45 protein-coding genes and 1 pseudogene (1 of these 46 only partly in view) are annotated in these 55,907 nt (G+C 60.4%); 21 read left to right on the top strand and 25 right to left on the bottom strand.

The window, feature by feature from the left end:
* Positions 1 to 105: 105 nt before the first annotated feature.
* From DFR34_RS17370 to DFR34_RS09395, 6 genes and pseudogenes are all read right to left on the bottom strand, one after another.
* A pseudogene (locus DFR34_RS17370) lies at positions 106 to 666 on the bottom strand (ORC-CDC6 family AAA ATPase); the annotation flags it as partial.
* A gap of 1 nt (position 667) precedes the next feature.
* Entirely contained in the window at positions 668 to 1,327 is a 660-nt protein-coding gene (locus DFR34_RS09420) for a hypothetical protein (protein WP_110390897.1), read from the bottom strand.
* 365 nt (positions 1,328 to 1,692) lie between these two features.
* Positions 1,693 to 2,100 carry a type II toxin-antitoxin system MqsA family antitoxin gene (locus DFR34_RS09415; protein ID WP_110390896.1) on the bottom strand — a complete coding sequence of 136 codons (408 nt, stop codon included), beginning with the start codon at positions 2,098 to 2,100 and terminating at the stop codon, positions 1,693 to 1,695.
* Between the two features lie 2 nt (positions 2,101 to 2,102).
* Entirely contained in the window at positions 2,103 to 2,399 is a 297-nt protein-coding gene (locus DFR34_RS09410) for a type II toxin-antitoxin system MqsR family toxin (RefSeq protein WP_110390895.1), read from the bottom strand.
* 341 nt (positions 2,400 to 2,740) lie between these two features.
* Complete coding sequence (gene argS, locus DFR34_RS09400; protein WP_110390894.1) at positions 2,741 to 4,459, bottom strand: arginine--tRNA ligase; 1,719 nt, start codon at positions 4,457 to 4,459, stop codon at positions 2,741 to 2,743.
* A gap of 339 nt (positions 4,460 to 4,798) precedes the next feature.
* Positions 4,799 to 5,761, bottom strand: a complete 963-nt coding sequence (locus tag DFR34_RS09395; protein ID WP_158281788.1) for an Rpn family recombination-promoting nuclease/putative transposase — start codon at positions 5,759 to 5,761, stop codon at positions 4,799 to 4,801.
* 307 nt (positions 5,762 to 6,068) lie between these two features.
* Between DFR34_RS09395 and DFR34_RS09390 the strand changes: the two genes are divergently transcribed.
* The 8 genes from DFR34_RS09390 (at position 6,069) to clsB (ending at position 14,423) form a co-directional block, all read left to right on the top strand.
* Complete coding sequence (locus DFR34_RS09390) at positions 6,069 to 7,805, top strand: cation:proton antiporter domain-containing protein (protein ID WP_110390892.1); 1,737 nt, start codon at positions 6,069 to 6,071, stop codon at positions 7,803 to 7,805.
* A gap of 355 nt (positions 7,806 to 8,160) precedes the next feature.
* On the top strand, positions 8,161 to 9,405 hold the full coding sequence (locus tag DFR34_RS09385; RefSeq protein WP_110390891.1) for a lipoprotein-releasing ABC transporter permease subunit: 1,245 nt from the start codon (positions 8,161 to 8,163) through the stop codon (positions 9,403 to 9,405).
* Positions 9,398 to 10,099 carry a lipoprotein-releasing ABC transporter ATP-binding protein LolD gene (gene lolD / locus DFR34_RS09380; RefSeq protein ID WP_110390890.1) on the top strand — a complete coding sequence of 234 codons (702 nt, stop codon included), beginning with the start codon at positions 9,398 to 9,400 and terminating at the stop codon, positions 10,097 to 10,099. The genes DFR34_RS09385 and lolD overlap by 8 nt, the downstream gene beginning before the upstream one ends.
* Positions 10,096 to 11,397 carry a mechanosensitive ion channel family protein gene (locus tag DFR34_RS09375; protein WP_110390889.1) on the top strand — a complete coding sequence of 434 codons (1,302 nt, stop codon included), beginning with the start codon at positions 10,096 to 10,098 and terminating at the stop codon, positions 11,395 to 11,397. The genes lolD and DFR34_RS09375 overlap by 4 nt, the downstream gene beginning before the upstream one ends.
* Entirely contained in the window at positions 11,394 to 12,008 is a 615-nt protein-coding gene (locus DFR34_RS09370; RefSeq protein WP_110390888.1) for a response regulator transcription factor, read from the top strand. Before DFR34_RS09375 ends, DFR34_RS09370 begins: the two co-directional genes overlap by 4 nt.
* A gap of 3 nt (positions 12,009 to 12,011) precedes the next feature.
* Positions 12,012 to 12,470, top strand: a complete 459-nt coding sequence (gene nudB, locus DFR34_RS09365) for a dihydroneopterin triphosphate diphosphatase (protein ID WP_110390887.1) — start codon at positions 12,012 to 12,014, stop codon at positions 12,468 to 12,470.
* Entirely contained in the window at positions 12,470 to 13,225 is a 756-nt protein-coding gene (locus DFR34_RS09360) for an endonuclease/exonuclease/phosphatase family protein (RefSeq protein ID WP_110390886.1), read from the top strand. The genes nudB and DFR34_RS09360 overlap by 1 nt, the downstream gene beginning before the upstream one ends.
* Before the next feature lie 4 nt (positions 13,226 to 13,229).
* Positions 13,230 to 14,423, top strand: coding sequence for a cardiolipin synthase ClsB (gene clsB, locus DFR34_RS09355; protein ID WP_110390885.1), 1,194 nt, complete (start codon positions 13,230 to 13,232; stop codon positions 14,421 to 14,423).
* Positions 14,424 to 14,736: 313 nt separating this feature from the next.
* Here the strand turns inward: clsB and acs are convergent, their stop codons facing one another.
* The 3 genes from acs to DFR34_RS09340 all read right to left on the bottom strand — a co-directional run bounded on the left by acs (position 14,737) and on the right by DFR34_RS09340 (position 18,757).
* Positions 14,737 to 16,701, bottom strand: a complete 1,965-nt coding sequence (gene acs / locus DFR34_RS09350; RefSeq protein ID WP_110390884.1) for an acetate--CoA ligase — start codon at positions 16,699 to 16,701, stop codon at positions 14,737 to 14,739.
* A 76-nt stretch (positions 16,702 to 16,777) separates the two neighbouring features.
* A complete protein-coding gene (locus DFR34_RS09345; protein WP_110390883.1) occupies positions 16,778 to 18,451 on the bottom strand; it encodes a cation acetate symporter in 1,674 nt (557 codons plus the stop codon).
* Positions 18,452 to 18,757: a DUF485 domain-containing protein gene (locus DFR34_RS09340; protein WP_110390882.1), complete on the bottom strand. Its 306-nt coding sequence runs from the start codon at positions 18,755 to 18,757 to the stop codon at positions 18,452 to 18,454.
* A 379-nt stretch (positions 18,758 to 19,136) separates the two neighbouring features.
* On the opposite strand from DFR34_RS09340, the gene DFR34_RS09335 reads away from it, so the two are divergent.
* Positions 19,137 to 20,015, top strand: a complete 879-nt coding sequence (locus tag DFR34_RS09335; RefSeq protein WP_110390881.1) for a LysR family transcriptional regulator — start codon at positions 19,137 to 19,139, stop codon at positions 20,013 to 20,015.
* A 381-nt stretch (positions 20,016 to 20,396) separates the two neighbouring features.
* The gene (locus tag DFR34_RS09330; protein WP_158281787.1) at positions 20,397 to 21,512 is read left to right on the top strand and encodes a glycosyltransferase family 4 protein; all 1,116 of its coding nucleotides are present in this window, start codon (positions 20,397 to 20,399) and stop codon (positions 21,510 to 21,512) included.
* A 234-nt stretch (positions 21,513 to 21,746) separates the two neighbouring features.
* On the opposite strand, the gene DFR34_RS09325 is transcribed toward DFR34_RS09330, so the two are convergent.
* Entirely contained in the window at positions 21,747 to 23,771 is a 2,025-nt protein-coding gene (locus tag DFR34_RS09325) for a methyl-accepting chemotaxis protein (protein ID WP_110390879.1), read from the bottom strand.
* Positions 23,772 to 24,259: 488 nt separating this feature from the next.
* On the opposite strand from DFR34_RS09325, the gene argA reads away from it, so the two are divergent.
* Both argA and DFR34_RS09315 read left to right on the top strand, forming a co-directional pair.
* Positions 24,260 to 25,570: an amino-acid N-acetyltransferase gene (gene argA, locus DFR34_RS09320; RefSeq protein WP_110390878.1), complete on the top strand. Its 1,311-nt coding sequence runs from the start codon at positions 24,260 to 24,262 to the stop codon at positions 25,568 to 25,570.
* 217 nt (positions 25,571 to 25,787) lie between these two features.
* Positions 25,788 to 27,938, top strand: coding sequence for a diguanylate cyclase domain-containing protein (locus DFR34_RS09315; RefSeq protein ID WP_146215111.1), 2,151 nt, complete (start codon positions 25,788 to 25,790; stop codon positions 27,936 to 27,938).
* A 198-nt stretch (positions 27,939 to 28,136) separates the two neighbouring features.
* Here DFR34_RS09315 and DFR34_RS09310 read toward each other — a convergent pair whose 3' ends face one another.
* Positions 28,137 to 28,415 carry a barstar family protein gene (locus DFR34_RS09310; protein ID WP_110390876.1) on the bottom strand — a complete coding sequence of 93 codons (279 nt, stop codon included), beginning with the start codon at positions 28,413 to 28,415 and terminating at the stop codon, positions 28,137 to 28,139.
* The gene (locus DFR34_RS09305; protein WP_110390875.1) at positions 28,406 to 28,849 is read right to left on the bottom strand and encodes a ribonuclease domain-containing protein; all 444 of its coding nucleotides are present in this window, start codon (positions 28,847 to 28,849) and stop codon (positions 28,406 to 28,408) included. Before DFR34_RS09305 ends, DFR34_RS09310 begins: the two co-directional genes overlap by 10 nt.
* Positions 28,850 to 29,196: 347 nt before the next feature.
* Between DFR34_RS09305 and DFR34_RS09300 the strand changes: the two genes are divergently transcribed.
* Positions 29,197 to 30,069, top strand: coding sequence for an HDOD domain-containing protein (locus DFR34_RS09300; protein ID WP_110390874.1), 873 nt, complete (start codon positions 29,197 to 29,199; stop codon positions 30,067 to 30,069).
* 87 nt (positions 30,070 to 30,156) lie between these two features.
* Here DFR34_RS09300 and apbC read toward each other — a convergent pair whose 3' ends face one another.
* Positions 30,157 to 31,284 (bottom strand): iron-sulfur cluster carrier protein ApbC, encoded by a 1,128-nt coding sequence (apbC, locus tag DFR34_RS09295; RefSeq protein WP_110390901.1) that lies wholly within the window; start codon positions 31,282 to 31,284, stop codon positions 30,157 to 30,159.
* 78 nt (positions 31,285 to 31,362) lie between these two features.
* On the opposite strand from apbC, the gene metG reads away from it, so the two are divergent.
* The 8 genes from metG to DFR34_RS09255 all read left to right on the top strand — a co-directional run bounded on the left by metG (position 31,363) and on the right by DFR34_RS09255 (position 42,073).
* Positions 31,363 to 33,474 (top strand): methionine--tRNA ligase, encoded by a 2,112-nt coding sequence (gene metG / locus DFR34_RS09290; RefSeq protein ID WP_245906852.1) that lies wholly within the window; start codon positions 31,363 to 31,365, stop codon positions 33,472 to 33,474.
* Between the two features lie 433 nt (positions 33,475 to 33,907).
* A complete protein-coding gene (locus DFR34_RS09285; RefSeq protein ID WP_110390872.1) occupies positions 33,908 to 34,717 on the top strand; it encodes a class I SAM-dependent methyltransferase in 810 nt (269 codons plus the stop codon).
* Positions 34,718 to 34,995: 278 nt separating this feature from the next.
* Complete coding sequence (locus DFR34_RS09280) at positions 34,996 to 36,003, top strand: TRAP transporter substrate-binding protein (protein ID WP_110390871.1); 1,008 nt, start codon at positions 34,996 to 34,998, stop codon at positions 36,001 to 36,003.
* 113 nt (positions 36,004 to 36,116) lie between these two features.
* Positions 36,117 to 36,734 carry a TRAP transporter small permease gene (locus tag DFR34_RS09275; protein WP_110390870.1) on the top strand — a complete coding sequence of 206 codons (618 nt, stop codon included), beginning with the start codon at positions 36,117 to 36,119 and terminating at the stop codon, positions 36,732 to 36,734.
* Complete coding sequence (locus DFR34_RS09270; RefSeq protein ID WP_110390869.1) at positions 36,734 to 38,017, top strand: TRAP transporter large permease; 1,284 nt, start codon at positions 36,734 to 36,736, stop codon at positions 38,015 to 38,017. The genes DFR34_RS09275 and DFR34_RS09270 overlap by 1 nt, the downstream gene beginning before the upstream one ends.
* A 403-nt stretch (positions 38,018 to 38,420) precedes the next feature.
* Positions 38,421 to 40,715, top strand: coding sequence for an NADP-dependent malic enzyme (locus tag DFR34_RS09265; RefSeq protein WP_110390868.1), 2,295 nt, complete (start codon positions 38,421 to 38,423; stop codon positions 40,713 to 40,715).
* A 139-nt stretch (positions 40,716 to 40,854) separates the two neighbouring features.
* Positions 40,855 to 41,097 (top strand): PhaM family polyhydroxyalkanoate granule multifunctional regulatory protein, encoded by a 243-nt coding sequence (locus DFR34_RS09260; RefSeq protein WP_110390867.1) that lies wholly within the window; start codon positions 40,855 to 40,857, stop codon positions 41,095 to 41,097.
* Positions 41,098 to 41,197: 100 nt separating this feature from the next.
* Positions 41,198 to 42,073 (top strand): Rossmann-like and DUF2520 domain-containing protein, encoded by an 876-nt coding sequence (locus DFR34_RS09255; RefSeq protein WP_110390866.1) that lies wholly within the window; start codon positions 41,198 to 41,200, stop codon positions 42,071 to 42,073.
* A gap of 59 nt (positions 42,074 to 42,132) precedes the next feature.
* On the opposite strand, the gene flgL is transcribed toward DFR34_RS09255, so the two are convergent.
* The 12 genes from flgL to DFR34_RS09195 form a co-directional block, all read right to left on the bottom strand.
* On the bottom strand, positions 42,133 to 43,593 hold the full coding sequence (gene flgL, locus DFR34_RS09250) for a flagellar hook-associated protein FlgL (RefSeq protein WP_110390865.1): 1,461 nt from the start codon (positions 43,591 to 43,593) through the stop codon (positions 42,133 to 42,135).
* Positions 43,594 to 43,614: 21 nt separating this feature from the next.
* Positions 43,615 to 45,945 carry a flagellar hook-associated protein FlgK gene (gene flgK, locus DFR34_RS09245; RefSeq protein ID WP_110390864.1) on the bottom strand — a complete coding sequence of 777 codons (2,331 nt, stop codon included), beginning with the start codon at positions 45,943 to 45,945 and terminating at the stop codon, positions 43,615 to 43,617.
* A 66-nt stretch (positions 45,946 to 46,011) separates the two neighbouring features.
* Positions 46,012 to 47,007, bottom strand: a complete 996-nt coding sequence (flgJ, locus tag DFR34_RS09240) for a flagellar assembly peptidoglycan hydrolase FlgJ (protein WP_110390863.1) — start codon at positions 47,005 to 47,007, stop codon at positions 46,012 to 46,014.
* A gap of 74 nt (positions 47,008 to 47,081) precedes the next feature.
* On the bottom strand, positions 47,082 to 48,179 hold the full coding sequence (locus tag DFR34_RS09235; RefSeq protein ID WP_110390862.1) for a flagellar basal body P-ring protein FlgI: 1,098 nt from the start codon (positions 48,177 to 48,179) through the stop codon (positions 47,082 to 47,084).
* Between the two features lie 16 nt (positions 48,180 to 48,195).
* Positions 48,196 to 48,879: a flagellar basal body L-ring protein FlgH gene (locus tag DFR34_RS09230; RefSeq protein ID WP_110390861.1), complete on the bottom strand. Its 684-nt coding sequence runs from the start codon at positions 48,877 to 48,879 to the stop codon at positions 48,196 to 48,198.
* Positions 48,880 to 49,037: 158 nt separating this feature from the next.
* Positions 49,038 to 49,820, bottom strand: a complete 783-nt coding sequence (gene flgG / locus DFR34_RS09225) for a flagellar basal-body rod protein FlgG (protein WP_110390860.1) — start codon at positions 49,818 to 49,820, stop codon at positions 49,038 to 49,040.
* 54 nt (positions 49,821 to 49,874) lie between these two features.
* Positions 49,875 to 50,627 (bottom strand): flagellar basal-body rod protein FlgF, encoded by a 753-nt coding sequence (gene flgF / locus DFR34_RS09220; RefSeq protein ID WP_110390859.1) that lies wholly within the window; start codon positions 50,625 to 50,627, stop codon positions 49,875 to 49,877.
* A gap of 108 nt (positions 50,628 to 50,735) precedes the next feature.
* On the bottom strand, positions 50,736 to 52,028 hold the full coding sequence (gene flgE / locus DFR34_RS09215; protein WP_110390858.1) for a flagellar hook protein FlgE: 1,293 nt from the start codon (positions 52,026 to 52,028) through the stop codon (positions 50,736 to 50,738).
* Between the two features lie 81 nt (positions 52,029 to 52,109).
* A complete protein-coding gene (locus DFR34_RS09210; protein WP_110390857.1) occupies positions 52,110 to 52,790 on the bottom strand; it encodes a flagellar hook assembly protein FlgD in 681 nt (226 codons plus the stop codon).
* 24 nt (positions 52,791 to 52,814) lie between these two features.
* Positions 52,815 to 53,228 carry a flagellar basal body rod protein FlgC gene (flgC, locus tag DFR34_RS09205; protein ID WP_110390856.1) on the bottom strand — a complete coding sequence of 138 codons (414 nt, stop codon included), beginning with the start codon at positions 53,226 to 53,228 and terminating at the stop codon, positions 52,815 to 52,817.
* A 7-nt stretch (positions 53,229 to 53,235) separates the two neighbouring features.
* Positions 53,236 to 53,640, bottom strand: a complete 405-nt coding sequence (gene flgB, locus DFR34_RS09200) for a flagellar basal body rod protein FlgB (protein ID WP_110390855.1) — start codon at positions 53,638 to 53,640, stop codon at positions 53,236 to 53,238.
* A gap of 222 nt (positions 53,641 to 53,862) precedes the next feature.
* Positions 53,863 to 55,907, bottom strand: the 3' portion of a protein-coding gene (locus DFR34_RS09195) for a tetratricopeptide repeat protein (protein WP_110390854.1). It continues 217 nt past the right edge of the window; 2,045 of the gene's 2,262 nt are visible here — the last part of the coding sequence; its start codon lies off the right edge, out of view; its stop codon occupies positions 53,863 to 53,865.

The raw sequence follows: 55,907 nt of genomic DNA, 5'->3' as shown, positions 1-55,907 counted from the left end.
CGCTTCCGGCGTTTGGCCAGAGCTTACGAGAAGCTGCCGCAGACGCTGGCTGGATTACATTACGTGGCGTTTGCCATGTTGATGCTGCCGCACCTTCCTGATGTTGTTGGGATGGTTCAGAACATGCTCTAGCTCTTCGCAGAGATCCTGGATGGCATCCTTGAATGATTCGACATCAGGCACGACATAGTCATCCAATATCTGCCCAGGATTTTTGAATGAGTCCTCGAAACGTTGTGCCACCTTCTCGAGTTCTGTCATCTCGCCCGCGAGCCCGATTGGCCCCCCAGCCAAAACTGAGGCGGACTGCGTCGGTTTTGCCAGCAAACCAATTTGATAAAGTGTTCGCAGAACACGTGATGCTAGGCGCGCCAACATCCAGTGCTGGAACTGCTGCTCGTTCTTGGTGTTTAACAACGAACTCTTTATGAACGAGACGTACACGGGGACCACGAGAGTGCCGCTGAACTCGGCGAATTGCTGCTGCTCGCAGACACGCAGCAAGAACGACTTTCCGGTACCTCTGCTGCCTTCGAGGATGACTGGGCTCGCTGACTTCAGCGCTGAGATCAACTGCAGGTCCCGCTCTGTCGGCACAAACAGGTCAAGGATCTCTTCTGGTCGAATGTCCTCGGTTCGAATGACAAAGCTTTTAAAATCGTTCATGTTAAGCACCTTGTTCGAATGCTGATCGGATTGCCGCTATATGCCCCAACTGATCGGTCACGGCAGCTTCTAGAGGCCCCCGCTTAGCAACAGACAGATCGTTCAAGTATCTCAGCGTAAACGCAAAGTGCGCGACAAGTCGAACAGATTTAGCCTTTGAAAGCCATAAATCAAACGTATTTTGAGAGAATGTGAGGCTGGTGGGAAGTGGAATGTGATTTGGTACATTGCCGTGAATGCACTCGGAAAGCTCACGATAGAGCGTTTGTGCCAACTGCCTAAAGTGTGGAACGTGTTCCGAGAGCTCAGGGAAGAATCCGCGGCAAGATCGAACACTCAGAGGACCGTTCTCTGGATCGACGAGAGTGGCCCAAATCGTGTCCTTCTCCCCTTTAAACCACTCAGCACGTAGAACAAGGTCTGCCGAAAGGTGAGTGCTCTGCAGGCAAAGCTCAAGGACCAGTCGCAGACCTTTGAATCCATTTCGATATTGCCCCTGGCAAATGTTTAGGGCAGCCAAGACGTATTCGCTGGAGGCAGTCTCGATAAGTCTGGCTTCCATCTGCCTGTCGAGAACCGCTCGCCAAGTATCCAAGTCCCCAGCGAAGAGGTAAGCATCGCCAAGGTGCGCGTGGTTGTCACCCCGCAGCGACATCTCCATGGTCTGTGTGCACTGATCATGGAGTTGCCGAAAAATGGCACTGCTCCCAGTCGTCGGCTGTTGTGCCCCAGTTTCCTGGGGGCTATTTTTGTCTTGCACCTTGGCACCTCCGTCAAGCAATCATAGTGGCCATTATTGACCGACCCCATCTTTTCGATTCACACGTAGCACGCAGCCGTCCGGAAACACAGCAACGCAAAAGGGGCAGAGGTCAGCTTAGTGCCATCAACAGGCAAGGGTCACGACCGTCCGTTCATGGCCAAGAGCGGGCCATAGAATCTGGCCAGGCGAACTACAGCAACCGCTGCAAAGCAATTCTTCACCCACGCAATCCATCTCCCTCACGCTGGCGCCTACGCCGGGCGTTATTCCCCCGAGGTCCGGATCTCACCCAGCAACTCAGGATGGCGGTCCAGCACCTGGAGCAGCTTGACGAGCGCCAGCGGCGGCTTGGTCTTGCCGTTCTCGTAGCGCGAGAACGCATTGACGCCTCCTCCAAAAATCTCGGCGGCCTCCCGTTGGTCCAACGCCAGCTTCTTGCGCACACCCGCAATGAAGCCCGGATCGACGATGCTGGCGTTCACCTGCCGGTTGAAGGCCAGCATGGCCGCGCTCACGCGCGCCGACTCGGCGCCATCCAGCACGCTTTCGCCGCAGGCTGGGCAGAAGTCTCCCGCCACGGCTGCAATGGCTGTGGTCTCGCCCTTGTAGGTGTAGGGCAGGTCGCGGGTGTCATGCACCAGCTCGGCCGCTGCGCAGATGGGGCATCGCATGTTCACAACTCCTTGAAGGACACGATGAGCACGTCGTCGATCACCGTGAGTTTCAAATAGACCTCGCCCGCCGCAGTACGGGAGCGGTACACGTCTTGCCAGATGCGGTGGTCGGCGTGTGTGGTCATGCTCTTGTAGAAGTCCCGAGGTTCCAGTGCCATAACCACGCCAAGCATTCCGCCGAAATCCAGGCCCAATGCAGCGCCGCCAGTCAATGCCGAGAAGGTTGCCCTAACCTGTCCCGCCTCGATCAGCGCCTTCACCATCTGCAACTTGCAGTGAGGGGTTCCTTTTTCCATAAGCTAACCTACTAGGTTAAATTTGGCAACTTGGTTAATTATCATGCGGCATCGTTGTCGGGTGCGATGCGATGGGCAGCCTTCGCGCTGGGGCGCCGTCGAGAGCAAGCAGTCGGCGTTCTCGCTCAGGAGCTTGGGCATGCCGTCGGTCTTGCTGTCGGGCCAGACCGCGCGCCGGCTCTCGAAATCCACCCAGTCTTATTGCAACGAGACGATCTCGGAGAGACGCGCGGCGAACTCGAATTGCAGCCGGATGCCGGATCGCCAGAGGGATGACGCAGTTCTCGCGCCCCTCGGCGCGGTGTGGCAAAGAGATTTACACGCTTGCCACCCGCCCCCGCTCACATCGCCTCCAACACCTCAATCCCCAGCAAATCCAGCCCGGTCTTCAGCGTCGCCGCGGTCAGGCGGGCCAGTTGCAGGCGGGAGGCGCGTACGGCGCCTTCGCTTTTCAGCACCGGGCAGGCTTCGTAAAAGCGCATGAACAGGGTGGATACCTGATACAGGTATTGGCAGAGAAAGTGCGGGTAGCCTTCGTCGGCGACGTGGTAGAGCACGTCGTTAAACTGCGCCAGGGCGACGGCCAGGGCTTTTTCTTCGGCGGCGTCGATCTGCACCGGGGCGTTGGCGTCGTGTTCGCCGGCTTTGCGGAACAGGCTGGCCACGCGGGTGTAGGCATATTGCAGATAGGGCGCGGTGTTGCCTTCAAAGGCCAGCATCTGGTCCCAGTTGAAGATGTAATCGCTGTTGCGGTTTTTCGACAGGTCGGCGTATTTCACCGCGCCGATGCCCACGGCCAGCGCCACGCGGCGGCGGGCGTCGTCGTCCAGGTCGGGGTTTTTCTCGCTGACCAGCTGGAAGGCGCGTTCTTCGGCTTCGTCCAGCAGTTCGATCAGTTTGACGGTGCCGCCGCTGCGGGTTTTAAACGGTTTGCCGTCTTCGCCCATCATGGTGCCAAAGCCGATGTGTTGCAGCTGGACGTTTTCCGGGGCAAAGCCGGCCTTGCGGCACAGGGTGAACACTTGCTGAAAATGCTGGCTCTGGCGGGCATCCACCACATACAGCACGCGGTCTACGCCCAGTTCGCGGCAGCGGTAGCGCACCGCGCCCAGGTCGGTGGTGGTGTAGAGGTAGCCGCCGTCTTTTTTCTGGATGATGACGCCCATCGGGTCGCCGTCCTGGTTGCGGAATTCTTCCAGAAACACCACTTGTGCGCCGTCGTCTTCGGCCAGCAGGCCTTTTTCGCGCAGTTCGCGCACGATCACCGGCAGATCGGCGTTGTAGGCGGATTCGCCGCGCGCGTCGGCGCGGGTGAGGCTGACGCCCAGTTTGCGGTACACCGCTTCGCAGTGGGTGAGCGAGACATCGACAAATTGCTTCCACAGCGCCAGCACTTCGGCGTCGCCGGATTGCAGGCGCACCACATAGTCGCGGGCGCGGTCGGCAAAGGCGGCGTCTTCGTCAAAGCGGATTTTGGCCTTGCGGTAAAAGTCTTCAAGGTCGTTCAGCGCCAGGCCGGCGTCCTGGTTTTCGCTTTCCACCAGGTAGGCGGTGAGCATGCCAAACTGGGTGCCCCAGTCGCCCACGTGGTTGCAGCGAATGGTGTCGTGGCCGATGGCGGCCAGCACGCGCACCAGCGCGTCGCCGATGATGCTGGAGCGCAGGTGGCCGACGTGCATTTCTTTGGCCAGATTGGGCGAGGAGTAATCGACAATCACCTTCTGGCGCGGGCTTTGCGGCTCGATGCCCAGGCTGGGGCTGGCCAGCGCGGCGCTGACCTTGCCGGCCAGAAACGCCGGGTCGAGGTGGATATTGATAAAGCCGGGGCCGGCGATTTCGATTTTGCTGGCGATGCCGGCCAGGTCCAGCTGGGCAATCACTTGCTCGGCCAGCGCGCGCGGGTTGGTTTTTTTGGCTTTGGCGGCGGCCATGATGCCGTTGGCCTGATAGTCGCCAAACTCGGCGCGCGAGGCGGTTTGCAGAATGGGCGAGGCGTCCGGGCAGCCAGCGGCGGCCAGCGCGGCGGACAGGCGTTGATTGAGCAGTTGCGAAAGGGTCATGGCGTCTCTTGCGGGAAGCGCGCCGCCGCCAGGGCGTCACGCAGGGATAGGATGAGGCGATGCTGACAAAATCCGGCGCAGTGGCCCGGCCCAGGCGCGCCGCCGCAGGCAGCACAACAAGACGGGGTCACAACGCCAGGGCATTTGGTCAGCAACGTTAAGCAATGCGTTATTTTACAGGCTGGGGCGGGTGGCTGCAAAAGGCCTCAGGGGCATTGCCTGAACACGGGTCGTCCAGGCGGCTTACTGCTGCTTTGGTGCCGCTTGTCACGGGCGGCGAGGAGAAGGAGGTCGCGGAGGGCGGCGGCTTGGCATGGCCGCCATCCGGGCAAGGCAGAATCAGTGCCGGGTGTCGCCAAACACCTCGTCCAGCGAGCGCGCATCCAGCACCCGGTCGCCCCAGGTTTCCAGTTGGGCGGGCGTGGCGGCGGCAAGTTTGGCCTGCTGGGCGGCGGACAGTTCGCCAAAACGCCGGGTGAGCTGGCGTTGCAACAAGAAGGCTTCACCTCGCTGCATACCCTGCTGCACTCCCTTGGCAATCGCCTGAGCTTCCCAGCGGTCGATATTGGTTTCCAGCATCTTGATTCCTCTCGTCAGCTCGTCTGCGTCAGGGGTGTTCAATCCCGGCATTCTGCTTTTCAGCCGGTATTTTATCCAGCGCGCCAACACCCGGTCGAGGCGCTGCTTGAACGGGGATTTCGCAATGGCGTCCGCCAGACTGCGAATCGCACGTTTGGCCGCAGCGGTGTCGGGGGTGTGTTCAAAACAAAAAATCGCCGCCATCACCCGCTGCATGTCTTCCAGCTCGGCGGCGGCGAAGGCGCCTTCGTCCAGCAGCCAGAATTTCAGCTGCGGCTGAAACGGTTTGAGCACGGGCGGGTGCGGGCGGATCAGCGCATACAGCTCGCTGCTTTGCCGCCAGCGGGCGTCACCGTTGTACAGCACGATGGGCAGCACTGGCGGCAGGCCGTCAGCGATGTCTACCGCCTTGCTGCGCAATAAATGGTCGTACAGTGCGGCGACATATTGCAGCATACGTGCCGGCATGGTGTCGTCTGGCGTGGATTGAAACTCCAACAGCAGATAGAGATAAATCCGCCGCCCCTGCAACTCAACCGACCAGACAAGATCATCCGCCCGTGGCTTCATCGCCGGGGTGACGTAGTTGCCGCTTTCCAGCCGCAGCGTGGTGTAATCAAGCAGCTCGGACACGCCCGGCGGGGCGAAGGTTTCCAGCAACTCTTGTACCAGTTCGGCGTGAGAAAACAGGTATTTATAACCGCTGTCGTGGAGATGTGCCATGCTGGGCAGTGTAGCTTGATGGGTGGGTGGGCTCAAGGCCAGACAAGGGTGAACGGATAGCTGCCCAAGCTCACCGCGTCGTGGCGGCAACGCTGATGACATGAACGCATCAAGCCCGCGCCCACTCCGCCCGCCGCTCAGGCAAAAATCGCGCCTGATGATGGATTTGGGGTGAACCATTGCGCCGGGGCGGTGGTCTGGTCATATAAAAGCCGTGAACCAAGCCGCTGCCCCACGCAGTGGCCAGGCGCAAATAACAATATGTCGGCGATGCCGGCCTTTCCCCGCCTTGAGAACAGGAGATTCCATGCCGCATGACGTGCCATTGATCACCACCCTTGCCGCCGGCTTTGGCCTGGCCTTGATTCTGGGCTTTGCCGCCGCCCGCCTGCGCCTGCCGCCCTTGCTGGGTTATTTGCTGGCCGGGGTGATTATCGGGCCGGGCACGCCGGGTTTTGTTGCCGATGTGGCGCTGGCGGGCCAGTTGGCGGAAATTGGCGTGATGCTGCTGATGTTTGGCGTCGGGCTGCATTTTTCTTTGGCGGATTTGCTGGCGGTGCGCAAGGTGGCGGTGCCGGGCGCAGTGGTGCAGATTGGCGTGGCCACCTTGATGGGCATGGGCGTGGCCTGGTGCTGGGGCTGGCCTATTGGCGCCGGCTTGGTGCTGGGGCTGGCTTTGTCGGTGGCCAGCACGGTGGTGCTGTTGCGCGCGCTGGAAAGCCGGGGCGAGCTGGATTCCAGCAATGGCCGGCTGGCGGTGGGCTGGCTGGTGGTGGAAGACCTGGTGATGGTGCTGGTGCTGGTGTTGCTGCCGCCCTTGGCCGGCGTGCTGGGCGGCAGTAGTTCGGCGGGCGGCGGCGCGGTGGAAGGTTCGCTGTGGACGGCGCTGGGCATCACCCTGGCCAAGGTGGCGGCGTTTATTGCGCTGATGCTGGTAGTGGGCCGGCGGGTGTTGCCCAAGGTGCTGTGGTGGGTGGCCGGGGCGGGCTCGCGCGAGCTGTTCACCCTGTGTGTGATTGCCGCTGCGCTGGGCGTGGCGTATGGCTCGGCCAAGCTGTTTGATGTGTCGTTTGCGCTGGGGGCGTTTTTCTCGGGGATGATGCTGCGCGAGTCGGAATACAGCCACCGTGCGGCGGATGAATCGCTGCCGTTGCGCGATGCGTTTTCGGTGCTGTTTTTTGTGTCGGTGGGGATGTTGTTCGATCCGGCGGTGCTGCTGACCGATCCGGTCAAGGTGCTGGCGGTCACGCTGGTGATCATGGTCGGCAAAACCCTGGCGGCGATTGCCCTGGTGTTGCTGATGCGCCTGCCGCTGAACACCGCGCTGACCGTCGGCGTGAGCCTGGCGCAGATTGGCGAGTTTTCGTTTATTTTGGCCGGGCTGGGCGTCGGGCTGAACCTGCTGCCGCGCGAGGGGCAAAACCTGATTCTGGCCGGTGCCATGTTGTCGATTGCCTGCAACAGCCTGTTGTTTGCCGCCATCACCCCGCTGGAGCAGCGCTTGCGCGCGCGCTACCGCTGGGCGCGCGAGCTGGCCTTGCGGCCTGATCCCCTGTCCGAGCTGCCCGGCACGGTGCATAGCGAGTCGCTGAGCGGCCAGGTGGTGTTGGTGGGCCATGGCCGGGTGGGTTCGCGCGTTGCCGATGCGCTGCTGGCGCGGCAGGTGCCGGTGGTGGTGGTCGAGCGCCGGCGCGAGGCGGTGGAAGCGCTGCGCGCCCAGCATCGCCCGGCGGTGGTGGGCGACGGCGCCGAGCCCTCGGTGCTGATTCAGGCGCATATCGCCCGCGCCAGCCTGTTGGTGGTGGCCACCCCGGATTTGTTTGACGCGCGCAAAATGGTGGACATCGCCCGTGCGCTCAACCCTGGCATTGCCGTGCTGGCGCGCGGCGACGACAGCGCCGAGGCCGAGCTGTGGCGGCAGGAGCAGCTGGGCGCGGTGGTGGCCAGCGATGCGGCGATGGCGCGCGAGCTGGTGGAGCAGATTGTCGCCTTGCGTGGCGAATCCGCCGTGCATGGTGGTCATGGCGCGGCGAGCCAGACTTGAGACACGTAGCCGCTCGTCTGTCGCAGGGCTGCCGTTTTTTGGCGCAGCTCACAAAACCCGACGTGGCGGTCTGGGTCAGGCGTGTTAAGCGTTGTGTGGGCGTGTCGGGATGGTCGCTTGGGTGCACACCACACCCCTGCTGCCCAGCCGTTCCAGAGTAAGCCCGCCCGATTGTGCCGGTGTGCTCAGTACGCCGGGGAGGGAACCCCAGCCGCGCGGTGGCGGTCTGCTACAGGGACGCCGCCAGGGTATTACACTCGCCGACCCTCATCGACATGGGCATAATACGCCGTGTGGTGTTCGGCCCTGGCCGCGCGCATTCCCCGCAACTTCCCGCCCGCGTGGCGATGGTGTCATGACTTCATTCGAAACCCTGATCGGGCTGCGTTATCTGCGCGCCAAGCGGCGCAATAGCTTTATTTCTTTTATTTCCCTGATTTCCATTGTCGGCATCGCCCTGGGTGTGGCGGCGCTGATTATTGTGCTGTCGGTGATGAACGGTTTTCAGAAAGAAATCCGTGGCCGCATTCTGGGCGTGGCCTCGCATCTGGAAATCACCGGCATGAACAACCGGCTGGACAACTGGCGCGGCGCCATGGCGGTGGCGCGTCAGGATGCGCGGGTGACGGCCAGCGCGCCGTTTGTGTCGGCGCAGGGCCTGCTGTCGGTGGGGCCGAATGTGCGTGGGGCGATGGTGCGCGGCGTGCTGCCCGAGGCAGAAAACACCGTGGTGGACGTCGGCCACAAGATGCTGGTGGGCCAGCTCAGCGATTTGCAGCCAGGCGGCTTTGGCATTGTGCTGGGCGTCGAGCTGGCGCGGCAGCTGGGGGTGGGCCGTGGCGACAAGGTGACGCTGATCACCCCGCAAGGGCAGATCACCCCGGCCGGGATGATGCCCCGGCTCAAGCAGTTCACCGTGGTGGGGGTGTTCAAGGTGGATATGTTTGAATACGACGCCTCGCTGGCGATGATCCAGCTGAAAGACGCGCAGACGTTATTCCGCCTGGACGACGCCGTGTCCGGGGTGCGGCTCAAGCTGAATGATTTGATGCTGGCGCCGGCGGTCAAGCATGCCTTGGCGCCCAAGCTCACTTACGATATGTATCTGACCGACTGGACCGACCAGCACGCCAGTTATTTTCGGGCGGTGCAGATCGAAAAACGCATGATGTTCATCATTCTGACGCTGATTGTCGCCGTGGCGGCGTTTAATCTGGTGTCCACGCTGATCATGACCGTGACCGACAAACAGGCCGACATCGCCATCTTGCGCACGCTGGGCGCGGCGCCAGGCTCGATCATGCGCATTTTTGTCATTCAGGGCGCGTTGTCCGGCCTGATTGGCACGCTGTGCGGCGTGGGCGGCGGCGTGCTGGTGGCGCTGAATCTGGATGTGCTGGTGCCGGCCATCGAACGGCTGCTGGGCAGCAAGATTTTTTCTTCCGAGGTGTACTTGATCGACAAACTGCCGTCTGACGTGTTGCCGGGCGATGTGCTGACCATCACGGTGATTTCCCTGCTGTTGGCCTTGCTGGCCACGCTTTACCCCAGCTGGCGCGCCTCGCGCACGCAACCGGCGGAGGCGCTGCGCTATGAGTGATCAGGTTCCTGTGCTGGTGGCCAGCCATGTCAGCCGCATTTATCAGGAAGGCCCGCTGAAGGTCAGCGTGTTGGCCGATGTCAATTTGCAGGTGGCGGCCGGCGAGCGCATCGCCATTGTCGGCGCCTCTGGCTCGGGCAAGAGCACGCTCTTGCACCTGTTGGGCGGGCTGGATGCGCCCAGCAGCGGCGAAATCCGCGTGCAGGGCCAGTTGCTGTCCAATCTGGGCGAGGCGGCGCGCGGCGCGCTGCGCAACCGCGCGCTGGGCTTTGTCTATCAGTTTCACCATCTATTGCCAGAATTCACCGCGCTGGAAAACGTGATGATGCCGCTGCTGATTCGCCGCCTGCCCGGCAAAGAGGCCAGCGCGCGCGCGGCGGCCATGCTGGACAAAGTGGGCCTGGCAGCGCGCTTGCAGCATAAGCCGGGCGAATTGTCCGGCGGCGAGCGTCAGCGGGCGGCGCTGGCGCGCGCCTTGGTCACCGAGCCGGCCTGCGTGCTGGCCGACGAGCCCACCGGCAATCTGGACCACGCCACCGCCCGGCGGGTGTTCGAATTGATGCTGGAGCTGAACGCCAGCCTGAACACCAGCCTGGTGATTGTCACCCACGACCGCGAGATGGCGCGCCAGACCGGCCGGGTGCTGACCCTGGAAGACGGCCGGCTGGTGGACGCCAAGGAGATGGCGCAATGAGCGCGTTGAATCCACGCAACCAATCTTTTGAAGCCCTGCTGGCTACCTTGGCCGAACCGCAGGCGCAACTGGATCTGGCGCTAGGCTTGGCCTGGGCCCTGCTGGCCTGGTGGCTGGCGCGACGGTTTACCCGCTGGATGGCAGCCGACGATGTGCACGCCGAGCGCTTTTTGCCTTATGTGCTGCAGCGAGTAAGTTTCCCGCTGCTGGCCGCCGCTGGCCTGGGGCTGGCGCATGTGCTGCACCGGCAGTGGGGTGAGCCCAGCGGCTGGATGCTGATCCAGACCGCGGTGATGGGCTGGATGGCCATCACCCGTGTGCTGGCTGCCTGCATCAAGCGCGTGCTGCCAGCCGGCAAGCTGGAGCGCAGCGCCGAGCAATTGGTGGCCTGGACCTTATGGATCAGCTACATCAGCTGGGGCGTGGGGCTGGATGATTTTCTGGTGGATTGGCTGGATTCGATCGCTTTTCATGTCGGTAAGACCAAGCTGTCCGCCTGGATGCTGCTGAACGGGGTGTTCTGGCTGATCGCCATTATCCTGGCATCGATGTGGGTGTCGCGCATCATCGAAAAGCGCGTGCTGGGCTTTAATCACCTGGATATGAATCTGCGCATTGTGCTGGTCAATCTGTCGCGCACCCTGCTGGTGGTGCTGGGCGTGCTGATTGCCTTGCCGGTGGTGGGCATTGATCTCACCGTGTTGTCGGTCTTCGGCGGCGCGCTGGGCGTGGGCCTGGGCTTTGGCCTGCAAAAAATCGCCAGCAATTATGTGTCCGGTTTTATCATCCTGCTGGAGCGCTCGATCCGCATTGGCGACCGCGTCAGCATCGACAACCGGGTGGGTTATATCAGCCAGATCACCGCCCGCTACACCGTGCTCAAAGGGGCCGACGGCTCGGAGGCGCTGGTGCCGAACGACACGCTGATTGCCAATACCGTGGTGAATCAATCGTATTCGGACAAGGCCATCTGGCTGTCGATTCCGGTGCAGGTGGCCTACGGCACGGATCTGGACCTGGCCTTGCGCGTGCTGCGCGAAGCAGCCGATGCGGTGTCGCGCGTGCAAAAAGACCCGGCGCCGGCGGCATTTGTGGCGGCGTTTGCCGAGAATGGCATCAATCTGGAGCTGGGCGTGTGGTGCGGCGACCCGGAAAACGGCCTGCTGGGCCTGCGCTCGGCGGTGAACCTGGAAATCTGGCGCCGCTTTGCCCAGGCCGGCATCGGCATGCCGTTTCCGCAGCGGGAAGTGCGCATCCTCAACCCATCCCAACCAACTCAGGGGGGCGAGCCCACATGAATCCACGCAGTGTGGCGATTGTCGATGACGACGAAGCTGTGCGCGATGCGCTGTCCTGGTTGTTCAGCTCCAAAGGCCTGCCCACGCTGAGCTTTGCCTCGGGCGAGGCGCTGCTGGCGGCGTTTGACGTCGAGCGCATCGGCTGCCTGGTGCTGGACGTGCGCATGGCGCCGATCAACGGCCTGGCCTTGTTTGAAAAACTCTTGGCCAGCCAGCCCTATTGCCCACCAGCGATTTTTTTGACCGGCCACGCCGATGTGCCGCTGGCGGTGTCGGCGCTGAAAATGGGCGCGGTGGATTTTTTGGAAAAACCCTTCGACGACGTCGTGTTGATCGAGCGGGTGGAAGCCGCGCTGGAGCGCGATGTCAGCGCCCGCGCCGCCCTGGCCAGCCGCCACCAGCTGGAAGCTCAGCTGCGCCAGCTGACCGAGCGCGAGCGCGAGGTGATGGCGCTGATTCTGGACGGCAAGCTGAACAAGCAAATCGCCGAGGCGCTGGACATCAGCATCAAGACCGTCGAAGTCCACCGCGCGCGCGTGCTGGAAAAAATGGCGGTCAAATCTGCCGTCGAGCTGGCCGGCCGGCTGTCCAGCCTGCGTCAGGAGCCGTGATCCATGGGCAATAAGCAACCGATTTCCGTGCTGGTGGTGGTGCACACCGCCGATTTGCAGGTGCTGCTGCTGGAGCGGGCCGATTACCCCGGCTCCTGGCAATCGGTGACCGGCAGCCGCGAGGGCGAAGAAACCCCGCTGCAAACCGCCCGGCGTGAGCTGCACGAAGAAACCGGCCTGGACGCCAACCACTATGTGCTGAGCGACTGGGGCGTGCAAAACCGCTATGAAATCTACCCCAAATGGCGCCACCGCTACCCGGACGGCGTCACCCACAACACCGAACACGTCCTGGGCCTGATGCTGCCGGCGCCGCTGGCGGTGACGCTGGCGCCGCGCGAGCATCTGGCCTGGCGCTGGCTGCCCTGGCAAGCCGCCGCCGAGCAGGTGTTTTCTCCGTCCAACGCCGACGCCATCCGCCTGCTGCCCGCGCGGCTGGCCCGCGCCGCCCAGCCCGCCTGATGACCGCCCACGCCCTGCACATCGCCACCTACAATATGCACAAGGGCTTAAGCCCGCTGAACACCCGGCTGCGCCTGCCCGACATCGCCCGCAGCCTGAAAACCCTGGCCGCCGACGTGGTGTTTTTGCAAGAGGTGCAAGGCCGGCACAGCGCGCGCGCCCAACGCTTTGCCGACTGGCCGGCCGAGGCGCAGCACCAATACCTGGCCCGCCAGCTGCACGCCCGCGCCACCTATGGGCTGAACTGCGCGCACGAACACGGCCACCACGGCAACGCCATTTTGTCGCGGCTGCCGGTTGAGCACTGGTGCAACCGGGATATTTCGGTCAACCGCTTTGAATCGCGCGGCGTGCTGCATTGCGATTTTCGCCCGCCCGGCTGGCACAGCGGGCTGACCGCGCTGTGCGTGCACCTTAACCTGCTGGCGCGCGACCGCAAAAAACAGTTTGCCGCGCTGCGCGACTACATCGCCCACGCCGTGCCGGCCGAGCATGCGCTGATCATCGCCGGTGATTTCAACGACTGGCGCGCCCAGGCCAATGATCTGCTGGCCGGCGAGCTGGGCCTGAGCGAGGTGTTTCACACCCTGCACGGCGCGCATGCGCGCAGCTACCCGGCGCGGCTGCCCATGCTGACGCTGGACCGCATTTACACCCGTGGCCTGCGTGTCACCCAGGCGCAGGTGCATCACGGCGCGCCGTGGGCGCAGCTGTCTGATCACCTGCCGCTGTCGGCCACCTTGTTGCCGGAGTAAGCGCATGGGCCGGCTGTGGCGCCACAATGCGGTGACTTTGCTGTGCGACGGCGCCGAGTTTTTTCCGGCGCTGCTGGCCAGCCTGAACGCCGCCCGGCGGCAAATCCAGCTGGAGACCTATATCTTTCGCATCGACGCCACCGGCGAGCGCATTGCCCGCGCGCTGATGGCCGCCGCCCGTCGCGGGGTGGAAGTCAATGTGCTGCTGGATGGCTTTGGCTGTGCGGATTTTCCTGATCACTGGCTGGACGCCCTGCGCGCGGCCGGGGTGAATGTGCGGTTTTTTCGCCCCGAGGTGCTGCGCTGGTGGCCGCGCCGCAGCCGCCTGCGCCGCCTGCACCGTAAACTGGCGCTGATCGACGCCCACACCGCGTTTGTCGGCGGCATCAATCTGCACGACGACCGCGACAACGCCGGCCCGGAAGACGCGCCGCGCTACGACTACGCCGTGCGCGTATGCGGCCCGGTGGTGGCCGATATTCAGCACACCATGCGCCAGCTGTGGCTGAGCGTGGCCTTTGGCCCACTGGTGGCGCGCGGCCCGCAGGCGCTTACCCGCTTATTGAGCAAGAGCCAGGAGCTGCACGCCGACACCCGGCCGGCCGGCGTGCAATCCGCCCGGCTGTTGGTGCGCGACAACGGCCGCCACCGGCTGTCCATCGAGCAAAGCTATCTGCGGCAAATCCGCCGCGCCCAGCACGAAATCCTGATCGCCAATGCCTACTTTTTGCCCGGCCTGCGCCTGCGCCACGCGCTATGCGACGCCGCCCGGCGCGGGGTAAAGGTCAAGCTGCTGCTGCAAGGCCGGGTGGACCACGCCATCCTGCACTACGCCACCCGCATGCTGTACCGGGATTTTCTCAATAGCGGGATTGAAATCCACGAATACCAGGCGGGGTATATGCACGCCAAAGTGGCGGTGATCGACCGGCGCTGGACCATGGTCGGCTCGTCCAATATCGACCCGTTCAGCCTGCTGCTGGCGCGCGAGGCCAATCTGCAAATCCAGCACGCCGACTTTGCCCAAGGCCTGCGCCGGCACATGCTGCACAAAATCCAGCGCCACGCCCGCCAAGTGGCCCCGCAGGAGCTGACACAAGCCTCCCTGCCCAAACGCGCGCTGGTGTGGCTGTGCTACGGCCTGGTGCGCGCCGGGATTCAGGTGTCGGGGTATGGTGGGGGGTATTATCAGGAGTGAGAAGCAGGCTTGCGTGGTGAAACCCGGTCAAATGGCCAACAGACCATGACGTCAGACTTCAGGAATGCTGTCATCGTTTTTTAAAAGCGATTCACAAAACTCAGCCCAGTGCACGCGGTTTCGGGCAGTATAAAGTGGCAAAGTGGTGCAACAACGCCAAGAGGGGGTTGTTCGCCACGCTGACTATGCAGATCAGCCACACAAACAAAAAAAACCGCACCTGTCCGGAAAACCCGGACAAGGCGCGGCAATCGCAGGGAAACGGACTTCCAGCTCGCCGGGCAGGCGCGAGCCGGAAGGTAAAACACATCAATTACACAGCGTCTTTCAGCTGGCCCAGGATGTGCGGGTTTTCCAGGGTGGACACGTCCTGGGTGATCTCTTCGCCCTTGGCGATGGAGCGCAGCAGGCGGCGCATGATCTTGCCGGAACGGGTCTTGGGCAGGTTTTCGCCAAAGCGGATGTCGTCCGGCTGGGCGATCTTGCCGATTTCGTGGGCCACCCAGGCTTTCAGTTCAGCGGCAATCTTCTTGGCTTCTTCGCCTTCCGGACGAGCGCCCTTGAGCACCACGAAGGCCACCACGGCTTCGCCCTTCACATCGTGCGGCTTGCCCACCACGGCGGCTTCGGCCACCAGCGGGTTGGCCACCAGGGCGGATTCGATTTCCATGGTGCCCAGACGGTGGCCGGACACGTTCAGCACGTCGTCGATGCGGCCCATGATCCAGAAGTAGCCGTTTTCGTCGCGGTTGGCCGAGTCGCCAGCCAGGTAGTATTGGCCGTTGAACTCTTCCGGGAAGTAGGTTTTCTTGAAGCGGTCCGGGTCACCCCAGATGGTGCGCACCAGCGACGGGAACGGCTTCTTGATCACCAGGAAACCGCCACGGCCCGGCTCAACCTGGGCGCCGGATTCGTCAACGATGTCAGCGATGATGCCCGGCAGCGGCAGGGTGCAAGAACCCGGCTTGGTCGGCACAGCGCCCGGCAGCGGGGCGATCATCGCCGAGCCGGTCTCGGTTTGCCACCAGGTGTCCACGATCGGGCAACGGCTGCCGCCCACCACTTCGTAGTACCACATCCAGGCTTCCGGATTGATCGGCTCACCCACGGTGCCCAGCAGGCGCAGGCTGGACAGGTCGAACTGGTTCGGCAGGTCGGAACCCAGCTTGATCAGCGAGCGGATGGCGGTCGGGGCGGTGTAGAAGATCGAGACCTTGTGGTCTTGAATCATGCGCCAGAAGCGCGAGGCGTTCGGGTAGGTCGGCACGCCTTCAAACACCACCTGGGTGGCGCCATTGGCCAGCGGGCCGTAGCAGATGTAGGAGTGGCCGGTGATCCAACCCACATCGGCCGTGCACCAGTAAACGTCGTCTTGCTTGAAGTCGAACACGGTGCGGAAGGAGTTCATCGCGCCCAGCAGGTAGCCGGCGGTGCTGTGCTGAATGCCCTTGGGCTTGCCGGTGGAGCCGGAGGTGTACAGGATGAACAGCGGATCTTCGGCGTTCATCCATTCCGGTTCGCAGCTCACCGGCTGGTCTTTGGTCAGCTCGGTCCAGCACACGTCGCGGCCTTCGGTCCAGGCGACCTGGGTCGGGGTGCGTTGGTACACCACCACTTTTTGCACCGAAGCCGTGCCGTCCATGGCCAGCGCTTCGTCCACGGTGGCCTTCAGCGGCACGGTCTTGCCGCCGCGCAGGCCTTCGTTGGCGGTGATCACCAGCTTGGCGCCGGCGTCTTCGATGCGGTCTTTCACGGCGCCGGCGGAGAAGCCGCCGAACACCACGGAATGGATGGCGCCGATGCGGGCGCAAGCCTGCATGGCGACAATGGCTTCGGCCACCATCGGCATGTAGATGACCACACGGTCACCCTTGACCACGCCCAGGCTCTTCAGGCCGTTGGCGAACTGACACACGCGGCGGTGCAGTTCGGCGTAAGTAATATTTTCGACTTCGCCACCGTCGGCTTCAAAAATCAGCGCGACTTTGTCGGCGCTTTGCGCCAGATGACGGTCGATGCAGTTGTAGGAGACGTTGAGCTCACCATCGGCAAACCATTTGAAGAACGGCGCATTGCTGTCGTCGAACACCTGGGTGAACGGCTTGTGCCAGGTCAGCAGATCGCGCGCCAGGCCGCCCCAGTAGCCGGCGTAATCCTGATTGGCCTGCTCGCACAGGGCGTTGTAGGCTTCCATGCCGGAGATGGTGGCCTTTTGGCGGAAGGCATCGCTCGGCGCAAAGCTGCGAGTTTCTTTCAGGACGGATTCGATGGTGGACATTCAGTAGCTCCTTTGTAGTGCAGGGGGGAGGCCGACCGCGCCCGAAAGCGCGGCGGCTTGTTTCTTGAGTTTCTGATTAGTGCTTGGAGGCGCCAGCTGCACCGATGCCGGTCATGGCGCGGACGAACTGGGCGTCAAACAGCTTGCGTTCTTCTTGAGCCTGCTTGGAGTTGTCCATCACGGACACCAGCCAGGTGGTCACAAAGGCCAGGGTCATGGAGAACAGCGCCGGGTTCTTGTAAGCGAACGGAGCCGAGCCCTTGGCGTTGCCCATCACGTCAACCCACACTGCCGGGCCGAGGACGATCAGCAGCACGGCGGAGAACAGGCCGACAAAGCCGCCCACCACAGCGCCACGGGTGGTCAGACCCTTCCAGAACATGGACAGGAACAGCACCGGGAAGTTAGCCGAAGCGGCGATGGAGAAGGCCAGGCCCACCATGAAGGCGATGTTCTGCTTTTCGAAGATGATGCCCAGGACGATGGCGATCACGCCCAGCACCAGAGTGGTGATCTTGGACACGCGCATTTCAGCAGCTTCGTCAGCCTTGCCCTTCTTGATCACCGAGGCGTACAGGTCATGCGACACGGCAGAGGCGCCAGACAGAGCCAGACCTGCCACCACGGCCAGGATGGTGGCGAAAGCCACAGCCGAGATGAAGCCCAGGAACAGGTTGCCGCCCACGGCCTTGGCCAGGTGCACAGCAGCCATGTTGTTGCCGCCGATCAGCTTGCCGGCTGCGTCCTTGAACTCGGGGTTGGTGCCCACCAGGAAGATGGCGCCAAAACCGATGATGAAGGTCAGGATGTAGAAGTAACCGATGAAGCCAGTGGCGAAGAACACCGATTTGCGGGCTTCTTTGGCGTTGGACACGGTAAAGAAGCGCATCAGGATGTGCGGCAGGCCAGCGGTGCCGAACATCAGGGCCAGGCCCAGCGACACAGCGTCAATCGGGTTGGACACCAGTTGGCCCGGCTCCATGATGGCGGCGTGCTTGTCGTGCACTTCCACAGCCTTGCTGAACATCGCTTCCGGGCTGAAGCCGACCGAGGCCAGCACCATGAAGGCCATGAACGAAGCGCCGGACAGCAGGATCACCGCTTTGATGATCTGCACCCAGGTGGTGGCCAGCATGCCGCCGAACATCACGTACAGCACCATCAGCACACCCACCAGCACCACGGCGGAGGCGTAGTTCATGCCGAACAGCAGTTGAATCAGCTTGCCGGCGCCCACCATCTGGGCGATCAAGTACAGCGCCACCACCACCAGGGTGCCGGTTGCCGCCAGGATGCGCACATGGGTTTGATTCAGGCGATAGGAAGCCACGTCAGCGAAGGTGAACTTGCCCAGGTTGCGCAGACGCTCGGCCACCAGGAACAGAATCACCGGCCAGCCGACCAGAAAGCCGATGGAGTAGATCAGGCCGTCGTAGCCTTTTTCGAACACCATGGCGGAAATACCCAGGAACGACGCGGCGGACATGTAGTCGCCCGCGATGGCCAGGCCATTCTGGAAGCCGGTGATGCCGCCGCCAGCGGTATAGAAATCGGAAGCCGAACGGGTGCGACGCGCCGCCCAGTAGGTAATGCCCAGGGTGAAGGCCACAAAGGCGAAAAACATCACGATGGCCGAGATGTTCAACGGGGCTTTCTTGACTTCACCCTGCAATGCATCCCCGGCGGCGAATGCCGCCACTGGCGCGAGCGCCAGCGCGGCGTAACCTGCATATTTGAGCCAACGATTCATTTACTTGGACTCCTCGACGATTTCCTGGTTGAGCTGGTCAAACTCGGTGTTGGCGCGGCGCACGTAGATGCCGGTCAGCACGAAGGCCGACAGGATGATCAACACGCCAACCGGCATCCCGAGGGTGGTCACGCCGCCGCTGAGCGAGGCGCCCAGCGATTTCGGCGCGAAAGCCAGGATCAGGATGAAGCCGTAGTAAATCGCCAGCATCACAATCGACAGCGTCCAGCCAAATGTCGTCTTCTTGTGGACGAGCTCGGCGAACTTCGGGTTTTGTTGCACCCGTTTCAGAACGTCTTCGTTCATGTGTTTCCTCCTTTGTGACACAAACCCCGGAAAGGCTTGCTTGCGAGGAATCTACTTAACGTTAGCGTCAACGTGCTAATCGCAATTTCTGATGAAAAAAATCAGCGATTTGAATGCTGCATAGCAATAGACTAATATAAACAAATGGTTACATAGTGAAAATGACGCCAAGATGGGTTGGCGGAGGGGGGCAAATTTCTAGTAGAATCACTCTAAAAAACACACCTTCGACCCGCACATGACGGCGGGCGACTGGGCCATAACAGCATCCGGGGGCCGACCAGGCAGGGCGATCCGGATGCGCCCGCCGGCTGCCAAGCAGTCAGGACGGGCACAGACATACCCCCCACATCACTGCCTGCTGGGGAGAGAGATCGTCATGGAAATTTATCAACTGCGGACCTTTGTCACCGTGGCGCAACAGGGCCATCTGACACAGGCAGCAGAGCTGTTGCATTTGAGCCAGCCTGCGGTCACCGCACAAATCAAGGCGCTGGAAGAAGAAGTCGGCATGCCGCTGTTCGAACGCACCGCCGGCGGGGTGAACCTGTCGCGCATCGGCCAGGAGCTGTTGCCGCAGGCGCAAGCCATCCTGGAGGCCAGCCGCGAGCTGCTGTACCGCTCGCGCAGCCTGAAGGGCCAACTGGCCGGACGGGCGGTGATTGGCGCCATCACCACGCCAGAAATGATCAATATCGGCCCCTGGGTGGCTGCGCTGATCGAAAAATACCCGCTGCTGGACATCCAGTTGCAGCACGGCGTCACCGGCGGCGTGCTTAACCGCGTGCGCAAAAAGGAGCTCGACGCCGGGTTTTACATCGGCAAAAACCCCTATGTAAACGTCAACACCGTGCATCTGACCGAAATGCGCTTTCGCGTGGTGGCCCCGCCAAGTTGGCGCGAACGCATTGCCAGCATGAGCGCCAAAGAACTGGGGAAACTGCCTTGGGTGGGCATTTCCCAGCAATCCAGCCTGCACAAGCTCACCAGCGAGTTATGGCGAGAAATGAACATCTCACCGAAGAAAATCACCGAGGTAGACCACATCCCCTGCATCGCCAGTCTGGTGCGCGCCGGGGTCGGGCTGGCCATCATGCGCGAAGACGAAGCCACGGCCATGCAGCACAGTGGTGATCTGGTGCTGGTGGGTGACTACGGCAAAACCACCGACCTGCACTTCATTTACAGTGCCGACCGTGAAGGCGATCCGATCATTGAGGCGCTGCTGACCGAACTGGCCGCCATGTGGAAGCACTGAGCCGGCACGCCCGGATTCCACGTCACGCAGCGTATAGCCCACCGCCCATGGATGATTCATGGCCGGTGGGCTGTTGCCGTTGCGCAACCGGCCAGACCGCCATCTACCAGCCTGGATGCCGCCTCTTCAACCCGATGCAAAGATGACAGATATATTGCATATCTCCCGACTTGCCCACACACCTTAACCCTTCAGCAGTTTTTCAGTCGTTTTTTCTGCGATTTCAATCTCTCTGGCCACGCAAAACACGCCAACCATATTATGATACCGGCCAGCCTCAGCCCGCCATTTGGCTGAGAATAAATAAAAATCGGTTCAATAATAAACACACCCGCAATGAAAATTGGAATTGTCTGGGAACATGGCGTCAGCAAATGGACCATGGCCCCCTTTGAAGAATTGCTGGACAAACACGATGTCACGGTGTTTGTCGGTGAAAAAAACAAATTCTCCACCGAGGGCGTGCGCATTCCCCAGCAGGCACTCACCCGACGGGGTGAACTGCGTGCGGCGCTGGCCGACCCGGCCTTCGCCTTGGCCCATCTGCGTACACCATACAAGAGATTTTATTTTTATCTCAATAGTTTACGCGCCGCCGTCGATGACAGTTTTGATGTCATGATCTGTGGCGATGGCAGCCGCTCGCTGAATACCCTGGCCACGCTCAAACCATCACGGCGCTACAAGCTGGTCGTGTCTTATAGCGAAAATATTCCAGTGCGTTCGATTTTTGACGCCAAAACGGATTTGATCAAGAAGCGCGCCTGGTCCGCCATCGATTTGCTGACACCGTGGTGTGAGCATATTCGCCTGGGCATGGAAGACGAAGGCGTGACCCCGCCGATTCAGACCATTCCAATGGGCATATGCCAGGATATTTTTCAGCCACGGGAAAAAGACCATGCCTTGTGCGCGCAGTATGGTCTGGACCCTGATAAATTCATCTTTTCATATATTGGCAAGCTGGTGAGCTGGAAAGGCGTGCAATATCTGCTCTACGCCGCCAAGGTGCTCAAACGTCAAGGCCGGACAAATTTTCAGATCGCCATCACCGGACGCGGCGCACAGCTGGATAATCTGAAAAAAATCATTGCCGACCTGGGGCTGCAAGAAGAAGTGGTGTTTACCGGCTTTTTGCCGTACACCGAGGTGGGACGTCTGCACAACCTGGCCGATTGCCTGGTGCTGCCCAGTGTGCCGACGCTGACCTGGCAGGAACAGTTTGGCATGGTGCTGGTGGAAGCCATGGCCTGCCGCAAACCGATTCTGGGCTCACGTTCTGGCGCCATACCGGAAGTCTCGGCCGGCGCCAGCCTGCTGCATACCCCAGGCGACTGGCGCGAGCTGGCCGCCGACATGGCGCGTTTACTGGACGATCCGGCCCTGTGTGCACAATTGGGGGAAACCGGCTATCGGCGGGTGTGCGAGCGCTATACCAAGCAACATACCGCCCGTCAGTACGAAGCCGCGCTGCTGCGCCTGCTGGCAGCGGGTTAAGAGCGGCTAACAAAACCCTCCTGGCGTCGTTGCGCGGCCTTGCCGTACTTCTTGTACTGTCTGCGGCCGCACGCCTAGCCAGGAGCGCTGCGCTGGGTTTTGTTAGCCGCTCTAAGTGCCGCGCAGCCAACGCGCCAGGCGTTCATGCGCGGCTGAACGGCTGACATGCCTGATCAGGATCGCTTTACCGGCTAGGGTGAGCCATCGGCGGCAATAGCCGCCGATGGGACCAGACTACAGCTTGAAGTGCGACACAATCTCGCGCAGGCTGGCGGCCAGCGCCTGCGCCTGGCGGGTGGCCTGCGCGCTGTGCTGCACAGCGCTGTCGTTGTCCGCCGCCATGCTGCTGATGCGCTCGGCGTTACGGGCGATGTCGGTGCTGGCCAGCGACTGCTCGGCGGTGGCATTGGCAATTTCGTGGATTTTCTCGATCAGCGTGCTGTTATTGCCGTGGATCGAGGCAATCGATTGCGCGGCCTGCTGGGCCAACTCCACCCCCTGGTTGACCTGGGTCAGCGCCACACTCATTTCGCCGGCGGCGTGGCGGGTGTCCTGCTGAATGGCGGTGATCATGCCGGAGATTTCCACCGTGGCCTGGCCGGTGCGCTCGGCCAACTTGCGCACCTCGTCGGCTACCACAGCAAAGCCGCGCCCTTGTTCGCCAGCGCGGGCGGCCTCAATCGCAGCATTCAGCGCCAGCAGATTGGTTTGGTCGGCCACATCACGAATCACGTTGACGATGGCGTTGATCTGCGTCGAGCGGCTTTCCAGCGCCGCCAGATTGTCATTCAGATGGCGCACGGTGCCGGCAATCTGGCCGATTTCGCTGGACGAACGCTCCACCACTTGCGCCGATTCGCGGGTGAACTCCACCGTGCGGTTCACCACTTGCTCGGCGTCGCGGGCGCTGTCGGCAATGTGGGTGATGCTGGTGGTGACTTCTTCGATGGTGGCCGCGGTGGCGCTGGCCGCTTCGGCCTGGCGCTGCGAACCGTCCGCCACCTGACCAGATACTTGCCCCAACTCGTCGATATGCTTGCCCAATTGCTCGGCGTGCTGGCGCACTTCGCTGAACATGCTGTGCAGTTGACCCACAAAGGCGTTGAACGCCTCGGCCACCTTGCCGATTTCATCCTGGCTGGTGACTTCCATGCGCCGGGTCAAATCGCCCGAGCCGCTGGACAGATAGCTCATGGCGCGCGACAACGCATTCAGCGGACGCAGCAGGCCGGACAGCACCAGATACAGCACGCCAGCCAAGACCAGCACACAGCCCAGGGCGATCAGCAAGGATTGATTGCGGGTGGCCACCGCCGGCGCCAGCACTTCGTCCATTGGCACGCTCACCATGGCGGCCCACGGCGTGCCGGATTGGCCGATGTGGACCGGGGTCAGGAAGTGCATCCAGTTGCCCTCCGTAGCATAGCGAAAAGTCTTGCCTGCCTTCACCGCTGCCAACGCTTCGGCAGGCGCATCCTGTGCCGGCTTGCCCAGCTTGCCGGTATCCGGATTGGCGATATATACCCCGCCATTGGACAAGACACTCACATAACCATGATGAAACGGCTTGACCTGAGCCAACTCGGCTTGCACACCGGCCAGCGGCACATCCACCCCGGCAGCACCGATAAAGCGGCCATTGCTGTCCTTGATGGGCGCCACAAACGAGGTAAGCAGCATTTTCTGGCCAGCGACATCGTATTCATACGGTTCCAGCACCGTGTCAACACCGCGCTGCTTGGGCACCAGATAATAATCACCATCACCGGGGCGGTCATACTCCAGCACGTCACCCTTACCGCCACCGGGGATTTCCTGACTGATGCTGCCGTCCGGTTTGCGCGTGAAGTACGGCACATAGCGACCGCTGCGGTCATGATGCGCGGTATTGGCAAACTCGGCATCGCGTCCGTCCAGCGCATTGGGCTCGAACAGCGTCCAGATATTGATAAAACCGGTATTGGTTTGCAGGATGCGTTTTTGCAGCGCGTCCAGCGTCGGGCGCGAAGGCATGCTGCCCTGGCGCATGCCTTCCAGGGTTTGCGCCAGCAAGGAAGCGACCTTCATTGAGGCATTGAGCGATTGCTCGGTCTGCTCGGCATAGCGGGCTGCCATCTGCTCGGCCAGTTCTTCGCCCTCACGATGGGCATCGCGGCTGGTGGCCAGACTGGTAAAGCCAAGAATCACGGCCAGACCGACAGAGACGGTCAACATCACCGCCAGCATGATTTTTTTACGAAAACTCAATGATTTCAGCATTAGAGGGCTCTCCCGGTGGTGTTGCACTGCGTACGATCGGCAGGATGACCCCACACGCCCGCAGGCGCGGAGAGCTCCGGCTCTGATTATGTCAAGATAATTATTTTTGACGGGCCGGGCTGGGGTTGCCCTGGCCGGCGTCGGCGGCAAAGCCGCATCCCTCCTGAACTTACATCGGCATGATAGCCAGATTCATACAGGAAATTCAGCCTATATTTTATGAAAATGCATTCAATAAAGTCAGCAAGTGGCGAAAGAGCACTCGTACAAAGAATGACAAGAATTTTCATTGCTAACGAACCAGCCTGACCATGCTTCCAGGTGCTGCCGGATGTTTCATGCAAGCCAGTTGAATTGGCCGAATCGGGGCGGTCAGTCTGTCATGATCCTGCAATGCAACATTTTTCTGCCTGTCACGTGCACGGCAGCGGGCTTCCTGCTATCGTGAGCCACTTCCGTCACCCTTGCCGAATGTTTGCCATCCGCCAATGAGCACACCTGAGTTTGTCCAGTGGTTCCGTGAAGCCGCTCCTTATATCCACGCTTTCCGTGGCCGCATCTTTGTCATCGCCTTTGGCGGCGAGGTGGTCAGCCAGGGCAAGTTTGCCGGCCTGAGTTACGACCTGAATCTATTGGTCAGCATGGGTGTGCGCATTGTGCTGGTGCATGGCGCGCGACCGCAGGCCGAAGCGCTGCTGGCGGCGCATGGCCTGCAAACCCGCTTTCATGGCGCCTGCCGCATCACCGACCCGGATACGCTGGAAGTGGTCAAGCAGGCGGTGGGCGTCACTCGCGCCGACATCGAAGCCGGCTTGTCGATGGCCTTGCCCAATTCGCCGATGGCCGGCGCCAATCTGCGTGTGGCCGGCGGCAATTATCTGGTGGCGCGGCCGATGGGCGTGCGCGACGGCGTGGATATGCAGTCCACCGGGCAAATCCGCAAGATCGACACCCCAGGCATTCACGCCCGGCTGGATGCCGGCGAACTGGTGATGCTGTCCACCCTGGGCTATTCACCCAGCGGCGAGATTTTTAACCTGACGCTGGAAGAAGTCGCCGCCGCCACGGCGATTGCGCTGAAAGCGGAAAAATTGATTTTTCTCACCGACACGCCCGGCATCATGGATCAACATGGCGAGCTGCTGCGCCAGCTGACCGCCAGCGAGGCCGAGCAGTTTTTGCAAGAGCACGCCGACGAGCACAGCGACGCGGCGGTATACCTGCCGCAGGCCATCCGCGCCACCCGTCAGGGCGTCAAGCGCGCCCATTTGATCAGCCACCGCACCGACGGCGCGCTGCTGACTGAACTGTTCACCCACGATGGTATCGGCTCAATGATTTCGCCCGAGCCGCTGGTGCGGCTGCGCGAAGCCACCATTGACGATATTGGCGATATTTTGTCTTTGATCGAGCCGCTGGAGCGCCTGGGCACCCTGGTCAAGCGCGGGCGTGAGCAGTTGGAAATGGAAATCCAGAAGTTCTCCGTGCTGGAACACGATGGCCGGATTATTGCTTGCGTTGCCATGAACCACTTTGCCGACGAAGGCATGGCCGAGCTGGCCTGTCTGGCCGTGGATCCGGAATGGGCGGGTGAAGGCTATGGTGAAACCCTGCTGCGCCACGTGGAAACCCAGGCCCGGGCACTGAATGTGGCTACGCTGTTGGTGCTGACCACCCAGACCGCACACTGGTTTGTTGAACGGGGGTTTGTGGCGGGCGACATCAGTGAATTACCCCGTGCCAAGCAAAAAATTTACAATTACCAGCGCCGTTCCAAGGTTTTTTTCAAGAAGCTCTAGACGGATTTCGTGGTAAATGCGGATAATATAGCCGCATTTCATAACATAAAACGATAATCATATAGCTGAATGATACTTGCCAATGTAATATCGGCAAGCTTTCTGGCGCACAGGGAGACGGTGTCATGCGAAGAATGGCGTGGGCGGCTTGCGTCCGGCGAACAGACACGTGCGCAGCCATCATGGCCGCTGGTGCGCAAACGGGGACGCCTGCGTGATGTGGTTGACCCGCGCGCATTCATTGCGTTTTCGCCTGATCGGCCTGGGGCTGCTGATCAACCTGCTGATTGTCGGGATGATCTCTCTGGTAACCCTGGATGCCGTGCACGAGGTGGCACGCAACGATCTGGTCAAACAGCTGGGCACGCTCGACCGCCAGGCCTCGGCGGCGCTGACGCGCCCGGCGGCTGAGCACGATCTCAACACCCTGTACTGGCAGGTTGAGCACTTTTCTCATTATCCTGACGTGGTCTATCTGGCCGTACGTGATCGCGACGGCCGCGTGCTGGCTGGCGGAGGCTGGGCGCCAGGCAAGCTGGCGCCCGAGCCTGACCGGGTGGACCGCTTCTGGCTGTTTGCCCCGCGCGACCAAGTGTTTCATCACCGTCTGGAACTACAGGTGGGTGGCCAGACTGTCGGCGAAGTGGTGTATGGCCTGTCGATGGCAGACGCCCGCGATGCGCTGTCGCGCGCCATGGGCTGGTGTGCGCTGGTCGGGCTGTTCAGTGTAGTGACACTGTTTGGCCTGCAATGGCTGCTGGGTGCCTGGCTGATGCGCCCGCTGCGCCGGCTGGGCCGCGCGGCCCGGGCGATTGCCGATGGCCAGTATGATGTGACCATGCCCGAGCCCGGCCATGACGAAATCGGCCAGCTCACGGATCATTTCCAGCACATGCGCGATGCCTTGCGCCAGCAAATTGGCGAAATCCAGTCGCAAAAAAACATGCTGCACGCCATTGCGGACTATGCCTACGCCTGGGAATTGTGGATCAATCCGGCAGGCAAGCTGTTCTGGACCAGCACGGCGTCCGAGCGGGTGATCGGCTACACCCGCGAAGAATGCATGGCCATGCCCTCGGTGCTGGAAACCATTGCTCATGACGAAGACCGTGCCCGGCTGCGCCATGCGCTGGACCACGCCATTGAGGCACGCACCTCTGGCCAGGGCTTTGAGTTTCGCGCCTGCCACCAGCGTGGCCACTGGCTGTGGCTGACAGTCAACTGGCACCCGATCTACAACACGCTGGGCGGCTATCAAGGCTGTCGGCTCAGTGTCATGGATTCCAGCGAAAGCAAACACAATCAGCTGGCGCTGGACAAGGCCTTTGCCGACTTGCAGGCCTTGCAACAGCTTAGCGAAGTGCACCTGCGCCAGGCCGAGCGCGAACGTGCCCGGCTGAAAGCACTGTTTTCCGCGCTGTCGATCGGCATGGTGTTCACCGACCGTACCCATCGCATCATCTATGCCAACCCGATGTTCTCGCGCCTGCTCAGCCTGCCCGCGCCGGATGCGCTGTTGGGAGAAGATCTCTCGCAATTGACGCCAGCACTGTTTGTCATGCCCGAGCACTCCGTGCACGGCGAGGAAGAGGCTCCGCGCAACGAGCTGAAACTGGACGACAAGCGTGTGCTGACCTTCCAGCATATTGATGTACACGACGACGAGCACGGCAGCCTGTGGATCTTTGAAGACGTCACCGCCGAGCGCGCCACTGCCGAGCAGCTGATCTTCCTGGCCGAGCGCGATACGCTGACCGGGGTATACAACCGCCGCCGTTTCGACACCGAGCTGGAACGCATGGTCAAGCGTGCAGACCGGCGCGAGCAACCGATGGCGCTGGTGATTTTTGACTTGAATGATTTCAAGATCATCAATGACAGTCACGGCCACGCCGCAGGTGATCAGGTATTGATCGACATTGCCCGCACGGTGAACAAAACCGTGCGACAGAACGAAGTATTCTGCCGGCTGGGTGGCGATGAATTTGCCGTACTGATGCCAGAAGCCAGTGCATACGATGCCAGCATGCTGTCACGGCGCATCGAACAGCAGGTGACCGCGCTGGATTTTGAATTCGACGGCGTCAAGCGCCGGGTCAGCGCCAGCCTAGGGATTGCGGTGTATCCCTCGCATGCCAACGATGCCCAAACCCTGGTGGCAGCCGCCGATGCCGCCATGTATCAGGCCAAGAAACAGGACAAACGGGGTTGCTGGGTGGTGTTCGACAGCAGCATGAAACTCGACGCCAGCCAATTGCTGCATACCCACGATTATCCGAACGAGCCACAACGGTTGGAGCCCACTGTCTTTGCCGACACCGGCCACGACGACGCCCAGCCATCCATGATCGACGAATTGTTCGGCTGAGCATCAAACAGTCAGTCAGCCAAAAAACACACGGCCGGGGTCAGTTCGCCCCGGCCGTTTACGTACATGGGTGACACTCGCCGTTAGAGTCGCCCACAAAACCCAGCGAAGCGGTCCTGGCTAGGCGTGTGACCGCAGACAGTACAACAAAGTACGGCAAGGTCACACAACAACGCCAGGGGGTTTTGTGAGCGGCTCTTAAGACAGGCCGATCCATACTTTGAAGTCATCCCGATTGCTGGCCACCGCATGCAGCACGGCGGTCAGCGATTCAAAAGCATCTTCACCCATGTCATTGCGCGCGGCGATGGCGTCGTGCCAGAACACCTCCACTGGACCTGGCGCGTCATTGAGCGCGTCTTCCAGCGCATCCAGATTACGACCAAAGTGTGCCGGCAGTTTCAATCCACTGCTGATCTGGCTATAAAAAGTGTTCAGAGAGTCAATCCGGGTCAGGTCACATTTTGTTATTGGCATGCTGGAATCTCGACAAAGGTCTGGTAATGGTCAGTGGTTACAAAGCGCTGGCGAGCAGAAAACACCAGCCGCTTGGCGTTGCGCTTGCCCCCGCGGTAATCAAGGTCGGCCTCGGTCCATTCGGCGGCCGGCAAGCGCCGCTCGCGATTGGCAAACCGGTCGCCGCCCATGCGCTTACCCTTAAGCGCATCAATCTGATTGAACGGCGTGCCCGGTGTCCAACCGGCAGCACGGGCCGTGCGCTTGTCTACGTAGCGATCTGCCGGCAGGCGGCCGCTGCGTTGCAACTCGGACAGGGTGTCCGCCAGGATGCGGGTGTCCTGCACCGGAGGATTCAGTTTGTCATTGGCAGCGCGCACCACATCCGGACATGCCGGCAGGGCCCAGGCGGGTACGGTGGCCAGCAAGCCAAGGCACAGGAAAATTCGAAGCATGGGATAAATTCACTCCAGTAAAAGTCTTATCGTAAAAGGTTCACGCCAATGCAGCAATCCATGACAAATGTTTCATGATTCACATCAAATGCTTGGTCAAATTGTCCGATGGATGGCTTGAGAGAAATCCCCAGCTGTGGCACGCTTGGACGCCTCGATAAAATCCGGCGTTCAGATGCATTTTTGCGCGCTTTCCTGTGTCAGCCAAGCAGCTGGCGCCGGAGTGCCGCCAGGCTCCGCCGCCCCCGTGTCAGGCTGGATTCATCCATGGCACCTTGCCGGTTTTGCCGGCCTCTACAGAATCAGCCATCTGCGTGGCCCCGAACTGAAAACGCAGGGAGAAATACATGTCGCACCCCACTCCGGATGTTCCCGATGTGCTTCCCGAAGACACTGCCCTGGTATTGCCACCGTGCCCGGCAGTACTGGCCGGATTGTTTGAAGCCGTGCAACGAGATCACGATCTGCGTGAAGTTGCCTCGCTGATCGCCGCCGATCCCGCCATTTGTGGTTCAGTGCTGCGCACTGCCAACAGCGTGGCGGAAGCCGGGCATACCTCCCTGCGCGACCCCTTGCAGGCGGTCACCAAGCTGGGCGTGCGCCGGGTGCTGGGCATTGCCTGCGCGATTGCCGCGCCGGGCGCATTTCCGCTGCCGCCACAAGTGGCCGAACGCTTCTGGCGCTTGTCGCGCACTACGGCCGAAGCCGCCCGCCAAGTGGCGCGCCGCATCCCCGGCCCGGCAGAAGAAGACGCCTATCTGTACGGCCTGTTCCGCGATTGCGGCATCCCGCTGCTGATGCTGCACTATCCGGATTATGAGCAAACCGTGCAGGACGCCATCGCCGAAAACATGCCGTCCACCAAGCTGGAATACTTCCGCTATGGCACCCACCACGCCATGGTGGGCGGCTTGATCACCCGCCACTGGAAAATGCCGGACGAGCTGGTGTTGTCGATCCGCCACCAGCACGATGCCACCTTGTTTGGCGACAACACCGGCTCGGTGGCCCCCAGCATTCGCACACTGGCGGCAATGGGCTTTTTTGCCTCGTCTGCGGCGCGCAATGCTCTGGGTGAGCTGGAAGACCCGGAATGGGTGTGGTGCGGCCGTCAGGCGGCGGCCTATCTGGGCTTTCAGCCAAAAGAAGCCGTCGAGTTGGTGTGGGATGTGGCCGAGGCAGTGCGCGAGGTAATGGGGCGCCAGCATTTGCCCGAATAAACCGGCCCCAGTAAAAATATCCGCCAAAATAAAAAACCGCCATCACTGGCGGTTTTTTATTCGCTTGCGCTCATCGCGCAAAATATTTCAGGTATTTTGAATCACAATCTTGGGAATGCGCGAAGAAAAATCTCGCGCCCGTTCCGCCACCCGAATCGCCACCTGCCGGGCAATCGCCTGATAACGGCGGGCGATTTCGCCATCCGGCTCGGCCGCCACGCTGGGCTTGCCCTGGTCGGCGCTCAAGCGGATGGACAAATCCAGCGGCAGCTGGCCCAGCACGGTCACCCCGTATTGCTCGGCCATTTTTGCCGCTCCACCCTCACCAAAAATTGGCTCGGCGTGACCGCAGTTCGAGCAGATATGCACGCTCATGTTTTCCACCAGACCCAGAATCGGCACGCCGACCTTCTCGAACATCTTCAGGCCCTTCTTGGCGTCCAGGAGGGCGATGTCCTGCGGGGTGGTGACAATCACTGCGCCGGTCACCGGGATTTTTTGCGACAGCGTCAGTTGCACATCGCCAGTGCCCGGCGGCATGTCGATCAGCAGATAGTCCAGATTGTCCCAGCGGGTGTCGTTCAGCAGCTGTTGCAACGCCTGGCTGACCATCGGCCCACGCCAGATCATCGCCTGATCGTCGTCCACCAGATAGCCGATCGACATGCTCTGCACGCCCAGGCTTTCCAGCGGCAGCAGCGATTTATTGTCCGGCGATTCCGGGCGGCGGCCTTGCAGGCCCAGCAGCAGGGGTTGCGAGGGGCCGTAGATGTCGGCGTCGAGAATGCCCACCCGCGCGCCTTCGGCGGCCAGCGCCAGCGCCAGGTTCACCGTGGTGGTGGACTTGCCCACCCCGCCTTTGCCCGAGGCAATGGCGATGATGTTTTTCACGCCGGGCAACAGCGCCACGCCACGCTGGGCGGCGTGGGCGACAATCTGGCTGCTGACGTTGACTTCGGCGTCAGTCACCCCGGCCAGGGTGAGCAGATGCGCGCGCACCTGCTCGGCCAGCGCCGCCCACTGCGAGCGCGCAGGGTAGCCCAGCACCACGTCCAGGCTGACGCGACCGCCGTCGATCTTGAGGTTTTTGATGGCCTTGGCGCTGACCAGATCCTTGCCGGTGTTGGGGTCGAGGCAGGATTTCAGATGTTCAGTCACCTGTTCGGGGCTGACGGCGGCGCTGCCGCCGCCAAACAGGGTTTTGATCAGATTCATGCTGGAGGTTCCATTGGGTGTGGCGGGTCAACTTGTTACAATAGGGCTTTTACTGCTTTTTACAAGATTCGGAATCCCATGACTGCCCAGAAACGCCAGATTCTTGTGACCAGCGCCCTGCCCTACGCAAACGGCGCCATCCACCTTGGCCATATGGTCGAGCATATCCAGACTGACATCTGGGTGCGCTTTCAAAAAATGCGCGGCCACGACTGCCATTATGTCTGCGCCGACGACACCCATGGCACGCCGATCATGCTCAAAGCCGAGAAAGACGGCGTCACCCCCGAGGCGCTGATCGAGCGCGTGCACGCCGAGCACCTGCGCGACTTCACCGGCTTTCACATCGGCTACGACAACTATTACAGCACCAATAGCGAAGAAAACCGCCATTATTCCTACGACATCTACCGCAAGCTGAAAGCCGACGGCAAGATCGTCAGCCGCACCATCGAGCAGCTGTTCGACCCGGAAAAACAGATGTTCCTGCCCGACCGCTTCGTCAAGGGCGAATGCCCCAAGTGCGGCGCCAAGGACCAATACGGCGACTCCTGCGAGGTGTGCGGCGCCACCTACAGCCCGACCGAGCTGAAAAACCCCTACTCGGCGGTGTCCGGCGCCACGCCGGTGCTGCGCGAGAGCGAGCATTTCTTCTTCCGCCTGGGCGAATGCGCCGACTTCCTGCGCGAGTGGACCGCCGGCGCCAGCACGCTGGCCGACGGCCGCAGCCAGGCGCACTTGCAAACCGAGTCGCTGAACAAGATGAACGAGTGGATCGACGGCGGCCTGCAAGATTGGGACATCTCGCGCGATGCGCCGTACTTCGGCTTTGAAATCCCCGATGCGCCGGGCAAGTATTTCTATGTGTGGCTGGACGCGCCGATTGGCTATATGGCCAGCTTCAAGAATCTGTGCGAACGCAGCGGCCTGAACTTTGACGACTACTTCAAGGCTGACTCCACCGCCGAGCTGTACCACTTCATCGGCAAGGACATCCTGTATTTCCACGCGCTATTTTGGCCGGCCACCCTGCAATATTCTGGCTACCGCACGCCGACCGGGGTGTTTGCCCACGGCTTTTTGACCGTGGACGGCCAGAAAATGTCCAAGTCGCGCGGCACCTTCATCACCGCGCAAAGCTATCTGGACTGCGGGCTGAACCCGGAATGGATGCGCTATTACATCGCCGCCAAGCTCAGCAGCAAGATCGAAGATATTGATCTGTCGCTGGATGACTTTGTCGCCCGCGTCAACAGCGACCTGATTGGCAAATTCATCAATATCGCCAGCCGCGCCGCCGGCTTTATCAGCAAGCGCTTTGCCGGCCAACTGGCCGCCGCGCTGCCGCAGCCCGCATCGCTGGCCAGCCCGGTGTGCTACGCCGGCGAGCTGGAAGCCGGCGCCGCGCTGCTGGCCCACCTGCAACAGCAGGCCGACAGCATCGCCCAGGCGCTGGAAGCGCGCGAATACGCCCGCGCGCTGCGCGAGGTGATGGGCCTGGCCGACAAGGTCAACGCCTATGTGGACGCCAACAAGCCGTGGGAGCTGGCCAAGCAGGAAGGCCAGGAAGCGCGTCTGCACGAAGTGTGCACCGTGCTGATCAACGCCTTCCGCCTGCTGATGATCTACCTCAAGCCAGTGCTGCCCAAGCTGGCCGCCGATGTGGAGGCCTTCCTCAACATCGCCCCGCTGAGCTGGCAAGACGCCAGCCAACTGCTGCTGGGCCACACCATCCAGCCTTACCAGCACCTGATGACCCGCATCGACCCGAAACAGATCGAGGCGCTGATCGAAGCCAACAAGCAAACCGTGGAAGCCGCCAAACCGACCGCCGCCGCTGTCGAACCGTTTGCCGACACCATCGGCATCGACGATTTCGCCAAGCTGGATTTGCGCGTGGCCACCGTGCTGGACTGCAAGCTGGTGGACGGCTCGGACAAGCTCTTGCAATTCACCGTCGATCTGGGCAGCGAAACGCGCAATATCTTCTCCGGCATCCGCAAAGCCTACGCCGACCCGGCCAGCCTGATCGGCCGCAAGGTGATCGTGGTGGCCAACCTCGCCCCGCGCAAAATGCGCTTTGGCGTGTCACAGGGCATGATTCTGTGCGCCAGCGGCGTGGACGACGGCAGCGGGCTGTTTTTGCTGGATAGTGACGATGGCGCGATGCCGGGGATGCGGGTGAGTTAAGCGCCACTCACAAAACTCTCCTGGCGTCGTTGCGCGACCTTGCCGTACTACCCGTACTGTCTGCGGCCGCACGCCTAGCCAGGATCGCTTCGCTGAGTTTTGTGAGCGACGCTAAACACCGCTGAGCCCTCCCTTCTGACAGGTTTGCCTCGCCGGCCGTACCGGCGGCGGCATCTCTGCTCAGCGCGGCTCACCAAACCGCGTCAGGCGTGCTGCCAAGCCCGCCAGGCACGGTTGGTGAGCCGCTTTTCGTCTGCGCGCCATCATCATGCTGGCTGGGCTGCAAGCTGACAGTCCGCCCGGTGCGAGGCGCAGCATCTCCTGTGTTCCAGAATCTCCCGCCTACACACTCTTTGACGGATTGTTCACGCCCAATCCCGATGACATAAGTATAATATTGCAGCCTTTTCCTGATTAAAGATCGAGCACGCTGATGTCCTCTACATATATCCACGGTTTTTCCGCCAGCGAGCAAGCCCGCTTGCTGGCGCAGGCCGACGCGCTGGCGTCGGTGGTGTTTGGCGGCCTGGATTTGGCCGATGTGCGCACCCTGCTGGAAGTGGGCTGCGGGGTGGGGGCGCAAACCCGTCAGTTATTGATGCGCTGGCCGCATATGCAAATACACGCCATCGACCAAAGCCCCAGCCATCTGGCGGCGGCGGCGGAGCATTTGCGCGCGGCGCGGGCCGATGGTCAGGTGCGCTTGACCCGCGCGCGGGCGGAGCGCCTGCCGCTGGCGGCGGCGCAGTTTGATGCGGCGCTGACCATTTGGGTGCTGGAGCATGTGCCCGAGCCGGCTCAGATTCTGGCCGAGATGGTGCGCGTGCTGAAGCCCGGCGGGCGGGTGATTCTGACTGAGGTGGACAACAGCACTTTTCGGTTTTTTCCGCACAATCCTCTGATTGAAGATTGGTGGGCGCAGTTCAACGCGGTGCAGCGCCAATCCGGGGCGGATCCGTTTATTGGCCAGCAATTGGCGGCATTGGCGCAGGCGGCGGGGCTGACGGAAATCTGCGTCACGCCATTGCCGATTGTCTCCAGCCGGCAGACGCCGCAGCGTCGGCTGGGCTTGTTGCGCTACACCCGCGATTTATTGCTGTCTGGCGCGGACAGCCTCAAGCGCGCCGGGCGAGTGAGCGAGGCCGATGAACAGGCTTTGCTGGCGGAGTTTGCCGCGCTGGAAGCACGCCCGGAGGTGGATTTTCAGTATCTGGCGGTGCGGTTGTGCGCGCGCAAACCGTGATTTAGAGCCGCTAACAAAACCCAGCGAAGCGGTCCTGGCTAGGCGTGTGACCGCAGGCAGTACAAGAAGTACGACAAGGTCACACAACAACGCCAGGGGGTTTTGTGAGCGGCTCTTAGTTCGGCTAAAACAGCGGACCGCCGCCATGGCATTTTATATTAGGGTTTACCCTGATGCGGAATCCCCCAATGGCGGGGCGTCTTGAGTTTGCCTATTGTTCGGGTACGCACGGCTTCCGTGTCCGTGAACGTCAAACAATAGGTCGAGGAGAAATCGAGATGAAACTGAAACTTGCCGCTGTGCTGGTGGGCGCTGCCCTGGGTCTGTCGTCGGTGGTGGCGCACGCCGCTGGCGAAATCGTCATCAAGTTCAGCCATGTGGTGGCTGTCGATACGCCGAAGGGCAAGGCCGCAGAATACTTCAAGAAACTGGCCGAAGAGCGCACCAAGGGCAAGGTGAAGGTGCAGGTGTACCCGAACAGCCAGCTGTACAAGGACAAGGAAGAACTGGAAGCGCTGCAACTGGGCGCCGTGCAGATGCTGGCTCCGTCGCTGGCCAAATTCGGCCCGCTGGGCGTGAAAGAATTTGAAGTGTTCGACCTGCCGTACATCTTTGACGACTACAAAGAACTGCACAAGGTCACCCAAGGCCCGATCGGCCAGCAACTGCTGGGCAAGCTGGACAGCAAGGGCATCAAGGGCCTGGCCTTCTGGGACAACGGTTTCAAGCAATTCTCCGCCAACAAGCCGCTGAAAAACCCGGCTGACTTCAAGGGCATGAAGCTGCGCATCCAGTCGTCCAAGGTGCTGGAAGAAGAAGTCCGCTCGCTGGGCGCGATTCCGCAGGTGATGGCCTTCTCGGAAGTGTACCAGGCGCTGCAAACCGGCGTGGTGGACGGCACCGAAAACCCGGTGTCCAACTTCTACACCCAGAAGATGCACGAAGTGCAAAAGCACATGAGCCTGACCAACCACGGTTATCTGGGCTATGCCGTGATCGTCAACAAGAAGTTCTGGGACGGTCTGCCGGCTGATGTGCGCACCGCGCTGGACGGCGCCATGAAGGACGCCACGGTCTACGCCAACCAAATCGCCGAGAAGGAAAACAACGGCGACCTGGAAAAGGTCAAGGCTTCTGGCAAGACCACCATCTACACCCCGACCCCGGCTGAAAAAGCCGCACTCAAGCAAGCACTGACCCCGGTGCACGCCAAGATGGCCGGCCGCATTGGCCAGGACGTGATCGAGGCCATCTACAAAGAAACCGGCTTCAACCAAGGCAAGTAATACCCGCCATCGTCCGCCTGGCCTAGCGTCAGGTGGGCGCTCCGTGGCCACTCTGCATGCTGCGCTGATGCGCTGGCAGGGGGCTGTTTTGCGTGTGACACGAGGATTTCCCCATGCTCCGCTTTCTTGACCATCTTGAAGAGTGGCTGATTGGCGCTCTGATGGCGGCGGCGACCTTGCTGATCTTTGTGGCGGTGATTCACCGCTACGGGATGGGCATTGAGGCGCTTCAGCCGTATCTGCAACACATTCACCTGTCCTGGGCGCAGGAATTGTGCATCTACATGTTTGTGTGGATGGCCAAATTCGGCGCCGCTTACGGCGTGCGCACCGGCATTCACGTCGGCGTTGACGTGCTGATCAACCGCATGCAGGACAACACCCGCGCCAAGTTCATCGTGTTTGGCCTGTGCGCCGGCGCGCTGTTCACCGCAATCATTGGCACCCTGGGCGCCAACTTCGTGTGGGAAATCGCCCACACCGAACAAACCTCGGCCGACCTTGAGCTGCCGATGTGGCTGGTGTACCTGGCCGTGCCCTGCGGTTCGTATCTGATGTGCTTCCGCTTCCTGCAAGTGACCTTCAGCTTTATCCGCACCGGCGAGCTGCCCAAGCACGACCACAGCCACGTGGAAGGCATGGACGACCAGACTGACGACATCAACTGGTTCGCCATGGACGACAACCTGCACCCGCATGGCGTGGCGCACGACAAACGGGAGGGCAAATAATGAGCACGCTGATCATCTTTACTCTGCTCATCGTTCTGATGCTGACCGGGATGCCGATTTCCATCTCGCTCGGTCTGACGGTGCTGACGTTCTTCTTCACCATGACCGATATTCCCATCGAGTCGGTGGCGCTCAAGCTGTTCACCGGCATCGAGAAGTTCGAGATCATGGCGATTCCGTTCTTTATTCTGGCCGGCAACTTCCTCACCCACGGCGGCGTGGCGCGGCGGATGATCAACTTTGCCACGGCGATGGTGGGCCACTGGCACGGCGGCCTGGGTCTGGCGGGTGTGATGGCCTGCGCGCTGTTTGCCGCTGTGTCGGGCTCCAGCCCGGCCACCGTGGTGGCGATTGGCTCCATCCTGCTGCCGGCCATGGTCAAGCAAGGCTTCCCCAATAGCTTTGGCGCGGGGGTGATCACCACCTCGGGCGCACTGGGCATCCTGATTCCGCCGTCCATCGTGATGGTGATGTATTCGGTGGCCACCAACACCTCGGTGGGCCAGCTGTTCATGGCCGGCGTGGTGCCGGGCCTGATGCTGGCGGGCCTGCTGGGCCTGACCACCTGGTATCGGGCGCGCAAGTACAACTACCCGCGTCTGGCCAAGGCCAGCTGGGGCCAGCGCGCCAAGGCCTTGCGTGAGAGCGTGTGGGGCTTGCTGTTGATCGTGGTGGTGATTGGCGGGATTTACTCCGGCATCTTCACCCCGACCGAAGCCGCCGCCATGTCTGCTGTGTACGCCTTTATCGTCGCGGTGTTTGTCTACAAGGACATGACCCTCAAGCAAGTGCCCAAGGTGCTGCTGGATTCGGCGTCGATGAGCGCGATGTTGCTGTACATCATCACCAATGCCGTGCTGTTCTCCTTCCTGATGACCAGTGAGAACATCCCGCAAAGCATGGCCGCCTGGCTGCTGGACATGGGCCTGGGCCCAATCAGCTTCCTGCTGATGGTGAATATTCTGTTGCTGCTGGCCGGCAATGTGATGGAGCCGTCGTCCATCGTGCTGATCTTTGCGCCGATTCTGTTTCCGGTGGCGCAAAGCCTGGGCATCGACCCGGTGCACTTTGGCATCCTGATCACCGTGAATATGGAAGTAGGCATGTGCCATCCGCCGGTGGGCCTGAACCTGTACGTGGCTTCGGGCATCACCAAGATGGGCATCACCGAGCTGACCAAGGCCGTGTGGCCGTGGCTGCTGACCATGATCGTGTTCCTGGGTATTGTCACCTATATTCCGGCAGTGTCGCTGTGGTTGCCGCGCACCCTGGGCATGATGTAACAGCCCGGTGAGCCAGAACAGGCGTTTCGAGTGGAACCACACCCCGCACGAAACGCCTGTTTTGTTTAGCGCCGCTCACCAAACCCCTGACGAGGCGCGCGCAGACCCGGCAAGGCCGCGCGATGACGCCAGGCGGGTTTTGCATGCAGGTTATGCGGACATGGCATGGCCCCATGCATGACCGGCTGAGCCAAGGCGGACATCCGCGCTTATAATGCAAGGGCTGGGGCTTATCCTGCCCATCCCCTTTTAACTGCGCCGCACTGGCTGACGCCCACCCCGCGTCAAGCTGGCCCGCAGAACCGGACACGATACGCAGTACGCCAAATCAAGAGTCGCATCACGACCGAAACACCTGAACTCCCAAGACACGAAGAACCGCACCTGATCAGGAGATCCAGCAATGGATGAGCAACTGCGCCAGAGCGCACTCGAATACCATCAATACCCGACCCCCGGCAAAATCCAGGTGGCCCCGACCAAGCCGCTGACCACCCAGCGCGATCTGGCCCTGGCGTATTCGCCGGGCGTGGCCGCCGCCTGCGACGCCATCGTCGAAGACCCGAACAATGCTTACAAGTACACCTCGCGCGGCAATCTGGTCGCGGTGATTTCCAACGGCACCGCCGTGCTGGGGCTGGGCAATATCGGCCCGCTGGCCGGCAAGCCGGTGATGGAAGGCAAGGGCGTGCTGTTCAAGAAGTTTGCCGGCATTGATGTGTTTGACATCGAAGTCAACGAAAACGACCCGGACAAGCTGGTGGACATCATCTGCGCCCTGGAGCCCACTTTCGGCGGCGTCAACCTGGAAGACATCAAGGCGCCCGAGTGCTTCTACATCGAGCAAAAATGCCGCGAGCGCATGGGCATTCCGGTGTTCCACGATGACCAGCATGGCACCGCCATTGTCTCTGCCGCCGCCGTGCTCAACAGCCTGCGCCTGGTGAACAAAGACATCGACAAGGTGCGCGTGGTGGCTTCCGGCGCTGGCGCCGCCGCCATCGCCTGCCTGGAGCTCCTGGTGGCGCTGGGCGTGACCCGCGCCAATATCACCGTGTGTGATTCCAAGGGCGTGATTTACCAGGGTCGCGACGAGAAGATGGACGAATCGAAAAAACGCTTCGCCATCCCCGACAATGGTCAGCGCAAGCTGGCCGACGCCATGGTCGGCGCCGACATCTTCATGGGCTTGTCCGGCCCCAAGCTGGTCACCCAGGAGATGGTCAAAAGCATGGCCGCGCATCCGCTGATTCTGGCCATGGCCAATCCGGAACCGGAAATCCTGCCGCATCTGGTCAAGGAAGTGCGCCCGGACGCCATCATCGGCACCGGCCGTTCGGACTACCCGAACCAGGTGAACAATGTGCTGTGCTTCCCGTTCATCTTCCGTGGCGCACTGGACGTGGGCGCCACCACCATCAACGAAGAGATGAAGCTCGCCTGCGTGCGCGCGCTGGCCGACCTGGCCATGGCCGAGCAGAACGAAGTGGTGGCCTCGGCCTACGGCGGCGACCAGGATCTGTCGTTTGGCCCCGAGTATGTGATTCCCAAGCCGTTTGACCCGCGCCTGATCGTCAAGATCGCCCCGGCCGTGGCGCAAGCCGCCATGGATTCCGGCGTGGCCACCCGCCCGATTGCCGATATGGACGCCTATATCGAACAGCTGGCGCAGTTTGTCTACAAGACCAATCTGTTCATGAAGCCGGTGTTCACCCAGGCCAAGAAAGACAAAAAGCGCGTGGTGATGGCCGAAGGCGAAGACGAACGCGTGCTGCACGCCACGCAGGAAATCGCCTCGCAAGGCCTGGCCTTCCCGATTCTGATCGGCCGTCCGAGCGTGATCGAAAAGCGCATCGAAAAGCTCGGCCTGAAGCTGCAAGCCGGCGTGGATTTCGAGCTGGTCAACAACGAATCCGACCCGCGCTTTAACGACTACTGGACCGACTACTACAACCTGATGAAGCGCAAGGGCGTCTCGCAAGAGCAGGCCCGCCGCCGGGTGATCGGCAACACCACGCTGATTGGCGCGCTGATGGTGCGTCGTGGCGAAGCGGATGCCATGATCTGCGGCACCTACGGCACCTATCGCCAGCACTTTGACATTGTCGAAAATGTCATCGGCTACGCCCGCGAAGACAAAGTGGCCAGCGCGATGAATGCGCTGATTCTGCCGACCGGCAATATCTTCATCGCCGACACCTACGTCAACGCCAACCCGGACGCCGGCCAGCTGGCCGCCATCACCGAGATGTCGGCCAAGGCGGTCAAGCGCTTTGGCATCGCCCCCAAGGTGGCGCTGCTGTCCAACTCCAGCTTTGGCACGGTGCAAAGCCCGGGCGCCGGCAAGATGCGCGAGGCGCTGGCGATGATTCAGCAAGCCGACCCGACGCTGGAAATCGACGGCGAAATGCAGGGCGACGCCGCCCTGCTGGAAACCATCCGCCTGCAAGCCATGCCGAGCACCACGCTCAAGGGCGCGGCCAACCTGCTGGTGATGCCGAACGTGGAAGCCGCCAACATCAGCTACAACCTGCTGCGCGTGTCGGCCTCGGACGGCGTGACCATTGGCCCGATCCTGATGGGCATGGCCAAGCCGGTGCACATCGTCACCGCCATCTCCTCGGTGCGCCGCATCGTCAATATGGTGGCGCTGGCGGCGGTGGATGCACAGAACCAGGCGGCACAAAAAGCTGAGTAAGCGACGCTAAGCCCCCGACCTTGGTTTGAATGTCGAACCAGGCGCCAACGGCTTATACTGAATGGGCAGACCCGCCAAGCGGGCTGCCCATTTTTCATGGCCGCCCTCGGGCGACACACCACCATACGGGGACTTCACCATGCATCCAGATTTCAACCCTGGCGACCCGTTCGCCCTGTTCCGGCAATTCTGGCAAGCCGCCACCCCGCCCGGCGCACAGCCTTTCCTGCCGCCGATGACCGAAGAAGACCTCGACCGCAAACTGGCTGAGCTGAAAGTGGTGGAAGACTGGCTGACCATGAACCTGGGCATGCTGCATCTGCAAGTGCGCACGCTGGAAATGCAAAAAGCCGCCCGCGCCGCGCTCAAGCCCAAAGAATAAGGCCTGAATCGGCAGCCTCTGCCCGCCCATGCCGCCCCCCGGCATGGGCGGCGGTGTTTTCTGGCCGTATGATCTGGGTTTTTGCCCAAGGATTGCCGCCATGCCCACATTGCCCCGTTTGAACCTGATTGGCCCCGGCAAGGTGGGCCTGGCGCTGGCGCTGGCCTGGCATCGCGCAGGCGCGGTGCACGTGGCCGGTGTGCTGGCTTCGTCCGCCGACAAAGCGCAGGCGGCGGTGTCCTGGCTGGGCGCCGGCAGCGCAGTGGCTGAGGCAGCGCAACTGCCTCCGGCAGAATTCACCCTGATCGCCACCCCAGACGGCAAGATTGCCGACATGGCGGCGCGCCTGGCGGCGGCAAACGTGACGCCGGCTGGCGCGGTGGTGTGGCACGCCAGCGGCGCGCTGGACAGCGCCGTGCTGGCCCCGCTGGCGGCGCAAGGCGCGCAGTGCGCCAGCGCCCATCCGGTGATGACCTTTGCCGACCCGCTGCGCGCGCAAGACAGCCTGGCCGGCATGCCGGTGGCGCTGGAGGGCGATGTGCAGGCTTGTGCGCGCATTCATGCGCTGTTTGCCTGCGTGCGCGCCCAGCCATTCAGCCTGGCCGCTGGCAGCAAAGCCGCCTACCACGCGGCCTTGGCCATGGCGTCGAATTATTTGGTGACCTTGGTCGAACTGGCCAGCCAGACGCTGCGCCAGGCCGGCGTGGCGGCAGACGCCTGCCCGGCGCTGCTGGCGCCGCTGATGCGGCAATCGCTGGACAATGCGCTGAGCATGGGGCCGCTGGCGGCGCTGACCGGGCCGATTGTGCGCGGCGATGCGCACACGGTGGCCACCCATCTGGCGGCGCTGGCCAGCGCGCCTGAGCGGGCGCGCAGCTACGCCGAACTCGGCCACGCCACCCTGACGCTGGCCACACCGCGCCTGAATGCGGCGCAACACCAAGCGCTCAGCGCAGCACTGGATGCTCGGTCATAAAAAAACCGGCCCGCGCATCCACGCGGGCCGGTTTTGCTGTGCTGCTGTCGCAGTATGGCTTAGATGTAATTGAACAAGGACAAACCCTGTACCTTGGCAAAGCTGTTTTGCGAAGCATCCAGCGCCAGCTTGGCCAAAGACAGCTCAGAAGCAGCCGATGCGACATCCACATCTTGCAGACGACTGAGGATGGCTTTGTATTGCAGCGAGAAATCCGCACCCACTTCCACCAAGGCATCAGCTTCATTGCGGTTGGCGCCAATCCGCGCCTCTACCGACAGAATACGGGTCTGCGTGTTGTCGATATTGGCAATGACATTTCCCAGGCGATTGGCAAAGTCGGTAGCGTCTGCCGGGGTAGCTGCGTTGCTTTGCAGTACACGGGAAAGATCGTTCAGGGTATCAAAAATACTGCGCGTCTTGCTTGGCTCCAGGGTCAGCACACCACCATTGGCCGGCGCCTCGCTGGTCATGGCAAATTTGGCGCCAAAATCGATATTATAAGGGGCCGGGTTGGTAGAGAAATTCAGATTGATGTCTGCGCCGCTCTGAAATTTAGGGTAGGACTTGGCAAATGGGCCAATCGCCGGATTACCCACAGCCACTTGCTCTGCACTGGCAGTATACAAATCAGAGGCGGCAGCCGCAGTGGCGCCACTCTTACCTGTCACCAGCGAGGTATAAGCCGCGCCATCAAATAAAACAACATCATAGTATTTATTGAATTCAGTAGCTTGGCCTGCCACTCCATCATCTTCAGAGCCAAACACCACCTCAATGCGGGCGCCAGCCTGAGACAAAGCACCGGTCGGCAAGGCCAATGGGCCCGCGACTTGGGCATCAAACTTGGCGCGATCAACCACCGAGCCCAAGTCCACCTGCACATTGGACAAAGCACTGCCAGCACCCAGCTTGAACAAGCCATTGCCTTCCGGAATCGAGCCAAACACATATTGACCGTTGTCCGTCACCGGCACTTGGCGTGCGCTGGAAATCATCATTTCCTGGCGGTTGGCATCACCATTGTATTGCACGATGCTGGAGCCAGCCGCAACCACCGAACCAAATTGCTGAAGTTCGCTATATGGCTTGGTTTGGCTGATGCTGCCGCCAAACAAGGCTTTGCCATTGCCATCCAAGGTGTTGGCATAGCCCAGCAGCTGCTTGTACAAGCCTTCCAGCTCGGAATTCAGCATGTTGCGGTCTTCGTTGGTCAGCGTGGTGTTGCCAGCCTGAATCGCCATCTGACGAACTTGTTGCAGTACATCCCCAGCGGCTTGCAGCGAAGTTCCACTCAATGCCAACGAGCTTTCTGCAGCCTTGGCGTTTTGGTTGAATTGCTCAATACGATCTTTCGCCTGGGTTTGATCCAAAATCTGCGATGCCGCCACCGGATCATCCGACGGGCGATTGACCTTGCGCAAAGTGGAAAGCTGCTCCTGAACCTTGTACAGTGCGCTTTGCTTGCCAAGCATATTAGAGACATTATTCAGATACAGCGAATTGGTGCTGACGCGCATGATGGATGCTCCTGGAATTTATTAATTCACTGCGTTCAGAATCGAATCAAACAGCGTGTTGGCAATTTCGATGCACTTGCTCGACGCCAGATAAGCTTGCTGGAAGCGCAACAGATTGGCGGCTTCTTCGTCCAGATTAACACCGGACACCGATTCGCGGGTGAGGGTAGCCTCTTTCAGGGAGGCGGTGGCCGCTTCGCCAGCGGCTTGTGCTTCAGCGGTTTTGTTGGCCACCATACTGACCATACGGCTATATGATCCCACAAACGAGGTGTTTGGTTTGCCGCCGCCACTGCCTTCCATGGTGTTCTGCGTCTGGATATTGGTCATCTGCAACATATTGAAGCTGTCAGATACACCAAACTCAGCCGTGGTTTTCAAGCGGAGGGTGAAGCTATCGTTATTATTGGGAGTACCATCCACCTTAAACGAGATGCCAGCGTCTTCGCCTGCAGTGGTAACCACTTTATAACCCCCTGCGGCTTCAGGGTTGAGGATCACCTTGAAGCCCGCCGCTGGAGTGGTTACTGTCCAGGCACCTGCCACGTATTGCAGCCCCACCGAAGGCTGCATGGGCACCATATTCTTGCTGTTCACCGGGTTTTGCCAGGCACTGGCAATGCTGGCTGAACCAGTATTACCCGCGACTGGCTTACCAATAACATTGGCCGACGCGGCCACTTCGCTGGGCTGGGTCACGTTGACGCTCATTTGAGCAATGGCGCCGCGCGTAGGCTGCAACATAAACGAGTCGCCAGCAAAGGATGTACCCGGTGCAGCAGCACGTGTAGCCGCAATTGAACCACTCAGGCTGGTACTGACCGCCGTCATCTGCGCAGCGGTCATGGTGTGTCCCTTGGCAGCGGCAGCAGCATAGCCTGCTTTTTCGGCGGCAGCGATAGCTGTGGCACCGGCAGGCGAAGCGGCTTCAGCCAGCACGGCAGCCATGGCTTCAGCAGCAGCGCTGGCGGCAGTGGCCGGCATACCCGCACCCGTACCAGCACCAGTGGCTGCTGTCAGGGTAGCAGTGGGCAGCGGATTGTTCAATTCAACCTTGACGCCATCCAGCACGATACCCGCCGCCAGCTGTGCAGAGGTGATGGTGGTCCCCAGCGCCGTACCATTCAGGTCAGTCGGGCTCATCAAGGCGTTATCCGGCTGACGCTGAATACTGAAGTTGCCGGGGCTGGTGCAGATGAACTTGTAGTCGTTGTTGGTCATCTGACTGTAACCAGTCAGATTGGTTGAGCCAGGAATGTAACTGATGACGCTCGCTTGCAGTTTCAGCGTGCCAGTGTTATTCGAGTTGGCGGGCACGCGCAGATCAGCCGCAAAACTCTTGATGGCAAAAAACTCTTGCTGCGAGCTCACCTTGCTGGCCACCGGCACGCCATTCACATCCACACCGAGCAGATGCTGGGCATTCATGGATTGGGCAAAACCAATGGCAATGCGGTTCAGCGCGTTTTGCGCCACATCCAGCGCATCGTGACGGAAATTCAGCAAGCCCCCCAGCGAACCGCCATCAATCTGCGTGCCGGGAATCTCAAACAGCATATTGTTTTCTTTGTACGATACCGCATAGCGTTGCGGATCGTCACGCGATGGCGTCGCAGCCAGTTGCATGGGAATCTCACCCAGCACCAGACTTTGGCCACTACCAATAAACACGTTGTAAACGTTGCCATCCTGTTTGACCACCGTCGCTTTGACACTCTTGTTCAGCTCCAGCACGGCTTGATCGCGGGCATCCAACAGATCGTTGGGGACAATCTGGTCACCCAGAGACAACTGCTGAATTTGCTTGTTCAGCTCAGCAATTTTGTTGGCCTGGGCATTGATATTGTCTACGGTAAGCCGGATACCGGTATTGACGCCTTCGCGGATTTCTTCGATGCGCGCATCCATGGTCTGCATGCGGGTCACCAGCGCCTGCGCTTGGTTGACCACGGCCTGACGGGATGGAATGCTGGCCGGCATATTTGGTTGGGTCAGCACCTGCAAGGATTCAAAAAAGCTTTGCAAGGCCGGCGTGATGCCAACAGTGGGGTCAGCAATGATGCCATCCAGTTGATCGAGCTGAGCTTCCTGGGTGGAATAGTAGCTTTCCATTGCCGTATTGGACTGCACCACTTTTTCCAGGTGGGAGTCATACACGCGGCTGATGGAAGTGGTTTGCACACCGTTGCCGATATAGCCGGCACCGGTGTAGTTAGCCATATTGGATGCCTGACCATTAACCTGACGATGATAGCCTGCCGTATTCAGGCCGCTGATGTTGTGGCTGGTGGTGGTCAGCGAGGCACGGGCGGCGTTAAGGCCGCTGACGGCAATTCCAAAAATACTCGACATGATGAATCCCCTTGTATCTTGTAGCTATCGACCAAAACACGGTCAACTTGATTGGTGTCGCGCCACTCAGCTGGACGATTTACTGGCCAGCTGCGAGAGCTTGGCGGCGTAATTCGGGTCGGTGGCATAACCACCACGCGCCAGGCCACGGGCAAAGCCAGCGGCGTCGGTGCCTTGGTTGAGCGCACCTTGGTAGCGTGGGTTGTTCTTGATCAGGCGAGCGTAATCGGCAAAAGCATCCTGATAGTTGTCGTAAGCGCGGAAACGCTCCACCCGCTTTTGCGGCGCGCCATCGACGTATTCCGTGGTGAGAATGTCCACGGTCTTGCCTTTCCAGCTACCACCGGCTTTGATGCTGAACAAGTTGTGACTGTCGCTGCCGTCGGCATGGCGAATGGGTTTTTTGCCCCAGCCGCTTTCCAGTGCGGCGTGCGCCACCACCAGATGCGGCGCCACCCCCAACTCCTGTGCGGCTTGCTGGGCATGCGGCAGCAAAGTCTTGGTGAACTCTGCCGGGCCACCGGTAGCCGGTGCACTGGAGGCGCTGGACGCAGCAGGCGCTTCCATCTTGACGCGCGGCTCAGAAAGCTTGGCCAGTGCAGTTTCCAGTGTTGAGCGCTGCGTGCCGACTTGTTTGCCCCAACTGGGTGGCGGCATGGTCTGCACCATGCTGCTCATATCGCGCGCCTGGCCGTTGATGCCGGTGCGGGCTGCGTCTTCACCCATGTCCACACCTGCCGCCTTGGCCAGCTGTTTTTCCAGTGCGGCAGCCAGCCCGGTGCCCCGGCCACTGCCTGCCAGTTGCTGGACCAACTGCTGATCGAACATCCCTTGATAAGTATCCAGGGCATTACTGTCTTCCTCGCCATCAAACGAGGTTTGCCGCATGGTTTTCATCAGGGTGTTGAGGAACATGGCCTCAAACTGCGACGCCACCTGCTTGATGGCGTTTTTCGGGTCGTGCTTAGCCGACGTCTTGAGGCTTTCAACGGCGTTGAGGTCAAGCACATAGCTTTGCGAAATGTCAGCCGGCGTGGTCGCCGCGCGCGTGCTTACTTGCATGAAAGGCTATCCCGTTCAAATGGCCTGGCACGTTCAGCAAGGAATATGCCAGGCCTGGTTGGATCAAATCAGGGTCAGATCACCTGCAAATCGGCCTTGAGCGAACCTGCGGCTTTCATCGCCTGCAGGATGGCCAGCAAATCCTGCGGGGTGGCGCCCACGGCATTCAGTGCCTTGACGATTTGCGACAGATTGGTGCCCTTGGGCACATTGATCATGCGCCCACCGTCTTGATTGATCTGGATATCTGCCTGATTGGTGGTGGTGGTCTGCCCATTGGACAAGGCATTGGGCTGGCTGACGCTGGGGGTGTTGGTCACCGTCACCGACAGGTTGCCGTGCGCCACGGCGCAGGGTTCAACCGTCACCGCCTGATTCATCACAATAGAGCCCGTGCGGGCATTCAGGATAACGGTAGGGGACATATCTGCCGTGGTGACGGCAAGATTTTCCATCTTGGCCAAAAACTGCACCCGCTGATTGGGGTCGGACGGTGCATTGACTTCAATCACCCGACCATCCAGCGCACGCGCCGAGCCTTGGCCAAAGGCACTATTGATGGCCTGCACCACACGATTGGCGGTGGTGAAACTGGCGTCGTGCAGCTCCAGGCTAACCGTCTGGCCATTGCCCACCGTGGTAGGTACTTCGCGCTCAACCGTAGCGCCTGCCGGCACCCGACCGGCATTGAGCTGGTTGATCTGCGCCTTGCTGCCACCCGCTTGCGCACCCGCGCCGGCAATCACCACATTGCCCTGGGCCATGGCATACACTTGGCCATCCGCACCTTTCAGCGGGGTCATCAGCAGCGTGCCACCGCGCAGGTTCTTGGCATCACCAATCGAAGACACCGTAACATCCACATTCTGACCAGGCTTGGAAAACGGCGGCAGCGAGGCGGTGACCATCACGGCAGCGACGTTTTTCGGGTCGATCTTGGTTCCGGCAGGAACTTGCACACCCAGTTGGGTAAGCATATTGGACATACTCTGGCTGGTAAACGGGTTGGACGAGGCTTTATCGCCACTGCCATCCAGACCCACCACCAGACCATAGCCGACCAATTGGTTGTTGCGCACGCCAGAGAACGAGGCGATATCCTTGATGCGTTGTGCCGACCAAGCCGACAGGCTGAACAGCGCCAGCGTGAGTGCAAGCAGCCATTTTTTCATGCTGGGTTTCCTTGGGTTAGAACGGCAAGATGGTCATGAAAAAGCGTGCCAGCCACCCAGGCTGGGCGAAAGCGTGGTTGTTGCCCTGGTTTTGCAGTTCAACACGAGCGTCAGCCAATTTGGTAGAGGACAGCATATTACCCGGCTTGATGTCACGTGGGTTGACAACCCCAGACAGGCGAATAAATTCATGTTCGCCGTTAACACGCACCTGCTTCTCGCCGCTGACAATCAAATTGCCATTACTGAGCACCTCCACCACGGTAACGGTGATGGAACCAGTGAAAACACTGGTAGATTTAGCCTCGCCCTTGCCATCATTGCTGCCACTGGAGCTGGCGGACACATTGACGCTCCCCAGTTTTTTCTCGATGGCGCCGGGGAAGAACGGCAGATTGACGGTTGGCGTGCCTGCGGTATAGCTGGAATCCCGCGACAAGGATGTTTCTTCCTTGTTTTGCGTGGAAGTCTTTTCTTCGATGACCACAGTCATGGTATCGCCGACGTAGCGCGGCACCCGATCTTCAAACAAGGGGCGGGTGGTGGCGGTTTGGTAAATCGAACCGTTGGTCGGACGCACATCCGGCGGTGCTGCCGGGCGGGCAGTCAACGGACCTTGCACGATGGAAGTTGGCGGGGTGTTGCACGCAGCCAGCAACAGGCTGGCCAACAGCATCCAGGTTTTCTTGGGCGCCAGCATGGGCACGCTCTCCTGATGGGCTTGGAATTCGGACAATGCGCCTTCGCATCGGCGCTCAGGGTACTTGACCCTACATTATGCCACGTTCGCTCACAAGAAAATGCCCGTCGCGGGACGGGCATTTTTTGTGTGGCGCATGATGCGCTACGACGCTCGCGTTAGAGTTGCGTCAGACGCTGCAACATTTCATCACTGGTCTTGACTGCGCGCGAGTTGATTTCATAGGCGCGTTGAGCCGTGATCAGATTCACCAACTCTTCGGTGACATTGACGTTGGAAGCTTCGATATAGCCTTGATTCACCACACCCAGGCCATCATTGCCCGGATCGCCGTCTACCGGCGCACCGGAAGCGGTAGTTTCCAGGAAGAGGTTATTACCGATGCTTTCCAGACCTTGCGGGTTGATGAAGCTGGAAATCTGGATATTACCGACGTTGGTCGGTTGCGCCTGACCCGGCAGCTTGATTTCCACTGCGCCAGTACGGGAAATATCCACGCTCAACGCATTGGCGGGCACGGTAATCTGCGGATCCAGCAGATAGCCGGAGGTGTTGACGATCTGACCTTGATCATTGAGCTTGAACGCGCCATCACGGGTATAGCCGATGGTGCCATCCGGCATCTGCACACGGAAAAAACCCTTGCCGTTAATAGCCAGATCCAGGTTATTTTCGGTGCGGGTCATATTACCTTGGGCAAACAGACGATCCACCCCCACCGGGGCCGCGCCAGTACCGACTTGCAGGCCGGTCGGATGGTTGGTGGTGTTCGAGGTTTGCGAGCCCGGCTGACGCAGCACCTGATACATCAGGTCTTCGAACACGGCGCGCTGGCGCTTGAAGCCATTGGTGCTGACGTTGGCCAGGTTATTGGAGATGGTGTCCAGCTTGAACTGGCTGGAGTCCATGCCAGTTTTGGCGATGAAGAGCGAGCGAATCATGTCTTGGTCCTTTTTCCGGCCATCTGGGCGGCCGTGCGGGAGTTAACCGGCGGCTTAGCCTGCCAGACTCATGATGGAAGTGGCTGATTTGCCATTCTGGTCAGCAGTCTGCATCAGCTTGATATTCAGGTCGTAATGGCGCGCATGGTCGATCATTTGCACCAGCGATTCCACCACATTCACGTTGCTGCCTTCCACCACGCCAGTGGTCACGCGCACGTTCTCGTCACGCGGCGCTTCCTGGCCGTCATTACGGCGGAACAGGCCATCCACGCCCTTGTAATAATCGTTACGATTGGCTTCGGCCACCAGCTTGAGCTGACCCAGGATTTGCGAGGCACGATCCCCGCCTTCAGTGGGCACGGTAGAGATGGTGCCGTCTTCGGCAATCGCCACGCGGGTATTGTTTGGCACCGTGATCGGGCCGCCATCGGACAGGATGACCCGGCCACTGCGGGTGCGCATAATGCCGTTTTCGTCCACCACATAACCGCCATCGCGGGTATACGCCTCTTGGCCGTCCGGTGCTTGCACGGCAAAAAAGCCTGCGCCTTTCAGGGCAAAATCCTGATCGTTGCCAGTGCTGACCAAGGGCCCTTGACTACGGTCGTGGCCAATCGTGGAATCCACCACAAAGGCGCGAGTGGGGGTTGCCGGGGCATCTGCCACGACAGGCAAGGCGCGGAACGCCACCAGTTCAGCCTTGAAGCCATTGGTGTTGGCGTTGGCCAAGTTGTTTGACGTGGTAGATTGTTGCAGTTGCACATGCTTGGCGCCGGTCATGGCAACGTAGAGCATCTTATCCATGGGAGTACTTGATCCTTTGCGAGGTCATGGCAGCTGAAAGATTATCACGCAGTATACAGCTATCCGGCATGGCGCGGGGCCATGCCGGATCATCAGAGCTTCAAGGCATTAACGCAGATTGATCAGCGTCTGCATCACGGCATCCTGCACCTTGATGGTCTGCGCGTTGGCCTGGTAGTAGCGCTGGGCAGTGATCATGTTCACCAGCTCGGAGGTCAAGTCAACGTTGGAGTCTTCCAGAGCGCCAGACTGCACCAGGCCAACGTTGGTCGAGCCAGGGTTATTCAGGGTCGGCGAGCCAGAGGACAGCGTTTCCATCCAGCGATTGGAGCCGACCGATTGCAAGCCCTGGCTATTCTTGAAGTTGGCCAACACCACCTGGCCAATATCTTTGGTTTGGCCATTAGAGTACCGCGCCTTGATTACCCCGGTTTTATCCACCTGCAAACCGGTCAGCGCGGCCGAAGCATAGCCCACCTGACTGAGCTCGTTCACGGCAAAGGTGTTGCCGAATTGAGTGGTGCCGCTCTTGCCCGAACCGATATCCAGCGTCACGGTCAGCGGGTTAGCGCCAGCAATGGAGGTGTAGGAACCAAACGCCAAGGAACCGCCGGCTGGAGTATTCAGTGTGCCATCCGTATTGAAGGACAAACTTTGTGCCGCACCACCATTCAGCATGGTCGGGTTAGAGGCCGACGCAGGCATATTCGGATTATTGATGCGAGCGTAGACATCCCACTGATTGTTTGCCGTTTTGCGATAATACGTGGTCAGCGTCAGCGGGTTACCCAGGCTGTCATACAGCGTAGCCGAGGTGGAGTGGTTGTAGGTGGTCGGGTCGGTTGTACTAAATGGTGTTGCCGCTGGCGGCACGGTTTGACGCGAATCCAGGTTAGTGGTCAGACGCACCATCTTGATGGGGGTGGTGCCGCCATCCGAAGCCACCGGCTGGATCATGTCGGTATTGACTTTCAGGGTTTGCAGCTCACCTTCGCGCATCTTGGCCGGGTTGCTGTCTGGCACCACGCCCCAGCCCATCAGCTTGTCGCCGTTATTGACGATGTAGCCATCCTTGTCCACCTGGAACTGGCCATTGCGGGTGTAGGCTTGGCCGTTGGTGGTTTGGGTGATGAAAAAGCCGTTGCCAGAAATAGCCAGATCCATCTGGTTATTGGTGATGTTGATATTGCCCTGATTCATTTGCTGGGCCACTGCCTGCACGGTGGCGCCAATGCCATTCTGCACGGCAGACACGCCATAGTAGCTGGCGGCGAACATGTCGGCGAACTCAGCGCGGGACTGCTTGAAGCCGACGGTGCTGGAGTTGGCGACGTTGTTGCCGATCACGTCCAGTTGCTTGGCTGCTGCGCCGACGCCGCTAAGACCTTGTTGAAAACCCATGAGTATTCTCCGTATGTTCTATCTGTGCTCTGGCGTACGCGCCAGTAAGTTCAATCTTGAAATCGTATGCAGAATTCGGGATCAGATCAGCTGACGCAGGGCATCGACACCGACTTCTCTGCCATTGGACAGATGCAGCACCGGCACACCACTATTCCACGACAGGGCTTCCACCTTGGAGTAAGCCAGCGGCGTAGCGTTGACGGCATCCCCGTTGGCCTTGGCCGACACATTGATGCTGTAGGTGCCATCAGGTTGCAACACGTCATCATTGTTCTTGCCGTCCCACTGGAACTGCATCACACCGGCTTTCTGGTTGGTCAGCTTTTCGGTGTAGACAACATTGCCATTTTTGTCGTTGACCTTGATTTCCACCGTGTCGGCATCTTTGGCCAGCTCCACACCGGCAATGGCTTTACCACTGCTCAGCTGCATCTGATTGCCGTCAGACAGGGTGATGTGGCCAATCAGCGCGGCCGCTGCCACGGTCTGACTGGTTTGGTACATACCGCTGAGCGAGGTCATGGTCTGGTTCAGCTTTTCGATGCCCTGCACGGTGCTGATCTGCGCCATCTGACTGGTCACGGCGGCATTGTCCAGCGGATTCAGCGGATCTTGAGTCTGCAACTGGGCCACCAGCAACTTCATGAAGCGATCCTGAGCTTCCTCAATGCTGCTTTTCTTGGCCGTGGCGGCGCCGCTGTCGCCATTCAGGAAGCTATACGGATTAGTGTCGGTAACGGCAGAAGAAGTGGTAGCCATGATGTTCTCTCAAATGTCCGGGGGTTATTGCTGGCCGATGGACAGCGTTTTCTGAAGCAGCGACTTGGCGGTGTTCATCATTTCCACATTGGTCTGGTAAGAACGTGCCGACGAGATCATGTCGGTCATTTCTTCCACCGGATTGATGTTGGGCATGGTGATGTAGCCATTGGCGTCAGCCAGCGGATGTTTCGGGTCGTAAACCATGCGAGCCGGGGATTGGTCTTCCACCACGGCGGTGACGCGCACGGTAGCAACTTGCGGCGTTTCCTTGTTGATCGGGATGGCGGTAAACACCACCTTCTTGCCCTTGTACGGGTCGCCATTGGAAGACACCGCGCTGTCAACGTTGGCGATGTTGCTGGACACCACGTTCAGGCGCATGGACTGGGCGGTCATGCCGGCGCCGGCGATATCGAAAACCTTGGACAAAGACATGGTTCAATTACCCCTTGATGGCGTCAGACAGGCCGGAAATCCGGCGATTCAGGAAGGTCAGCGTGGATTGGTATTTCAATGCGTTGTCAGCAAAGGCCGAACGCTCAAGATCCATATCCACGGTGTTGCCGTCAATCGACGGTTGCACTTCGGTGCGGTATTGCAGCTTGAAGTCTTTTTCGCCTTGCTCGGCAAAACCATCCAGATGGGTCTGGTGGGTTTTTGCCATGCCCATCGACGATTCGGCTTCGCCGATGGCGCGGGTCATGGCGTCTTTGAAGTCGAAATCGACTGCCTTGTAATAAGGCGTATCCGAGTTGGCGATGTTGCTGGACAACACCTCGGTGCGGTAGGCGCGCAGCCCCAGCGCTTTTTGCTGGAAGTCAAAATGTTTGGCGATTTTATCGAGCATGGTCGTGTACTCCGTCGGCAGTTTCCTGTTAGCAATAAACGGGCCAGACTAAGAGAAACCAGGTGCATTGCTATAAACACCTGTTTTTTAGATGATTTTTTTAAATCCATTGCGTTTGGACGTTTAGCGGCCCACGCCAAGCGCATTCACCCGGCAAGTTTTGCCGGTCTCGGCAAAACTTGCAACTAAAAAAACAGCACCAGCGGTCGATAAGGCTTCTGATCAGCCCTGCTCGCGCGCCGCCCACATCTCGTGCAAAGCCTGAACAAAGTGGCCGGCAAAACGGGGCGCATCCATCAACGGGCTCGCCATCACACGTTCGCGCAAGCCCTCACGCAGGGTGCGCAAACGAGGCAGGTCGTGCGCCAGCGCCACGGCTTTGGCAATGTACTGCGCTTCACTGTCGACAATCAATTCATCCAGCCCCGTATTGTGCAGTAAGGTCACCCCCATGCGCGAAACAAAACTGCGTCCGGCCAAGGTGACAAATGGCACACCCATCCACAGGCTATCGCAGCTGGTGGTGCCGCCACAGCATGGAAAAGGATCCAGTGCCAGGTCCACCTGGCGATACAACACATATTGCTGATTTGCCTGTCGTGGCAAGATATCGATCTGTGTTGCCTGCGCACCTGCCGTCACGAATCGCTGGCGAATATCCTGGACAAAGGCGGCATCCTGAGCGCCATGTACCTCCAGCAGCAGCCGGGCATGCGGCGTCTGCCGCAAAATTTCTCCCCAGCATGCAATGACCGGCGGCGTTACTTTGGCAAAGTTATTGAAACACCCAAAGGTAAAACGCCCATCCTGGTCTGCTGGCAAGCCGGCAAAAGGATCTGGAGACGCCGAGGGTTGATAACAGCAAAACACCTCGGGCATGCGATACAGCCGTTCAGTATTCAGGTGCTCGGTCATGCCAGGCGGCTCGGCGTGCACATCGGTGATACGCCAGTGCATGCCTGGCAGGCCAGTGGTGGCCGGGTGGCCAAGCCAGGTCACTTGTACAGGCGCCGGTTGTTTGGCAAACACAGGCAAACGGCCGCCGGCAGTATGGCCAGACAAATCAATCAAGATATCCACTTCATCATCAATGATTTGCTGAGCCAATTCGTCATCGCTCAAAGCGGCTGTCTCGCGCCAGACATCGCACTGTTTTTGTAGGCGTGCGCTGACACTGTCGAAGGTTTTGCCACTGTAGTAAGCCAGCACCTGCATGCCCTGCGCGCGCAGGCCACCCCAGACCGGTTCGACAAAATAACTGACTGCATGATGAAAAAAGTCTGCTGAAACAAACCCCACCCGCTTGGGCGTAGCCGCAAGCGTGCGCGACCAGGTACAACGCGGCCCAGCTTGTCTGGCGATCAATTGTCCCAGTTCGCAATGATCGGCATACAACTGCTCGGGGGTAATGGCATGACTGTACACACCAGTAAATAAGAGGTTGCTGTGAATCAGTCGATTGTTCGGCGTCATCTCCAGCGCAATGCGCAAGTGTTTTTCAGCCTCTTCCAGATGTGACTGATCTTTCAGCACATTGGCCAGATTGGCGTGAGCCGAAGGATAGTTCCAGGCCAGCTCCAGCGCACGGCGCAAGGCGGTTTCTGCTTCCATCAACTGGCTGTGTGAGCGCAGCGCCGCACCCAGATTATGGTAGGCGACAATATGTTGAGGGTCTTGGGCAATGGCTTGGCGCGCGTGGCGAATGGCGTCAGCAAAGCGATTTTGCAAGAACAGCGCATCCGCCAGATAGGCGTGCAGATTGGCGGATTTAGGCTGCAGCTTCAAGCCACGCCGATAACTGTGTTCGGCTTCTTCGTACTGCGCCATCTGGGTGAGCGCCACCCCCAGATTGCTGAGGATTTCCACATCCTTGGGGGCCAGTTGGGCCGCCTGGCGCATGGCCTGCACGCCTTCGGCGTTACGCCCAAGCTGGATCAGCACCGCGCCCAGGGTTTTCCAGCCCAACACATGGCGAGGGTAATGTTCTGTCATGCGCCGCGCCGCCTGCTCGCAGGGCGACAGCTGACCCTGATCAAACAGCGCCACCAAGGCTTTTTGCTCGTTCAACGAGGGCTGCCCTTTGCCGGGCTTGACGCGTGCCGGCACCACCGGGGCGTTAAGGCGTTGCAGCAGCGCCTCCACCTCAGGCCCAGCCAGCCCGCCGCGTTGGCCTTGCTCCAGCCATTGCCGCGCCTCATCCGCGCGATTGGCGCGCAGCAGCGCATCAATATAACTCAACCAGAAACGCCCATGTCCCAGGTGGTTGA

Source organism: Rivihabitans pingtungensis (assembly GCF_003201855.1).
In the GTDB taxonomy this organism is placed as follows: Bacteria; Pseudomonadota; Gammaproteobacteria; order Burkholderiales; family Aquaspirillaceae; genus Rivihabitans; species Rivihabitans pingtungensis.
This window is presented reverse-complemented; position numbering and strand designations above follow the sequence as displayed.

Excerpts from the sequence above, each read along its gene's own strand:
- DFR34_RS09420 (WP_110390897.1), bottom strand. The coding sequence starts at position 1,327 with ATGGAGATGTCGCTGCGGGGTGACAACCACGCGCACCTTGGCGATGCT.
- DFR34_RS09415 (WP_110390896.1), bottom strand. The coding sequence starts at position 2,100 with ATGCGATGCCCCATCTGCGCAGCGGCCGAGCTGGTGCATGACACCCGC.
- DFR34_RS09410 (WP_110390895.1), bottom strand. The coding sequence starts at position 2,399 with ATGGAAAAAGGAACCCCTCACTGCAAGTTGCAGATGGTGAAGGCGCTG.
- argS (WP_110390894.1), bottom strand. The coding sequence starts at position 4,459 with ATGACCCTTTCGCAACTGCTCAATCAACGCCTGTCCGCCGCGCTGGCC.
- DFR34_RS09395 (WP_158281788.1), bottom strand. The coding sequence starts at position 5,761 with ATGGCACATCTCCACGACAGCGGTTATAAATACCTGTTTTCTCACGCC.
- DFR34_RS09390 (WP_110390892.1), top strand. The coding sequence starts at position 6,069 with ATGCCGCATGACGTGCCATTGATCACCACCCTTGCCGCCGGCTTTGGC.
- DFR34_RS09385 (WP_110390891.1), top strand. The coding sequence starts at position 8,161 with ATGACTTCATTCGAAACCCTGATCGGGCTGCGTTATCTGCGCGCCAAG.
- lolD (WP_110390890.1), top strand. The coding sequence starts at position 9,398 with ATGAGTGATCAGGTTCCTGTGCTGGTGGCCAGCCATGTCAGCCGCATT.
- DFR34_RS09375 (WP_110390889.1), top strand. The coding sequence starts at position 10,096 with ATGAGCGCGTTGAATCCACGCAACCAATCTTTTGAAGCCCTGCTGGCT.
- DFR34_RS09370 (WP_110390888.1), top strand. The coding sequence starts at position 11,394 with ATGAATCCACGCAGTGTGGCGATTGTCGATGACGACGAAGCTGTGCGC.
- nudB (WP_110390887.1), top strand. The coding sequence starts at position 12,012 with ATGGGCAATAAGCAACCGATTTCCGTGCTGGTGGTGGTGCACACCGCC.
- DFR34_RS09360 (WP_110390886.1), top strand. The coding sequence starts at position 12,470 with ATGACCGCCCACGCCCTGCACATCGCCACCTACAATATGCACAAGGGC.
- clsB (WP_110390885.1), top strand. The coding sequence starts at position 13,230 with ATGGGCCGGCTGTGGCGCCACAATGCGGTGACTTTGCTGTGCGACGGC.
- acs (WP_110390884.1), bottom strand. The coding sequence starts at position 16,701 with ATGTCCACCATCGAATCCGTCCTGAAAGAAACTCGCAGCTTTGCGCCG.
- DFR34_RS09345 (WP_110390883.1), bottom strand. The coding sequence starts at position 18,451 with ATGAATCGTTGGCTCAAATATGCAGGTTACGCCGCGCTGGCGCTCGCG.
- DFR34_RS09340 (WP_110390882.1), bottom strand. The coding sequence starts at position 18,757 with ATGAACGAAGACGTTCTGAAACGGGTGCAACAAAACCCGAAGTTCGCC.
- DFR34_RS09335 (WP_110390881.1), top strand. The coding sequence starts at position 19,137 with ATGGAAATTTATCAACTGCGGACCTTTGTCACCGTGGCGCAACAGGGC.
- DFR34_RS09330 (WP_158281787.1), top strand. The coding sequence starts at position 20,397 with ATGGCCCCCTTTGAAGAATTGCTGGACAAACACGATGTCACGGTGTTT.
- DFR34_RS09325 (WP_110390879.1), bottom strand. The coding sequence starts at position 23,771 with ATGCTGAAATCATTGAGTTTTCGTAAAAAAATCATGCTGGCGGTGATG.
- argA (WP_110390878.1), top strand. The coding sequence starts at position 24,260 with ATGAGCACACCTGAGTTTGTCCAGTGGTTCCGTGAAGCCGCTCCTTAT.
- DFR34_RS09315 (WP_146215111.1), top strand. The coding sequence starts at position 25,788 with ATGTGGTTGACCCGCGCGCATTCATTGCGTTTTCGCCTGATCGGCCTG.
- DFR34_RS09310 (WP_110390876.1), bottom strand. The coding sequence starts at position 28,415 with ATGCCAATAACAAAATGTGACCTGACCCGGATTGACTCTCTGAACACT.
- DFR34_RS09305 (WP_110390875.1), bottom strand. The coding sequence starts at position 28,849 with ATGCTTCGAATTTTCCTGTGCCTTGGCTTGCTGGCCACCGTACCCGCC.
- DFR34_RS09300 (WP_110390874.1), top strand. The coding sequence starts at position 29,197 with ATGTCGCACCCCACTCCGGATGTTCCCGATGTGCTTCCCGAAGACACT.
- apbC (WP_110390901.1), bottom strand. The coding sequence starts at position 31,284 with ATGAATCTGATCAAAACCCTGTTTGGCGGCGGCAGCGCCGCCGTCAGC.
- metG (WP_245906852.1), top strand. The coding sequence starts at position 31,363 with ATGACTGCCCAGAAACGCCAGATTCTTGTGACCAGCGCCCTGCCCTAC.
- DFR34_RS09285 (WP_110390872.1), top strand. The coding sequence starts at position 33,908 with ATGTCCTCTACATATATCCACGGTTTTTCCGCCAGCGAGCAAGCCCGC.
- DFR34_RS09280 (WP_110390871.1), top strand. The coding sequence starts at position 34,996 with ATGAAACTGAAACTTGCCGCTGTGCTGGTGGGCGCTGCCCTGGGTCTG.
- DFR34_RS09275 (WP_110390870.1), top strand. The coding sequence starts at position 36,117 with ATGCTCCGCTTTCTTGACCATCTTGAAGAGTGGCTGATTGGCGCTCTG.
- DFR34_RS09270 (WP_110390869.1), top strand. The coding sequence starts at position 36,734 with ATGAGCACGCTGATCATCTTTACTCTGCTCATCGTTCTGATGCTGACC.
- DFR34_RS09265 (WP_110390868.1), top strand. The coding sequence starts at position 38,421 with ATGGATGAGCAACTGCGCCAGAGCGCACTCGAATACCATCAATACCCG.
- DFR34_RS09260 (WP_110390867.1), top strand. The coding sequence starts at position 40,855 with ATGCATCCAGATTTCAACCCTGGCGACCCGTTCGCCCTGTTCCGGCAA.
- DFR34_RS09255 (WP_110390866.1), top strand. The coding sequence starts at position 41,198 with ATGCCCACATTGCCCCGTTTGAACCTGATTGGCCCCGGCAAGGTGGGC.
- flgL (WP_110390865.1), bottom strand. The coding sequence starts at position 43,593 with ATGCGCGTCAGCACCAATTCGCTGTATCTGAATAATGTCTCTAATATG.
- flgK (WP_110390864.1), bottom strand. The coding sequence starts at position 45,945 with ATGTCGAGTATTTTTGGAATTGCCGTCAGCGGCCTTAACGCCGCCCGT.
- flgJ (WP_110390863.1), bottom strand. The coding sequence starts at position 47,007 with ATGCAAGTAAGCACGCGCGCGGCGACCACGCCGGCTGACATTTCGCAA.
- DFR34_RS09235 (WP_110390862.1), bottom strand. The coding sequence starts at position 48,179 with ATGAAAAAATGGCTGCTTGCACTCACGCTGGCGCTGTTCAGCCTGTCG.
- DFR34_RS09230 (WP_110390861.1), bottom strand. The coding sequence starts at position 48,879 with ATGCTGGCGCCCAAGAAAACCTGGATGCTGTTGGCCAGCCTGTTGCTG.
- flgG (WP_110390860.1), bottom strand. The coding sequence starts at position 49,820 with ATGATTCGCTCGCTCTTCATCGCCAAAACTGGCATGGACTCCAGCCAG.
- flgF (WP_110390859.1), bottom strand. The coding sequence starts at position 50,627 with ATGGATAAGATGCTCTACGTTGCCATGACCGGCGCCAAGCATGTGCAA.
- flgE (WP_110390858.1), bottom strand. The coding sequence starts at position 52,028 with ATGGGTTTTCAACAAGGTCTTAGCGGCGTCGGCGCAGCAGCCAAGCAA.
- DFR34_RS09210 (WP_110390857.1), bottom strand. The coding sequence starts at position 52,790 with ATGGCTACCACTTCTTCTGCCGTTACCGACACTAATCCGTATAGCTTC.
- flgC (WP_110390856.1), bottom strand. The coding sequence starts at position 53,228 with ATGTCTTTGTCCAAGGTTTTCGATATCGCCGGCGCCGGCATGACCGCC.
- flgB (WP_110390855.1), bottom strand. The coding sequence starts at position 53,640 with ATGCTCGATAAAATCGCCAAACATTTTGACTTCCAGCAAAAAGCGCTG.